The organism is Microbulbifer sp. HZ11 (assembly GCF_000708675.1).
Classification (GTDB): domain Bacteria; phylum Pseudomonadota; class Gammaproteobacteria; order Pseudomonadales; family Cellvibrionaceae; genus Microbulbifer.
This window is the reverse complement of record NZ_JELR01000002.1, coordinates 173,015-230,685: the sequence shown is the minus strand read 5'-3', so window position 1 is coordinate 230,685 and position 57,671 is coordinate 173,015. Positions and strand designations below refer to the sequence as shown.

Annotated in this window: 42 protein-coding genes and 3 tRNA genes (2 of these 45 running past the window's edge); 27 read left to right on the top strand and 18 right to left on the bottom strand. The window is 57.4% G+C overall.

Going from position 1 to position 57,671, the window contains the following annotated elements:
- Both sbcB and AU11_RS08785 read left to right on the top strand, forming a co-directional pair.
- A protein-coding gene (gene sbcB / locus AU11_RS08790) for an exodeoxyribonuclease I (RefSeq protein ID WP_043318789.1) crosses the window boundary here: on the top strand, positions 1–319 show its end. It extends 1,121 nt beyond the left edge of the window; only the last 319 of its 1,440 coding nucleotides appear in the window; the start codon falls outside the window, past its left edge; the stop codon is at positions 317–319.
- A 151-nt stretch (positions 320–470) separates the two neighbouring features.
- Positions 471–1,487 carry an aspartate carbamoyltransferase gene (locus AU11_RS08785; protein WP_043318787.1) on the top strand — a complete coding sequence of 339 codons (1,017 nt, stop codon included), beginning with the start codon at positions 471–473 and terminating at the stop codon, positions 1,485–1,487.
- Positions 1,488–1,561: 74 nt separating this feature from the next.
- Here the strand turns inward: AU11_RS08785 and AU11_RS08780 are convergent, their stop codons facing one another.
- From AU11_RS08780 to AU11_RS08770, 3 genes are all read right to left on the bottom strand, one after another.
- Positions 1,562–2,833 carry an aminotransferase class I/II-fold pyridoxal phosphate-dependent enzyme gene (locus AU11_RS08780; RefSeq protein WP_043318786.1) on the bottom strand — a complete coding sequence of 424 codons (1,272 nt, stop codon included), beginning with the start codon at positions 2,831–2,833 and terminating at the stop codon, positions 1,562–1,564.
- 204 nt (positions 2,834–3,037) lie between these two features.
- On the bottom strand, positions 3,038–3,907 hold the full coding sequence (locus AU11_RS08775) for a DUF6279 family lipoprotein (protein WP_043318784.1): 870 nt from the start codon (positions 3,905–3,907) through the stop codon (positions 3,038–3,040).
- Between the two features lie 65 nt (positions 3,908–3,972).
- Positions 3,973–5,337, bottom strand: coding sequence for a substrate-binding domain-containing protein (locus tag AU11_RS08770; protein WP_051687110.1), 1,365 nt, complete (start codon positions 5,335–5,337; stop codon positions 3,973–3,975).
- A gap of 466 nt (positions 5,338–5,803) precedes the next feature.
- On the opposite strand from AU11_RS08770, the gene nagK reads away from it, so the two are divergent.
- From nagK to AU11_RS08750, 4 genes are all read left to right on the top strand, one after another.
- Positions 5,804–6,754: an N-acetylglucosamine kinase gene (nagK, locus tag AU11_RS08765; RefSeq protein ID WP_043318782.1), complete on the top strand. Its 951-nt coding sequence runs from the start codon at positions 5,804–5,806 to the stop codon at positions 6,752–6,754.
- Positions 6,755–6,846: 92 nt separating this feature from the next.
- A complete protein-coding gene (gene nagB-II, locus AU11_RS08760; protein ID WP_231491776.1) occupies positions 6,847–7,890 on the top strand; it encodes a glucosamine-6-phosphate deaminase NagB-II in 1,044 nt (347 codons plus the stop codon).
- A gap of 21 nt (positions 7,891–7,911) precedes the next feature.
- A complete protein-coding gene (gene nagA / locus AU11_RS08755; RefSeq protein ID WP_043320274.1) occupies positions 7,912–9,039 on the top strand; it encodes an N-acetylglucosamine-6-phosphate deacetylase in 1,128 nt (375 codons plus the stop codon).
- Positions 9,040–9,110: 71 nt separating this feature from the next.
- Positions 9,111–10,442 (top strand): sugar MFS transporter, encoded by a 1,332-nt coding sequence (locus tag AU11_RS08750; protein ID WP_043318780.1) that lies wholly within the window; start codon positions 9,111–9,113, stop codon positions 10,440–10,442.
- A 285-nt stretch (positions 10,443–10,727) separates the two neighbouring features.
- On the opposite strand, the gene AU11_RS08745 is transcribed toward AU11_RS08750, so the two are convergent.
- Positions 10,728–11,774 (bottom strand): LacI family DNA-binding transcriptional regulator, encoded by a 1,047-nt coding sequence (locus AU11_RS08745; protein WP_043318778.1) that lies wholly within the window; start codon positions 11,772–11,774, stop codon positions 10,728–10,730.
- A gap of 348 nt (positions 11,775–12,122) precedes the next feature.
- Between AU11_RS08745 and pgi the strand changes: the two genes are divergently transcribed.
- The 12 genes from pgi to AU11_RS08685 all read left to right on the top strand — a co-directional run bounded on the left by pgi (position 12,123) and on the right by AU11_RS08685 (position 28,765).
- Positions 12,123–13,874, top strand: coding sequence for a glucose-6-phosphate isomerase (gene pgi, locus AU11_RS08740; protein WP_051687109.1), 1,752 nt, complete (start codon positions 12,123–12,125; stop codon positions 13,872–13,874).
- Between the two features lie 55 nt (positions 13,875–13,929).
- A complete protein-coding gene (gene edd / locus AU11_RS08735; protein ID WP_043318777.1) occupies positions 13,930–15,762 on the top strand; it encodes a phosphogluconate dehydratase in 1,833 nt (610 codons plus the stop codon).
- A 60-nt stretch (positions 15,763–15,822) separates the two neighbouring features.
- Complete coding sequence (gene zwf / locus AU11_RS08730) at positions 15,823–17,280, top strand: glucose-6-phosphate dehydrogenase (RefSeq protein ID WP_043318775.1); 1,458 nt, start codon at positions 15,823–15,825, stop codon at positions 17,278–17,280.
- 69 nt (positions 17,281–17,349) lie between these two features.
- Positions 17,350–18,060 (top strand): 6-phosphogluconolactonase, encoded by a 711-nt coding sequence (gene pgl / locus AU11_RS08725; RefSeq protein WP_043318773.1) that lies wholly within the window; start codon positions 17,350–17,352, stop codon positions 18,058–18,060.
- Between the two features lie 37 nt (positions 18,061–18,097).
- Positions 18,098–18,727, top strand: coding sequence for a bifunctional 4-hydroxy-2-oxoglutarate aldolase/2-dehydro-3-deoxy-phosphogluconate aldolase (gene eda / locus AU11_RS08720; protein WP_043318771.1), 630 nt, complete (start codon positions 18,098–18,100; stop codon positions 18,725–18,727).
- 102 nt (positions 18,728–18,829) lie between these two features.
- Positions 18,830–19,843 (top strand): type I glyceraldehyde-3-phosphate dehydrogenase, encoded by a 1,014-nt coding sequence (gap, locus tag AU11_RS08715; protein WP_043318770.1) that lies wholly within the window; start codon positions 18,830–18,832, stop codon positions 19,841–19,843.
- 178 nt (positions 19,844–20,021) lie between these two features.
- Positions 20,022–21,458 carry a pyruvate kinase gene (gene pyk / locus AU11_RS08710; RefSeq protein WP_043318769.1) on the top strand — a complete coding sequence of 479 codons (1,437 nt, stop codon included), beginning with the start codon at positions 20,022–20,024 and terminating at the stop codon, positions 21,456–21,458.
- A 384-nt stretch (positions 21,459–21,842) separates the two neighbouring features.
- Complete coding sequence (locus tag AU11_RS08705; RefSeq protein WP_043318766.1) at positions 21,843–24,488, top strand: TonB-dependent receptor; 2,646 nt, start codon at positions 21,843–21,845, stop codon at positions 24,486–24,488.
- A 62-nt stretch (positions 24,489–24,550) separates the two neighbouring features.
- On the top strand, positions 24,551–26,083 hold the full coding sequence (locus AU11_RS08700) for a tryptophan halogenase family protein (RefSeq protein ID WP_043318764.1): 1,533 nt from the start codon (positions 24,551–24,553) through the stop codon (positions 26,081–26,083).
- Between the two features lie 19 nt (positions 26,084–26,102).
- Positions 26,103–26,783, top strand: a complete 681-nt coding sequence (locus tag AU11_RS08695; protein ID WP_043318762.1) for a DUF6445 family protein — start codon at positions 26,103–26,105, stop codon at positions 26,781–26,783.
- A 126-nt stretch (positions 26,784–26,909) separates the two neighbouring features.
- Positions 26,910–27,626, top strand: coding sequence for a SapC family protein (locus AU11_RS08690; RefSeq protein WP_043318760.1), 717 nt, complete (start codon positions 26,910–26,912; stop codon positions 27,624–27,626).
- A 101-nt stretch (positions 27,627–27,727) separates the two neighbouring features.
- Entirely contained in the window at positions 27,728–28,765 is a 1,038-nt protein-coding gene (locus AU11_RS08685) for a sulfite exporter TauE/SafE family protein (protein WP_081848030.1), read from the top strand.
- A 173-nt stretch (positions 28,766–28,938) separates the two neighbouring features.
- Here AU11_RS08685 and AU11_RS08680 read toward each other — a convergent pair.
- The 11 genes from AU11_RS08680 to AU11_RS08630 form a co-directional block, all read right to left on the bottom strand.
- Positions 28,939–29,013, bottom strand: a tRNA-Gln gene (locus AU11_RS08680).
- A gap of 39 nt (positions 29,014–29,052) precedes the next feature.
- Positions 29,053–29,129, bottom strand: a tRNA-Met gene (locus AU11_RS08675).
- Between the two features lie 127 nt (positions 29,130–29,256).
- Entirely contained in the window at positions 29,257–30,171 is a 915-nt protein-coding gene (locus AU11_RS08670) for a DMT family transporter (RefSeq protein WP_043318758.1), read from the bottom strand.
- Between the two features lie 117 nt (positions 30,172–30,288).
- Positions 30,289–31,380, bottom strand: a complete 1,092-nt coding sequence (ychF, locus tag AU11_RS08665) for a redox-regulated ATPase YchF (protein WP_043318756.1) — start codon at positions 31,378–31,380, stop codon at positions 30,289–30,291.
- A 65-nt stretch (positions 31,381–31,445) separates the two neighbouring features.
- Positions 31,446–32,045 (bottom strand): aminoacyl-tRNA hydrolase, encoded by a 600-nt coding sequence (gene pth, locus AU11_RS08660; protein ID WP_043318754.1) that lies wholly within the window; start codon positions 32,043–32,045, stop codon positions 31,446–31,448.
- 32 nt (positions 32,046–32,077) lie between these two features.
- Positions 32,078–32,710: a 50S ribosomal protein L25/general stress protein Ctc gene (locus AU11_RS08655; RefSeq protein WP_043318752.1), complete on the bottom strand. Its 633-nt coding sequence runs from the start codon at positions 32,708–32,710 to the stop codon at positions 32,078–32,080.
- Positions 32,711–32,980: 270 nt separating this feature from the next.
- Entirely contained in the window at positions 32,981–33,913 is a 933-nt protein-coding gene (locus AU11_RS08650; protein WP_043318750.1) for a ribose-phosphate pyrophosphokinase, read from the bottom strand.
- Between the two features lie 429 nt (positions 33,914–34,342).
- A tRNA-Gln gene (locus AU11_RS08645) sits at positions 34,343–34,417 on the bottom strand.
- 21 nt (positions 34,418–34,438) lie between these two features.
- Positions 34,439–35,329, bottom strand: coding sequence for a 4-(cytidine 5'-diphospho)-2-C-methyl-D-erythritol kinase (gene ispE, locus AU11_RS08640; protein ID WP_043318748.1), 891 nt, complete (start codon positions 35,327–35,329; stop codon positions 34,439–34,441).
- Positions 35,330–35,421: 92 nt separating this feature from the next.
- Positions 35,422–36,093, bottom strand: coding sequence for a lipoprotein insertase outer membrane protein LolB (gene lolB, locus AU11_RS08635; RefSeq protein WP_081848028.1), 672 nt, complete (start codon positions 36,091–36,093; stop codon positions 35,422–35,424).
- A complete protein-coding gene (locus AU11_RS08630) occupies positions 36,077–38,020 on the bottom strand; it encodes a tetratricopeptide repeat protein (protein WP_043318745.1) in 1,944 nt (647 codons plus the stop codon). The genes lolB and AU11_RS08630 overlap by 17 nt, the downstream gene beginning before the upstream one ends.
- 371 nt (positions 38,021–38,391) lie before the next feature.
- Between AU11_RS08630 and hemA the strand changes: the two genes are divergently transcribed.
- The 8 genes from hemA to AU11_RS08590 all read left to right on the top strand — a co-directional run bounded on the left by hemA (position 38,392) and on the right by AU11_RS08590 (position 55,086).
- A complete protein-coding gene (gene hemA, locus AU11_RS08625; protein WP_043318743.1) occupies positions 38,392–39,696 on the top strand; it encodes a glutamyl-tRNA reductase in 1,305 nt (434 codons plus the stop codon).
- Positions 39,696–40,781: a peptide chain release factor 1 gene (prfA, locus tag AU11_RS08620; RefSeq protein WP_043318742.1), complete on the top strand. Its 1,086-nt coding sequence runs from the start codon at positions 39,696–39,698 to the stop codon at positions 40,779–40,781. The genes hemA and prfA overlap by 1 nt, the downstream gene beginning before the upstream one ends.
- Positions 40,782–40,786: 5 nt before the next feature.
- Positions 40,787–41,611 carry a peptide chain release factor N(5)-glutamine methyltransferase gene (gene prmC, locus AU11_RS08615; protein WP_043318740.1) on the top strand — a complete coding sequence of 275 codons (825 nt, stop codon included), beginning with the start codon at positions 40,787–40,789 and terminating at the stop codon, positions 41,609–41,611.
- A gap of 304 nt (positions 41,612–41,915) precedes the next feature.
- Positions 41,916–45,203 carry a TonB-dependent receptor gene (locus tag AU11_RS08610; RefSeq protein WP_043318738.1) on the top strand — a complete coding sequence of 1,096 codons (3,288 nt, stop codon included), beginning with the start codon at positions 41,916–41,918 and terminating at the stop codon, positions 45,201–45,203.
- 70 nt (positions 45,204–45,273) lie between these two features.
- Positions 45,274–49,644 (top strand): hypothetical protein, encoded by a 4,371-nt coding sequence (locus AU11_RS08605; protein ID WP_156035236.1) that lies wholly within the window; start codon positions 45,274–45,276, stop codon positions 49,642–49,644.
- Positions 49,645–50,032: 388 nt separating this feature from the next.
- Complete coding sequence (locus AU11_RS08600) at positions 50,033–51,289, top strand: hypothetical protein (protein ID WP_043318735.1); 1,257 nt, start codon at positions 50,033–50,035, stop codon at positions 51,287–51,289.
- Between the two features lie 138 nt (positions 51,290–51,427).
- On the top strand, positions 51,428–51,991 hold the full coding sequence (locus AU11_RS08595) for a hypothetical protein (protein ID WP_043318733.1): 564 nt from the start codon (positions 51,428–51,430) through the stop codon (positions 51,989–51,991).
- 245 nt (positions 51,992–52,236) lie between these two features.
- The gene (locus tag AU11_RS08590) at positions 52,237–55,086 is read left to right on the top strand and encodes a TonB-dependent receptor domain-containing protein (protein ID WP_043318731.1); all 2,850 of its coding nucleotides are present in this window, start codon (positions 52,237–52,239) and stop codon (positions 55,084–55,086) included.
- Between the two features lie 49 nt (positions 55,087–55,135).
- Here the strand turns inward: AU11_RS08590 and AU11_RS08585 are convergent, their stop codons facing one another.
- A complete protein-coding gene (locus AU11_RS08585; RefSeq protein ID WP_043318729.1) occupies positions 55,136–56,125 on the bottom strand; it encodes a FecR family protein in 990 nt (329 codons plus the stop codon).
- Positions 56,126–56,157: 32 nt separating this feature from the next.
- On the bottom strand, positions 56,158–56,697 hold the full coding sequence (locus tag AU11_RS17715) for an RNA polymerase sigma factor (RefSeq protein ID WP_051687108.1): 540 nt from the start codon (positions 56,695–56,697) through the stop codon (positions 56,158–56,160).
- Positions 56,698–56,882: 185 nt separating this feature from the next.
- Here AU11_RS17715 and AU11_RS08575 point away from each other — a divergent pair, with 185 nt between their 5' ends.
- On the top strand, positions 56,883–57,584 hold the full coding sequence (locus tag AU11_RS08575; protein WP_043318727.1) for a cation diffusion facilitator family transporter: 702 nt from the start codon (positions 56,883–56,885) through the stop codon (positions 57,582–57,584).
- A 2-nt stretch (positions 57,585–57,586) separates the two neighbouring features.
- Here the strand turns inward: AU11_RS08575 and AU11_RS08570 are convergent, their stop codons facing one another.
- Positions 57,587–57,671: the 3' portion of a succinylglutamate desuccinylase/aspartoacylase family protein gene (locus tag AU11_RS08570; RefSeq protein WP_081848170.1), read on the bottom strand. It continues 1,475 nt past the right edge of the window; only the last 85 of its 1,560 coding nucleotides appear in the window; the start codon falls outside the window, past its right edge — the gene reads right to left on this strand; its stop codon occupies positions 57,587–57,589.

Here is a 57,671-nt window from a genome sequence, read left to right as displayed (position 1 = left end):
CGACCTGTGTCGACAGTTGCACAGTGCGCTGACAAGTCGCGGTCCGCAAGCGCTGTCTGGACAGGCGCAATTTTCTGATTCCCGCTTGCCGGAACTACTCTTCCGCCTGCGGGCGCGCAACTTCCCCGAGACGCTGAATGAGGAAGAACAGGAGCGCTGGGAAGCGTGGCGTTACCAGCGGCTGACGGATCCCAAGTTCGGGGCGAGTATTACCATGGAAGCCTATTTCGAGGAAATTGCGCGATTGCGGGAGGAGTTCCCGGAGCGCAGTGACCTGCTGGATCAACTGGAAGCCTGGGGCGATGCACTGTTGGGCTAGCCGGGCGCTGGTGCATCTACCACAGTCCCCGACTGTTCCACGCGCCCTCCCGCGCGTAGAATACCGCCCGCCCAGCCGCCGGTGATCCCGGCGCACTTCAGAGGCTATTCAGTCGCTATCAGCGCATAATCGCGCAACTTGTGGAGCAGCAATGGACTTTATCGGTGCCAATATCCTTTCCGTCAGCCAGTTTGAGCGGGACGACATCGACCGAATTTTTGCCGTGGCGGACACCATGGTTCCTTACGCCCGCCGGGAAAAAGTCACCCGTGTCCTTGAGGGCGCAATCCTCGGCAACATGTTTTTCGAGCCCAGCACTCGCACCCGGGTAAGCTTCGGCTGTGCCTTCAACCTGCTTGGCGGCACGGTGCGCGAGACAGTGGGGGTGTCTGCCAGCTCCCTGGCCAAAGGCGAATCTCTGTACGATACCGCACGGGTGCTTTCCGGTTACTCGGATATTATCTGCATGCGCCACCCGCAATCCGGTTCGGTCGCCGAGTTCGCCGCCGCCAGTCGCGTGCCAATTGTGAACGGTGGCGACGGTGCCAACGAGCACCCCACGCAGGCGCTGCTCGACCTGTACACCATTCGCAAGGAACTGGAAGGCAAGGGCGGTTCCCTGGATAACTTCCGCATTGCCATGATCGGCGATCTCAAACACGGCCGTACGGTGCACTCCCTGTGCAAACTGCTGTGCCTGTTTAAAAATGTCCAGCTGGTTCTGGTATCGCCGCAGGAGCTGGCAATGCCGGAAGCGGTGGTCGAAAAGCTGCGTGAAGCCGGGCACCAGGTGGTGGTGACGGATCAGCTCGAGCCGTCGATCAAGCATGTGGATATCGTGTACTCCACCCGTATTCAGGAAGAGCGTTTTGAATCTCAGGCCGACGCCGATCGCTACCGCGGCCGTTTCCGTCTGAATCGCGATATTTTCACCCGTCACGCAGAGCCCAATACCGTGATCATGCACCCGCTGCCGCGGGATTCCCGCGCGGAAGCCAACGAGCTGGATTCGGATCTGAACGAACACCCGAGCCTGGCGATTTTCCGCCAGACGGACAATGGCCTGCTGGTTCGCATGGCATTGTTTGCGATGTTACTGGGGGTGGAAGACAAGGTGGCGCAGTACGCGCGGCCGATTACCTGGCAGACGCGGCGCAATCAGATTTGATACTTGTGTAGAAAATCAGAAATTAAAAAAACCGGCAAAATTGCCGGTTTTTTTAATTTTTGCGGAGTGAGAAATCAGCTCGCTAATGCGTTGCGCACGCTCGCCAGTTTTACGCACAGCACAAATACCGACATGGCCGTGTCCAGTTCTTCCAGAGGTGGGAAGCTGGGGGCAATACGGATGTTGGTGTTTTCCGGATCTTTGCCGTAGGGAAAGGTCGCACCGGCGGGGGTCAGTTTCACACCGGCGTCGGCGGACAGGCGAATCACCTCTGCCGCTACGCCCGGGCGTGTATTAAAGGAAACGAAGTAGCCACCGGCGGGTTTTTCCCATTCGCCCAGATCGGTGTCGGCAAAGTTTTTCTCCAGGTGCTCCAGCACACAGGCAAACTTCGGGCGCAGGATTTCTGCATGTTTTTGCATGTGCTCTTTTAGCTGGGTCAGCTCCGGAAACAGGCGCGCGTGGCGCAGCTGATTCACTTTGTCCGGGCCAATGGTCATCGCTGACATCTGCTGCTTGAGGGAGGCCAGGTTGGCGGGGCTTGCGCTGACAAATGCCACACCGGCACCGGCGTGGGTCACCTTGGAAGTAGAGGCGAACTGCAGTACCGAGTCGGCGGTATCATTACCCAGTGCGGCCTCGCGGATATTCGGTAGTTTTACCTGGTGGTCAAGGTCATGAATGGCGTAGGCGTTGTCCCAGAAAATGCGGAATCCGGGGTTGGCGATTTTCGCCAGTTGCGCCAGGCGGTCGACGGTGTCGGCGTCGTAGGTTACGCCGGTGGGGTTGGAGAATTTGGGGACGCACCACAGGCCAATGATCTGGTCGTCTTCGCGAATCTTCTGTTCCAGTGCGTCCATGTCCGGGCCGGTGGCGGTCATGGGGACTGTGTCCATGGCGATGCCGAGTTGCTCACAGATTGAGAAGTGGCGGTCGTAGCCGGGCACCGGGCACAGGAATTTGGGCGCGCGCATGTCCTTCCACGGCTGGTTGCCGGCAAAGCCGAACAGATAGCCGGTGAGGACCGCGTGATACATGAGGGTCAGGGAGCTGTTGCCGCCGGCCATCACTTCATCGAAGGGTACCTGCAGGATGTCTGCACCCAGCTCGCGGGCGGCGGCAATGCCTTCCAGGCCGCCGTAATTGCGGGTGTCTGTACCGTCTGGCGCGCGGTAGTCTCCGTTCAGAATACCGTCAAGGCTGTCGGACAGAGAGAGTTGGTCCGCCGCCGGTTTACCGCGGGTGAGGTCCAGGCTCAGGTTGTGCTGACAAATGCGCTGGTATTGCTGGTCCAGTTCTTTTTCCCACTGTTGCAGCTGGTCGCGTTGGGCGGTCTCGATACGCACGGAAAATCCTCTTCTCTTGATGGACAACTCTTGACAGACAACTTCCCCAGGAAGTTTCCGGGACGGGAGCTTATCAGCAGAGGGCGGATTGCGTCATGTTTTATGACACTTTTTTGCCGGAAAACCCGGTAAAAACAGCGAATTACGGGAGAAAAAGTGGCAGGGAATTTGTTGCAGTTGAAACAGACTAGGGTTGCCGGGCAGTCAGTGTTGCTGTGCCGCCAGGTGTCGAAAGTCTGCGGCGTACTCCAGGAGTGTGTTTTTCAGATGAGCACGTTGCTCTGGCGTAGCACTTTCAAGAATTTCCGTAGCGAGGGTTCTGGCCTGAGCGCGCAACTGATCCTGCATCTTGCGATAGTCGTCCGACCACAGGGATTGAGGATCGATCAGCAGGGCGCGCAAGCGGGCCTCATAGCCTTGTGGTTTATTGCGCAAAGTGTCGAGAAATGCCGCAGTCCATAGCTGCCGTTGGGCATCCCGGCGTTTGGGGTCGAAGGTGGTGGTGGCGACCTGCCGATCAATCATGGACTCCTGTGCGCCCGTCAGGTCGCCAAGCCAGCGCTCTGCCTGCTTGCGAAACTCCTTTTCCCGCTTGCGCTGCGCTTTGTCCCACTTCTTCAGAGACTTCTCACGCTCATCTTCCATGTTCTCACTGAGCTGATCGATCTGTTTGTCATCCAGTTGCACCAGGATCGGGAGCATCAGATCGCTCAACATCGTGATCGAGGCGTGCCAGAAAGCGTCTACGCGGGCTTCGATGGCCGCCAGTTTCGTCGGGCTGGTGTCGGCGTCGTCGACCTTGCCAGCAAGCTCTTCGAGATAATCCGCGTAGCGGGGCAGTTGCGTCTGGCGGTGCCAGCGATGAAACTCATCGACGCGTTGCTGCAGCAGGTCTTTCTGGGCGCCATCAAGATCGAGATATTTATTCAGGGTGCGGTCCATCCACCAGTCAAGATGGCCATAGGCGAGGCGCACACTGGAACAGGCGGAAAGCAGCAACAGAAGTGCCGCCATCAACAGGATGACAGCACGGGAGCTGGGGCGAGAGGATTGCGTCACGATTGCGGTGGTCATGGCGTTAAATATAGTTGCTGTACCCGACCACCGCTGTTTCTTTGCGTGTTACTTTGGCTGATTCGTCAATTTATCCAGACTTCGACACGACTGTTTTTCACTGGCCCCTGTTCACTATCGGCAGTGAGCGGTGCAAAGGCGCCAACCGCCATAATCTGGCTGTCGCCCATTTGATGATCCCGCAGAAGTGCCCCCTGAACCTTGAGGGCGCGGAAGCGTGAAATAAGGTCCGCGATATTCTGGTTGGATTTGCGGTCGGAAAAACCCACCAGGGTCAGCGATAGGTCGCGGTTTTCCTCCTGAGCCATAAATTCCTGCAACCGGTGCAGGTCGCGCAGGGCACGGTTGTCCAGCTCTGTGCTGCCATCGGCAAAGCGGAATGAGATGCTCAGGCGCGATCCGTTCTCCATCAACTGGCGATAGCTATCCGGTGCGTTGGCGTAGGCGGGCAACTTCAGGGACACCGGTGTCAGGTTGATAAAACCGATTGCCTCAACGATCTTCTGCCCTGCGGGAGACTCAACGAACTTCAGAAAAGCATCGACCTGCGCGTTGAAGCGCCCCGGGTTGCGGTACAGGTACAGGCGTCGAGTGAGGGGGAAGTCCTCGGTGGCGATAATGCCACGATCCGGGACCACCGCCGCCAACTCCCCGGACTTGATTGCGACCTTGTGCATGCCATCGGAATCTGCAAATGGCAGGTAGCCAATGGCGGCGCGATCCTGCTCAACCAGCGCACGGGTCTCGTGGTTACCGGAGACCTCGTAAACGAAGGGTTTTGCCGGGCGGGTGCTGCCGAAAACTTCGCTGTCGAAAGTGGCACGGGTGCCCGATTCGATATCCCGGTGTAGTGGCCGTATCGGCAGATCCGGGCCGCCCAGTTGGGACCAGTTGCGGATCTCGCCACTGTAAATCTGTGCCAGCTGTGCGAGGGTGAGGCGATTGATTGGGTTGTCCTTGTGCACAGTGATCACCAGTGCATCGAGGCCAATGACGTGCTCTGCCTGGGCACTGGTGAAGTCACCAAAACGCGCCAGTAGCTCGACTTCTTTGCCTTTAATACGCCGCGAAGCCATGCCGATGTCTGCGGTGTCGCTATCCAATGCTTTGAAACCGGTGCTGGATCCCAGAGCGATGATAGGTACCACTACCTGCTCACCCTCAAGGTCCGCGTGAATCCAGTGCTTTTCGCCCTCGGTGCGCTGCCGGATTTCCGTCGCTCCTAAGGATTTCAGGTAGTCTTTTACCAGTGCGGGCGCGAGGTCTGCCCCCACGGTGTTGGAGCCGGTCAGGCGGAATAGAACCCGACTGCTGTCGGCGGCAGACGCGAGACCACTGAACAGCACGCCTGCAGTCAGGACAAGCCGCAGCAGTACTGCGAGTAAATCCTTCGGTAAAATTATCCCTCGGCGCGATAGATCGCGTTTCATTCTGCCCCCTGTCACTACGAAATACGTTCCCAAGGCTCGCGCTGGTGATTGCTGTTACTTGTAATCCAGCGCGGGCGCGCGCTTTATCGCAGAAAAGTGTGACCAATTTATTGCAAGTGGATTGAGCTGGTCCACACGCGCGAGGGGCGGTTACCGGGTCGAGGTGAAGACGTGGGGGAAAAGATTGAAGGTTGTTTTTTGTACGCCTGCCACCGTCGGGGCTGGCCCTGAGGGGCTATGGCGACGTTTTTTTCACCAAAAGGCACGGAAATTCAGCATATAATGGGACAAATCTTCGGGTTTTTTTTGAAAAAAGGCATGACAACGCTGTCATTTGTCTTGTAGTATTTCTCACATATTGGCAGAGGCGTCGATGACGCCCAGCTGGAATCCTCTGGGGCGCAGTGAATGCGGTGGGGAATCCGGCAAGGACACATAACAATAGAAAATCTTAGGGGCCGGTTAGATGGTTGCTTTGAGAGACAGCAGGGACATTCTTTTCATTGGCGTCGATGGCGGTGGTAGCAAGTGCCGTGCATCAGTCTATGACGCCAGCAATCGCCTGTTGGGCACCGGAGTCTCCGGGCCCGCGAACCCCCTTCATGGCTATGCGCAAACCATTGATTCCATTGTGCGTTCTGCCGCACTGGCGGTGGCCGATGCCGGCCTGCCTGCGGAAACTCTGGGAGAGCTGGTTGCAGGTGTGGGTCTGGCTGGGGTGAATATGCCCCGTCTCTACAACGAGATGAACGCCTGGGCACATCCCTTCAAGCAAATGTTCCTTACCACGGATCAGCACTCGGCATGCCTGGGTGCGCACCGGGGAGGAGATGGTGCCGTGATTATCGCTGGCACCGGGTCTGTGGGTTATTCGTGGGTGAATGGCCGCAGCGTGATTGTCGGTGGTCATGGTTTTCCTCACGGCGACAAGGGCAGCGGTGCCTGGCTGGGGATGGAAGCGGTCAAATACCTGTTGATGGCGATGGAGGGCCTGGCGGGAGACTCGGACCTGAAGGGCGAGTTGCAATCCGCGCTGGGTACCAATGACCCCTACGATGTTATTGAAATGATGGCCGGCAAGCCTTCCAGTCAGTATGCCAAATTGGCGGTGCCGGTAGTGGAATGTGCCGAGGCGAATTGTCCGGTAGCGGCCTCGATCATGCGTGATGGTGCTGCGTACATCAGTGACCTCGCAGACAAGTTGATGGAGGGCAAACCTCCGCGCCTGTCCATGATCGGTGGCCTGGCGCCGCGCCTGAAGCCCTGGCTCAAGCCCCATGTGGCGGAGCGGGTTTCCGATCCGCTGGATCCGCCGGAGCTGGGCTGTGTCTACTTTGCCCAGCACTCTCTGGCGGCGCTGGGGGAGAGTGAGTCCACAGCGCGTGAAGAGGCGGATGCCAAGGCGCTGTTCGGGTAATAAACCCGGAATCTCTTTGAACGACAGAGCCAGATCGTTAGAACACACAGGTTGTCGGAAGACGACTTCAGAAAAAGTTACGGATAGATTTTATGAGCGCAGTGACCTCTGGTGAGGCCAACAAGGTGGATGCATCTATGGCGATGACAGTAATGGAAACCGAGGCTCGTGAAGCCCCGAGCCGGATTGCCGAACAACTGCAGAACAACGCACCGATCATGGAAGCGTTGGGCGAACGACTGCGCAGCAAGCCGCCGCGTTTTGTGATGATCGTGGGCCGTGGTTCTTCCGACCACGCCGGTGTATTCGCCAAGTACCTGATTGAAATTGAGACCGGCACACCGACCTTTGCGGCGGCACCGTCTGTTTCCAGTGTTTACGGTAAAAAACTGAAGCTCGAAGATGCGCTGGTCATCGTAATTTCCCAGTCCGGCCGCAGCCCGGACATCCTCGCCCAGGCGCAAATGGCGAAAGACGCCGGCGCCTACACCGTCGCGCTGGTGAACGACGAGAGTGCACCAATCAAAGATATCGTCGATCAGGTAGTGCCGCTGAAGGCGGGCCCTGAACTGGCCGTTGCGGCGACCAAGAGCTACCTGTGCACCCTGTCTGCGGTGCTGCAACTGGTGGCCAACTGGACCCAGGACGAAGAGCTGAAAGCCGGCGTTGAGATGCTGCCGCAAACCCTGACCGATGCCATCGAATCCGACGTGCAGCTGCGCCCGGAAGATCTGGCTGCCGTGAAGAACCTGGTGGTTCTCGGCCGTGGTCCCGGCTACGGCATCACCCGCGAGCTGGCGCTGAAACTGAAAGAAGTGTGCAGCGTCCACGCGGAGTCTTTCTCCAGTGCGGAATTCCTGCACGGTCCGGTCACTCTGGTAGAGCAGAAGCTCACCGTGGTGAACGTGCCCATTGAAGACGAGTCCTACCAGGCCCACAGCGAGCAGATCGCCGATATCATCCGTCGCGGTGGCACCCTGATCAATCTGCACGTGCCGAGCAAAGGTGTACACCCGCGCGTTGCACCGCTGCCTCTGCTGCAGCGCTTCTATATCGACGTTGCCCATGTGGCGGTAAGCCGGGGTATTAACCCGGACGAGCCGGCGGGTCTGAAGAAAGTTACCCAGACCGTTTGATCGCGGATAAGGATTTTGGACGTGGTACAGGCATTTATCGCACAACAGTTATTCGACGGTGAGCAGCTACTCAAGGATGTAGCGCTGACCGTTGACGGCGGCAAGGTGATTTCCCTCGGCGGAACCCCTGCGGCTGACGCTGTGCGATTGCAGGGTTTGCTGGCGCCAGGTCTGATCGATGTACAGGTCAACGGTGGCGGTGGTGCGCTGTTCAATAACGACACCAGCGTCAACGCCCTCGGCAAAATGTCTGCGGCTCACGCCCAGTTCGGGACTACCGGCTTTATGCCCACCCTGATTACCGATCAGGTGGACGTTATGCAAAAAGCCGCCGACGCGGTCAGTGCCGCCCTGAAAGAAGGCGTGCCCGGTGTCCTCGGCGTGCATTTTGAAGGCCCGCACCTGAGCGCGCCGAAAAAAGGCACCCACGAAGAATGTTTTATTCGCCCGCTCAGCGATGAAGAGCTGGCGATTTACGCCCGGGACGACCTAGGCCTGAAGATGGTCACCCTGGCGCCGGAAAACGTTTCCCCGGAAGACATCGCCAGGCTGGTGTCGCTCGGTGTGAAAGTCTGCCTCGGCCACTCCAATGCCGATGGCAAGACCGCAGCCGCGGCGGTAGCCGCAGGCGCGAGCGGATTTACCCATTTGTACAACGCCATGTCGCCGCTGCACTCCCGTGATCCCGGCATGGTGGGTACCGCGTTGATCAGTGACGATTGCTGGTGTGGATTGATTGTCGATGGCCACCACGTGAGTCCGGAAGCGATCACCCTCGCGCTGAAGGCCAAACCCCGCGGTAAGATCATGCTGGTGACCGATGCCATGTCACTGGTGGGCAGCGACGAGCAGAGTTTCCCGCTGTTTAATCGCATCGTCACCCGCGACGGCGACAAGCTGACCTCCAATACCGGCGAGCTGGCCGGTTCGCACCTGGATATGATCGGCGCGGTGCGCAATATTCGCGACTGGTGTGGTGTTGAATTGACCGAAGCCCTGCGTATGGCCGCTCTCTACCCGGCGGAATACCTGGGTTTTGCCGGTGGCCGCATCGCCGAAGGCGCTGCGGCCGATATGATTTTGATGAACGACGATCTTCAGGTGCAAAAGACCTGGATCGGCGGACAGGAAGTCTTCTCCGCGGGCTGAATGCCCGTGACAAAAACAAAACTGATGACGAAATGCATAAACGCTAAATAACGATAATTAAAGGTGAGCCTATGAATACCGCAGTTGTTAGCCAGGGTGAAACCCGCAGCAGTATCCTGCCGATGACCATCATCGGTCTGTTGTTCTTTATCTTTGGTTTTGTAACCTGGCTCAACGGAGCCCTGATCCCGTTCCTGCAAACCATCTGTGAGCTCAGCGCCTTCCAGGCCATGCTGGTAGCTTCCGCTTTCTATATCGCTTACACCGTAATGGCGTTGCCCATGGCGGCCATTATAGAGCGCACCGGCTACAAGACCGGTATGGCCCTTGGCCTTGCGTTGGTTGCCGTCGGTGCACTGATTTTTATTCCCGCCGCTTACAGCCGTATGTTCGGCGTCTTCCTGCTGGCACAGTTTGTCGTGGGCTCCGGTCTCACCATTTTGCAGACTGCGTCCAACCCTTATGTGGTCAGAGTCGGTTCGCCGGAAACCGCCGCGGTGCGTATCTGCGTGATGGGCTTGCTCAATAAGGGTGCTGGTATTGTTGCGCCGCTGGTGTTTGCGGCTCTGGTGATGTCTGGTATCAGCGGTATTTCTGAAGCAGAGCTCTCTGCACTCTCTACCACCGCGAAAGATGCCAAGCTGGACGAGTTGGCTGGCCAGATGGTGAGCCCTTACATCGGCATGGCGGTACTCGGTTTCGTGTTGGCAATCGCCATGATGTTCGCACCACTGCCGGATATTGAAGACGAGGTGGTGGAAGGTCAGGAAGATATGGCGGTTAACCTGCCGGCACTGCTGAAATTCCCACAGCTGATCCTGGGCTCTATCGCACTGTTCTTCTATGTGGGTGTGGAAGTGATTGCCGGTGACGCGATCGGTCTGCTGGGCAAACAGGCGGGCCTGGATACTGCGGTCGCTTCTGTTCTGACGTCCTACACCATGGTGTTTATGGTGCTGGGTTATATCTGGGGCACCATCGCTATCCCGCGCTTTATCAGCCAGCAGACTGCGCTGCTGATCTCTGCGGTGCTGGGTATTGTCTTCACTATCGCGGTGATGACCGGCTCCATGGAAAGCACCGTGATGTCCTCCGCGACCCTGGCGCTGTTCGGTCTGCCTGAAATCCCCAACGCGGTCTACTTTGTTGCGCTGCTGGGTTTTGCCAACGCCATGTGCTGGCCGGCAATCTGGCCGCTGGCGCTGGAAGGCCTGGGTAAGTTCACCTCCAAAGGTGCCGCCCTGCTGATCATGGGTATCTCCGGTGGTGCGGTTCTGCCGCCCCTGTACGGCCACTTCGCCGACACCGGTGATGGCCAGTTGGCCTACGTGATCTCCATCCCGGCTTACCTGTTTATCCTGTTTTACGCCCTGAAAGGGCACAAGATGCGCAGCTGGAAATAACCTCCGGTTATCCAGCTGGCGCTACAGTCAGTCTAAGTTTCTTTTTAAAGTTTCTCTCTTTGGTTCTCGTCATCTTTGCCCTCCTAGTGAGGGCTTTTTTTTGGAGGGGAATCACCGAAGAGCTACTGCGCACATGCCTGGCGGCGTCCGGCGGTGCTGGTGCGCCAGCCCGGTCAGGATACTCATGTATTAACATACATTCCGTTCCTTCCGCTCCGGCGGCCACCACCAGACAGGTGCTCGCTACGCTTTTCGGCGATCCTCGAGCTGTGAGGTAAATTCCGTTTAAGCCGGGGATTGGCCGGTGGAGTCGCGGACCAGGAGTTCGGGGACGAATTTTTTGGTGATGCCGGCGTCTTTGTTGGCGGAGGCGCTTTCGGAGGCGCTTTTGCTGCGGGCTTTATTGAGTACCAGGGCGGCGGCGCATTTGGCGATTTCGCTGTTGGGCTGGTGCGCGGTGGTGAGTTTGGGCCAGGTCTGGCGGGAGAAGGGGCTGTCCTCGAAACCGACGATGGACAGTTGCGCGGGAATTTCGATGTGCATCAGGCGGGCGGCGAAAAGTGCGCCGGCCGCCATCTCGTCGTTACTGGCAAAAATGGCGGTGGGCGGGTTGTCTTTTTCCAGCAGTGCTTTGGCCCCGGATACACCCGAGTCAAAAGAGTATTCCCCGGGAATAATCAGATCCGGGTCGATGGAGATACCGGCTTGTTGCAGCGCTTCCTTATAGCCCTCCAGTCGCCCGTGGGTGGAGACGTGTTCCTCGCCCCCCGCCAGAAACCCGATACGCTTGTGGCCGTTTTCAATCAGATGTTTGGTGATGTCGAAGGCGGCTGCGGTATCGTCCACCTGAATGCAGTTGTCTTCGTCCCCTTCGGCGGCGCCACTGGAAACGATGCGCACATAATCCAGTCCGAGTTTTTTGACCTCATCGATTACCGACTGTGTTTCCGAAAAGGGCGGCGTTAGTACCAGGCCCGCCACTTTGGAGTGCTCCACCAGTGCGCGCAGCTCGTCATTTACGTTAGTGGACTTGGAATTACTCGGGTGAATCAGTAGTTCGTACCCTCGTGCCTTGCATGCCTCGAGAATACCGTTCTGCATATCGATCACATAATAGGCGTTGGGGTTATCGTAGATCAGGGCAATGGTGTAACTGCGGGTGCCCGCCAGGTTGCGCGCTGCCAGGTTGGGTTGGTAGTGCAGCGCTTCCACGGCATCCATCACTTTCTGGCGAGTAGCGGGGCGCACCGACGGCTCGTTGTTGATCACCCGGGAAACGGTCTTGATCGATACCCCGGCTCTTGCGGCCACGTCGTTGATGGTGCTCTTCATTGTTGGCTGTGATCCTTGATGGGTCCTTGTTGGGTCCTTAAAAGGTCCTTGTTGGAATGATTCCGTAATTTGCCTATCAAGCAAGTTTACCCGGTTCTGGCGCGAACGACGATGGCCTACGGGTCACCGAGTGATCCGGCCTATTCCGGGTGTGAAATAAAACTACAAACCCAATTGACAGCTTTTACCAACTGTGTGACTCTGGCGCCAAATTGACAGCGTTGTCATTTGTTTTTGTACAGGTTGGCAGTTGCTTCCGGGGCCGGGAGTCAGTTGCCGGTCAATCGGGTAGATAACAATAACCGGTGCCTGCAACACCACGGCGGGCGCCACTTTAGGGGGCTCGCTATGCACAGTGCACACTCTCACACGTCTCACTCTCAATCTTCCTCTGTTCCTCTTTCCCAGTCGCCAATCTGGCAGGTCCTGCAGGCGCAGGCAGCGGCGCTGAAAGGGCAATCCTTGAGGGCACTGTTTGCCGCCGATCCACAGCGCGCGGAGCGTTTCTCCCTGGAGCTGCCGGAATTTCTGCTGGATTACTCAAAAAACCTGCTGGATCAGGACGTTTTTGTAAATTTATTACGCCTGGCGGAAGCCGCGGATCTGGCGCAGTGGCGAGCGGACTTATTTGCCGGCAAGCCCATCAATGCCACAGAAGGCCGCCCGGTGCTGCATCCTGCGTTGCGCGGTGGTCTGGCGGAAGATATTGAAGTGGGCGGGGTATCCGTCACCAGCCTGGTGGAAGCCGAGTTGGAGCGCTTGAAAGAGTTTGTAGTTTTACTACATAATGGAGCCCTGACTGGCTACAGCGGTAAACGAATTACCGATGTGGTCAATCTTGGGGTAGGTGGCTCCCATCTCGGGCCGCAAACCACCATCGAAGCACTGCGTGCCCATCGGAAGGGCGATGTCGCAGTGCATTTTGTATCCAATGTGGATGGAACCCAGCTCACGGATGTGCTGGCCGGCCTGGATGCCGATTCGACTTTATTCATTGTCTCGTCCAAGACATTCACGACCAGCGAGACAATGACCAACGCCAACAGTGGCCTGAAGTGGCTGCAGAAGGCGATGCCGGAGGCTGACACCGAAGCGCTGCTGCGGCAGCACTTTGTTGCGGTGACTTCCAGTCCGGATAAAGCGCAGCAGTTTGGTGTGCTGCCGGAGCGGACCTTCCGCTTCTGGGACTGGGTAGGCGGGCGCTTCTCGCTGTGGTCATCCATCGGTCTGCCCATTGCCATTGCCTGCGGGTTCGACAATTTCCGCGCCTTGCTGGATGGCGCGGCAAGTATGGACAAGCACTTCCGCGAGGCGCCGCTTGCGGCCAATGCGCCGGTGATCATGGCGCTGCTGAGCGTCTGGTATTGCACCTTTATGGGTTACCCGGCACATGCGGTATTGCCCTACGAACAGGCACTGCACATGTTGCCTTCCTATCTGCAGCAGGCGGATATGGAGAGTAACGGCAAATCTACCACCCGTGCAGGGGTGGAGGTGGACTACACCACCGGCCCTCTAATATGGGGCCAGACGGGCATCAACGGGCAGCATGCGTTTTATCAGTATCTGCACCAGAGCCCGGAAGTGGTTCCCGCCGACTTTATCGGCAGTGTGACCCCAGGGCACGACCTCGACGGTCACCACGAGATTCTGCTGGCAAACATGTTTGCCCAGAGTCAGGCACTGATGAACGGCGTGGACGCAGAGTCCGTCGGTCGTGAACTGGCAGCCAAGGGGCTGTCGCAAGAAGAAATAAAAAGGCTCACCCCATTCAAGGTCCACAGGGGTGGAAAGCCAAGTAACACAATACTCTTGAAGGAGTTGGACCCCCGATCACTGGGAGCGCTGATCGCACTCTATGAGCACAAGATTTTTGTTCAAGGTGTGATTTTGCAAATTTATTCCTTTGATCAGTGGGGAGTGGAACTGGGTAAGGGCCTTGCTAACAAACTGGAGCCAAAACTGGCTTCCGGCGACCTGGCAGGCGAAGACGGTTCTACTGCCCAACTGATCGAATACTACCGCCGGATAAACGGCGCGGTTACGTCCACGGAGCTGCCTGAAATAGAGGTGGCTGAGTCTGCTGGAGAACAGGCTTAAACGCACATTGTGCTGCAGCGTGAAACGAGCTGATAAAAATCGAAGAGTTGAAAAAATGGCAAACAAAACAGTGGTACACAGTCGCGTACAGACGGTGACCGAAAGGATCATCCGCCGCAGCGAAGAAACCCGGGCGACTTACCTGGCTCAGGTCGAGCGCGCGCAGGGCAAAGGCCGTGCGCGTCACAAGCTGTCCTGCGGCAACCTGGCGCATGCGATGGCAGCGTCCAGCGATCATGACAAAAATCTGATCGCCTCCGGGCATGGCCCCAATCTGGCAATCGTCACTGCTTACAACGATATGTTGTCGGCGCACCAGCCTTACGGCACTTACCCGGAAATGCTCAAGGCAGAAGCCCTGCGCAACGGTGCAACCGCGCAGGTTGCCGGTGGTGTACCCGCCATGTGTGATGGCGTGACCCAGGGTCAGCCCGGTATGGAACTGTCACTGTTTTCCCGCGATGTCATCGCCATGGCCACCGCCATCTCCCTGTCACACGATATGTTTGACGGCGGAATGTACCTCGGCATCTGCGACAAGATTGTTCCCGGTCTGGTGATTGGTGCTCTGTCTTTTGGTCACCTGCCTGCGGTATTTGTACCTGCAGGTCCCATGCCAACCGGTCTTGCCAACGCGGAAAAAGTACGCGTTCGCCAGCTGTACGCGGAAGGCAAAGTGGGCCGCAAAGAATTACTGGAAGCGGAAAGCGCCTCCTATCACAGCGCGGGTACCTGCACCTTCTACGGTACCGCCAACAGCAACCAGATGCTGGTGGAAATCATGGGCCTGCAATTGCCGGGCAGCTCGTTTATCAATCCGGGCACCGAACTGCGCGATGCCATGAACAAAGCGGCGGTGAAGCAGCTGGTACAGAACTCCGAGCCCAGCAACTACACACCCATCGCCAAGATCCTGACCGAAAAAGCCTTCGTCAACGGCATCGTTGGCCTGCACGCAACCGGTGGCTCTACCAACCACACCATGCACCTGATCGCCATGGCGCGCGCCGCCGGCATCCAGATTACCTGGCAGGATATGGCAGAGCTGTCTGAAGTAGTGCCGCTGCTGTGCCACGTGTACCCGAACGGTACCGCGGACATCAACCACTTTGCCGCGGCCGGCGGTATGCAGTATCTGATCCGCGAATTGCTCGGGGCAGGTCTGCTGCACAACGATGTGGCCACCGTACTCGGCGATTCCGGTATGGAACCCTACACCTACGATCCGTTCCTGAATGAAGACAAGGACGGCCTGGTGTGGCGCCCGACCGCCGAAGAGTCCGGCAACCCGGACATCATTCGCCCGGCAGCGGATCCGTTCTCCAGCCACGGCGGCCTGCAATTGTTGAAAGGCAATCTGGGTAACAGCGTGATCAAGGTTTCCGCGCTGAAAACCCCGCAGCTGAAAGTGAAAGCACCGGCAGTTGTGTTCAACAGTCAGGACGACATGCTGGACGCGTTCAAAGCGGGCAAGCTGGAAAAAGATTTTGTGGCCGTGGTGCGATTCCAGGGCCCACAGGCCAACGGTATGCCGGAACTGCACAAGCTGACGCCATCCCTCGGCGTACTGCAGGACCGCGGTTTCAAGGTGGCGCTGGTCACCGACGGCCGCATGTCCGGCGCCTCCGGTAAAGTGCCGGCGGCCATCCACCTTTCCCCGGAAGCGCTGGAAGGTGGCGTAATCGCAAAAATCCAGGACGGAGATATTGTAGAGCTGGACGCGGAAGCCGGCGTTCTCAAAGTAGATGTAAGTGATGAAGAGCTGGCCGCACGCGCGCCAGCGGAATGCGACCTGTCAGCCAACAACAGCGGCATGGGACGGGATCTGTTTGTCAATATGCGCAAGCTTGCGAGCGGCGCAGAAACCGGCGGTAGCATTCTTTTTTAACTGAATTCGTGCGGGCGCTGATAACACATCAGGCCCGCGCAACTGTTTGAGAGCAACGAAATGGCAAATTCATTCGACATGGTACTGTTTGGCGGCGGCGGCGATCTGTCTCTGCGCAAACTGATTCCTGCGTTGTATCGCGCTTATATTGAAGGTGGCCTGAACAAGGACACCCGCATCCTGCCTGTGGTCCGTCGTCAGGAAGACGCGGACACCTACATGAAGACCGCACAGCAAGCGCTGAAAACCCATCTGCGCGATGGTGAATACAGTGATAAAAACTGGAAAGAATTCAGCGGCCTGTTGCGCGCCGTATATCTGGATATCGCCAAGCCCGATGAGCAGTGGGACGGTCTGGTGGATATTCTGGGTAAGGACACCAAGCGCACCCGTCTGTTTTATCTCGCGATTCCGCCGGCGGTATTTGGCCCTTGCTGTGAGAACCTTTCCGTAAAAGGACTTATCCACGAAAACTCCCGCGTGGTTGTGGAAAAGCCCCTTGGCTACAACGCTAAGACCTCCGACGAGATCAACAGCAAGATCGCCGAGTACTTTCCGGAAGACAGCATTTTCCGCATCGACCACTACCTGGGTAAAGAAACCGTACAGAACCTGCTGGCCCTGCGCTTCAGTAACGTGCTGTTCGAACACCTGTGGGATGCGAAGACCATCGATCACATCCAGATCAGTATTTCCGAAACCGTGGGTCTGGAAGGGCGCGCGGGTTTTTACGATGACACCGGCGCAATGCGCGACATGGTTCAGAACCACCTACTGCAGCTGCTGTGTCTGATCGCCATGGAATCGCCGAACAGCATGTCCGCGCGCAATATCCGCTCGGAAAAAATCAAAGTGCTGGAGGCTCTGCGGCCGCTGACTGGCGATAGTGTCGATAACAACATCGTGCGCGGCCAGTACGTGGCTGGTGGTCTGGGTAAGGAGCTGGTTCCCGGCTATCTGGAAGAGTTGAAAGCGGCAAACAGCACCACTGAGACCTTCGTCGCGATCCGTGCACACATCGATAACTGGCGCTGGACCGGTGTGCCGTTTTATCTACGCACCGGCAAACGTATGGAAAAGCGCTGTGCAGAAATCGTGATTCAGTACAAGAACGTTTCCCATAGCGTGTATCAGCCTGAGGCCGGTAAAGTACTGCCAAACCGCCTTGTGATTCGTCTGCAGCCGGAAGAAAGCATCAAAATGGTGCTGATGGCCAAGAAGATGGACAGTCTCACCATGGAGCTGCAACCGGTAGAGCTGAACCTGACACTTTCGGATACCTACGACAGCTTCAAAAGTGATGCCTACAAGCGTCTCATGCTGGACGCCGCAGCAAACAATTCCGCGCTATTTATTCACCGCGAAGAAGTGGCAGCGGCCTGGGCCTGGGTCGATCCGATCATCGACCACTGGCGCGATACTGCGAATCAGCCGCAGTTGTACCGTGCGGGAACCTGGGGGCCGCAGGCCTCCAATCAGTTGCTGGCCGAAAATGGTCACCATTGGTTTAACCCCTAGGTTTAACAACAGGTTTAACCCGTAATTTAACCTGACAGCACCGGCAAAATACGCAAAGGTCAAAACGACATGGTTGAAGAAAAGTTTTTTGCAGATAGGGAACGGCTCACGCTGGCTCTTGCCAATGAGTGCGCAGCGGCACTGCACGCCGGCATCAAGGCCAACGGTCAGGCGACCTTTCTGGTGAGCGGTGGCAGCTCGCCTGAGCCGGTTTATCGCGAGCTTTCCCGTCGTCCACTGCCCTGGGAACAGGTGAATGTAGCGCTGGTTGACGAGCGTTGGGTGGAAAAAGATGAAGCCGGGAGTAATCTCGCATTTATCTCAAATAGCCTGCTGCAGAATGAAGCGGCCAAGGCGCCTTGCCTGGGTATGAAAAATGCTGCGGCGACACCGGCTGAAGGTGAAGCGGATTGCGAACGCGCTTTTCAAGAGCTGCCGCGCCCGTTTGATGTCTGTGTACTCGGCATGGGGAACGACGGTCATACCGCGTCTTTTTTCCCCTATGCAGAAGGGCTGGATGATGCGCTCGACGCAAAGAGTGGAAAGCTGTGTAAAGCCATTACCGCCAAGCAGAGCGCGGTGACGGGAGCGCATACCCAACGTATGACGCTGACCCTCGCTGCAATCTTGCAGGCGAAAGAAATCAAATTGCTGATTACCGGTGAGGAAAAACTCAAGGTCTATCGCCAGGCGCTGCTCGGTGATGACGTGAGTGAAATGCCGGTACGCAGCATTCTCAAGCAAGGGGCGAAGCCAGTCACCGTGTACTGGGCTCCATAAGCCAATAATGAATTTCGACGAGTTTTAGGAAGTGAGTATGCAAGAGAATCTGGTACCCGTTTTGGAGCAGGCTGGCGTAGTGCCGGTGATCGTGGTGGATAACGTCAGCGACGCACTGCCGTTAGCGCAGGCACTGGTGGAAGGTGGCCTTAACGTATTGGAAGTAACCCTGCGTACGGAGGCTGCATTGGCGGCCGTAGAGGAAATTGCCAAGCATCTGCCGGATGCCCACGTTGGTACTGGTACCGTATTGAACGCCGGCGACATCCAGCGCTCCGTGGATGCCGGTGCGACGTTTATGGTAAGCCCGGGTGCCACCGAGGCGCTGCTGGATGCGGCAGATAACGTATCGGTACCGCTGCTGCCAGGTGCTGCGAACCCATCAGAAGTAATGCGCCTGTTCGAGCGTGGCTACGGTTATCAGAAATTCTTCCCCGCAGAAGCGGCCGGTGGCATCCCGATGCTGAAATCCATCGGTGGTCCGCTGGCTAAAGTGAAGTTCTGCCCCACCGGCGGCGTCAGCCCGAGCAATGCACGTGATTACCTGGCGCTGTCCAACGTCGTTTGTGTGGGTGGTTCCTGGATGGCAGCACCGAAACTGGTTGCCGAGAAAAACTGGGCGGAAATTACCCGTCTGGCCAAAGAGGCCTCCCTGCTGAAAGGTTAAAAGCAGTTTCACTGAGCAGAATTGTGCTGGGGGGGATCGATCACCCGGCGCTTAGAACAAACAAATAATCCACAATTTTTAAGACACAGAGGGTGTAGCGATATGAAACTCAGAATTGCTATCAACGGATATGGACGTATTGGACGCAATGTAACTCGTGCTATTTACGAGTCCGGCTACAACGACCGCATCCAACTGGTCGCGATCAATGATCTGGCGCCGGTTGAGGCCAATGCCCACCTGACCCGTTTCGACACTGTACACGGCCGTTTCAACACCGAAGTTGCCGTCGACGGCGAAAATCTGGTGATCGGTGGCGACACCGTAAAAGTTTGCCAGGAGCGCGACCCCGCTGCTCTGCCGTGGGCGGAACTGGAAGTGGATCTGGTGCTGGAATGTACCGGCTTGTTTACCGATAAAGCGGCAGCTTCCAAGCACATGCAAGCGGGTGCCAAAGCGGTACTGATTTCTGCACCGTCCAAAGATGCTGACCTGACCGTGGTTTATGGGGTAAATGACGATAAATTGACTGCGGAACACAAAGTTGTATCCAACGCGTCCTGTACCACCAACTGCCTGGCTCCGGTGGCCAAGGTTCTGAACGAATCCATCGGCATCGAGCGCGGCTTTATGACTACCGTGCACGCCTATACCAACGATCAGAACACTCAGGATGCGGTACACAAAGATATCTACCGCGCGCGCGCTGCGGCAGACAACATGATTCCAACCAAGACTGGCGCTGCCGCTGCAGTTGGCCTGGTTCTGCCAGAACTGCAAGGCAAGCTGGATGGTATGGCCGTTCGTGTACCGGTAAATAACGTATCCCTGGTGGATTGCCAGTTTATCGCCAGCCGCGAAACCACTGCCGATGAAATCAATGCAATCCTGCAAGATGCCGCCGGTAGCATGAAAGGTGGTGTGCTGTCTTACTGCGACCAGCCTCTGGTCTCTGTGGATTTTAACCACACTGCGGCTTCCAGCCACTTCGATGCCAACCACACCCGTGTAAACGGTAACCTGGTGAAAGTCATGTCCTGGTACGACAACGAGTGGGGCTTCTCTCACCGTATGCTCGATACCAGCCTGGCAATGGCGAAGGCTCAGGGTCTTTAATCGAGCCAAGTAAAACGGCTGTAACTGTTAATAAACTGCAGCCTGATAACGTTTCGTTATCTTGCCGGAGTGGGTGCAATACCCGCTCCGGTATTATTCCCCAGTCAATAACGACTGAAATAACAATTCGATTATCAAAAAAACGTCTCACTCCTAATTCAAATACAAAAACACCACTATGATTCGCCATACTAAAATTGTTGCCACGCTCGGCCCAGGCACAGACAAGCCGCGTGTTATTGACGAGATTATCCGCGCCGGCGTTAATGTTGTACGCCTGAACTTCTCCCATGGCAGTGCCGACGATCACCGCAAGCGTGTGGAAGAAGTGCGTCGTGCCGCTGCAGAGCAAAACAAACTGGTTGCCGTACTCGGTGACCTGCAAGGCCCGAAAATTCGCATCGCCCGTTTTGCCGAAGGCAGCATCTTTCTCGAGAATAATGCGGAGTTCACCCTTGATGCGGACTGCCCGAAAGAGGGTGGTAACCAGCAGAAAGTGGGCGTGGACTACCCGTCCCTGATCGCCGACTGCAAGCCTGGTAATATCCTGTTGCTGGACGACGGCAAGATTCGTCTCGAGGTGACCGGTGGCACCAACAGCAAGCTGTTCTGCCGTGTACTGCAGGGTGGCAAGCTCTCCAACAATAAAGGTATCAACCTTCTGGGTGGCGGCCTTTCTGCGCCGGCGCTGACAGAAAAAGACTACGAAGACATCAAGCTCGCTGCCGAGCTGGATGTGGATTTCCTGGCGGTGAGTTTTCCGCGCAGCGGCGAGGATCTGGAAATCGCTCGCAAGGCCATGCGCGAAGCCGGCAGCAATGCCGCCATCGTGGCCAAGGTTGAGCGCGCCGAAGCGGTGAATAATGACCAGCAGATGGACGATATTATTCTCGCCTCCGATGTCATCATGGTGGCCCGTGGTGATTTGGGTGTGGAAATTGGCGATGCTGCACTGGTGGGCGTGCAGAAAAAACTGATCAACCGTGCCAATGCGCTGAACCGCGGTGTGATTACCGCCACCCAGATGATGGAATCCATGATCACCAATCCCACGCCGACCCGCGCGGAAGTGATGGATGTGGCCAACGCCGTGCTGGATGGTACCGACGCGGTAATGCTATCCGCGGAAACCGCTGCCGGCGATTTCCCGGTCGCTGCCGTGGAGTCCATGGCGGAAGTGGTTGTTGGTGCAGAGCAGTACCTGGGGACAACCTCCCGTCCGGCAGCCGACCGTACTGCGTCGGAAGCAATCGATACGGTGATTGCCCAGGCCGCAATCGAATCTGCAGCACGAGTTGAAAACCTGTGCGCCGTTGCCGCGCTTACCGAATCCGGCCGCACCCCACGCATCATGTCCCGGGCTACCAGTCGCCTGCCGATCTACGCACTGACCCGTCATTCCCGCGTTGCCCGCCAACTGGTGTTGCTGCGTGGTGTCGAGCCCATTGAGTTTGACCCTGCGTCCGTACCACTAGGTCACTTGACCGATGCGATTGTCGAGGTTTTGGGGTCCCGTATCGAACTGGAGAAAGGCCAGCGTATCCTGATCACCCAAGGCGAGCGCCTGAATATGGGTGGCGGTACCAGCTCCATGAGAATCAAGGAAATCGAGTAATCTCTAGCGGATTCTGAACGGACTCCCGTAAACTCCCGGCTCTGTGCCGGGAGTTTTGGTTCCAGCCTATATAAACCCTCCATCTGAAGCGGAAGACTAACCGGTCACCTTTTCTGTACAGAAAATATCCTGTGTGCGTCCCAGTTCCCATGTAAAATCACTCCCAACTGTCACAAATGACAGGCAGCTGTTACAAAAAACTGCAAAATACCCAGATAAATTCCCCGAAGGCCTGTAGCTTTTTTATTTCATTCTGTGTATTGTCGATCGTGAGAATGACAGCGCTATCATAAAAACGAATGACAGCGCTATCATTTGGCGGTACAAGGTGAATAAAAGTTTCTAACCAAACCTTTATATCTATAAAAAAGGAAGGGGAAATCGATGCTTAAGCGCAACAAACTCGCTCTCTCGATCAGTGCAGCTGTACTGAGTGGTGGCCTGATGGCTCCGCTGGCAGTTGCTCAAGAAGACGCTCTGGAAGAAATTACTGTTACCGGTATTCGTGGGGCTCTGCAAGACGCCGTAAATATCAAGCGTGACGCAACCGACCTGGTTGACGCCGTATCTGCAGAAGATGTGGGCAAGTTCCCCGATTCTGACGTAGGTGAAGCTCTGGGGCGTATCCCGGGTATCACAGTAGGCCGTGCGTTTGGTCAGGGCGCTTCTGTCTCAATTCGCGGTGCAGCTCCGTCCATGACTTTGACCCAGTTGAATGGTCAGAATGTTGCGTCCACTGGCTGGTTTGACCAGATACCGGTCGATCGCAGCTTCAACTATTCTCTGCTGCCTGCTGAGCTGATCGGTGGCATTGAGGTTTATAAGTCCTCCCGTGCTGACCTTAACGAAGGCGGTATCGGCGGAACTGTTATCGTCAATACTCGTAAGCCTTTGGACCTCGACGCGAACACTGCGTGGATTGGTACTACCGCTCGCGTCGGCACTATCAGTGATGAAGTTGCCCCGGAAGTTTCTGGCTTGTACAGCTGGAAGAACGATGAAGAGACTTTTGGTGTACTGGTTGCCGCAGCCAAAGAAGATCGCGAATACGTGCGCCGCGGTACCGAGTCTGACTACCGCTGGTGGGGCGACGTCGCGCCGACTACCTTTATTCAGGATCAAGAGCGTACAGCTCTGGATGTAACCCTGCAGTACGCGCCCACAGAAGAGCTGTCTTTCACCCTGCACGCGATGTCCCTGGACATGCAGGCTGATAACTCCAACACCAGCCTGTACTTGTTTACCCTGAATGGTGACAACGTTACCTGCAACACCACCAATGCAGCAGGCCTGTGTACTTCCAGCACAACTACCAACTCTCAGTTCGGTGACCTGGAAATTGGCTGGGCGGGCGGTGCGCTCGGCAACGAAACCTTTATTCAGACCTGGGGCCGCAAGTCCTCCATGAGCTCTGATACTTTCGATTTCGGCACTGAGTATGAAGGTGATGGTTTCCGCGTAAGCGGTAACATCGGCTCTACCAAAGCGGAAGGTGGCACCGACTTCACCACTAACTTCCAGCATTTCCCGAGCCTGGGCGATACCATGTCCCTGTGGGAAGGTTCTATTGATGCGACCGGCAATGAGATCATCATTAACCCCACTCTGGATCCGAGCCTGACTCTGGATGACTACGCTGCAACCACTTCCCCGCAAGGTTGGGCAGTAGGTAGTGGCCCCGCGCAAGACGAAGAAACCTATGCGCAGGTTGATGTCGAGTTCGACCTCAATGTTGGTGTCCTGACTTCTTTCAAAACTGGCGCTCGCTGGACTGACCACGACGTAAACCGTCGTTCCTTCACCGGTCAGATTACTCCGCAGCAGGTTTCTACCTCTGACGTATACAGCGGTATTTATGAGGTGGGCCAAAACGGTTTCACTGCACCGAAACCTGATCTGGACGCAATGGTTGCCGTTACCCGCAACAGCCTTGATCAGTGGGTGGAAGAGCGCGCTGGTTACTCCGACTTGAACGAAGAGAACACCGCCCTGTACGGCATGTTCACTTTCGAATCCGGTGCCCTGACCGGTAACTTCGGTCTGCGTTACATCTCTACCGACGTAACCCGCACCCAGTACGATCTGGATGGCACCGAGCCGATGGACGGCGAAATTGCTGCGAACGTTGGTTACAGCTACGCCCTGTCCAACTACGGTGCGGACTACAGCGACGTGCTGCCTAGCGCTACCGTTCGCTACGAGCTGTCTGAAGACGTGGTTCTGCGCGCTTCTGCCTCCCAGGCCATTAGCCGTCCGAACTACGATGATATGCTGGTCGCCTACAACGGCTTTGCCGACGACAATGAGCTGAACCAGCAACTGCGTGTTGGTAGCGAAGGTCTTCTACCGATGAAGGCTACCAGTGCGGATATCGCCATCGAGTACTACTACGGTGACGGCAACCTGGTGTCTGCGACTTACTTCGTCAAGTCCATCGACGACTTTGTAACGTCTGACATCATGACCGATCAGCAGATCGGCCTTGAAGATCCGGCCGCTGGTGACGTATGGGCTGTTGAAACCCTGAAGAACTCCGGTGGTGCCGATATCCAGGGTCTGGAGCTGCAAATTCAGCACGCGTTCGATAATGGCTTTGGTGTTGCAGCCAACTACACCTACACCGATGCGGAAGCGCCGAGTGAAGCCTTTATGGACCAGCTGCCGCTGTTCACCGAGTCTTCCGAGCACGCCTACAACCTCGTGGGTTACTGGGAAAATGACACCTTCTCAGCTCGTGCAGCATACAACTTCCGTTCCGAGTACCTGATTCGTGACGGTGGTTTCTGGTACGGTAACCGCATGCACGACGACTTCGGGTCGCTGGATCTGAGCTTGTACTGGTATGCTACCGAAAACCTGGATGTAACCTTCGAAGCGATTAACGTGCTTGAAGAAGATGACATTCAGTTCGGTGCTGCTGATGCATCAAGCTCTGCGACTGGCATGAAAGGCTCACTCCAGGAAGGTTTCCCGGCGTGGTCCTTCCAGGGCGAAGCCGTGTACCAGCTGGGTGCAAGCTACAAGTTCTAAGAACTGAGTGAATAAAAAGCCCAGCTATTAGCTGGGCTTTTTTTTGCCTCGAGGTAAGTGATATGAAAATAAGAAAAATTGCGATTGTTGGTGGTGGCACAGCAGGTTGGATAGCTGCCAATCATCTGGGAGTCGAGCTATCCAAGGATCCGGATATTCAGATTACACTTATCGAGTCCAAGGATGTGCCAGTCATTGGAGTAGGGGAAGGAACGGTTCCGCGTATAAAGGAGACCCTGCACAAGTTTGGTATCTCCGAAATCGACCTGCTGGCCACATGCGACGCGACCTTGAAAACAGGCATCAAGTTTTCAAATTGGATGGCGCATGAAAAAGGCGAGGCGGAGCACTTCTATTATCACCCGTTTAGTTCTCCTTACCCCAAGGGATATGACGTTACTGATTACTGGCTGACGATCAAGAACGATGTACCATTTTCCCATCTGTCGGACGTCTTCGACGTCGCGGAAGGGAATAAGTGCCCGAAACGCAAATCTTCACCCCCTTACCTGGGGGCGGTTGATTATGCTTATCACTTTAATGCGGCAAAATTTTCTGAGCTGCTGGCATCCAATGCCAAACGGCGCTTCGGTGTACAACATAAGTTCGAGACGGTGCGCAACGTCCGACTGGATGACCAGGGAAACATCGCGAAGCTCGTCTATACATCTGGTGGTGAGGAGGCATTTGACTTTTATCTGGATTGCAGCGGTTTTAGCGCTGTTTTGCTCGGTGAAGCGCTGGAGACCCCATTTGAAGATAAATCCTCGCAGATTCTTACCGATAGTGCCCTGGTACTACAGGAGGCGACTGAGCAGGAAAGTCCGATTCAACCGTACACCACTGCTCATGCGCATAAGGCAGGGTGGATCTGGGATATCCCGCTGACGACAAGGAGGGGGTTGGGCTGCGTATATTCCAGTGCGCACATGAGTGATAGCGAGGCGGCTGACGTGTTCTCCGAATACCTGGGGCGCACTGTAGATTCTGAATCGGTGCGTAAGATTCCGATGAAAATCGGTTACCGGCAGCAGTTCTGGAAGAAAAACTGTGCGGCTTTAGGGTTGGCGCAGGGCTTTGTCGAGCCATTGGAAGCGACATCCATTTTGGTAACCGATTTTTCCGCCAGTTTGTTGGCGAAAAGCTTCCCGAGAACAATGGAAGACATCTCGGTGCTCACGGGTTACTACAACAAGGCCGTTCGATACACTTGGGAAAGGGTGATCGACTTTGTCCAGTTGCACTATTGTATTTCCGATCGGCAGGACTCTGGTTTCTGGCTCGATTGCACCCGCGGAGCGCAGAAATCGGATGTGCTGGAGGAGCGGCTTCAACGATGGAAAGTTGTGACTCCAAAGTCTTCAGACTTTTTCAGTACTTTCGACATTTTCGGGGTCGAGAATCACTTGTACGTTCTTTATGGCATGAACTTCGATACCCAGCCGACACCGATTGGTGGCAAAGAAGCCGAAAGGGCACGTGAAATTATCCGCGAATTGCGGGACCATTCGACGAAGGTCACCGGTGAGTTGATGCCGCATCGCAGCTGGTTGAGTGAGCTGCAGCGGCATCTCGCGAAAATGGCTGCGCATTGAGTTTTTTAAGGTGGGTAGGATGCAAGTACTGAAAATTGGTGAGGAGGGGAATAAAGTCATAATCCTTGATGACTTCCTAGAGAACCCTCAAGAGCTGGTAACGTTCGCCAAAAGCGCACACTTTAGCCCTTACCCCATCGCAGTAGAGCGCAAGGGCTACCCGGGAGTTCGGGCTGCCGCGCCCGCCAGCTATGGCGATTTGGTGCGCGAGCGGGTCGATGCCATCATCCGAGCTGAATTCGGCGTGCCTACTGTAGCCAAGCTGAATACCTTTCAGGAGGCCCTTAATCTGATTTCCGTAAAGGAAGAGGATCTCGGTCCATTGCAGAGGATTCCGCATTTTGATGCGAGTGACCCAAATTTTTTCGCGGTCTTGTTGTATCTATGTGACGACCATCACGGGGGGACGGGATTCTATCGCCATAACAGCACGGGTTTCGAAAGAGTGACGCCTGAGCGCTGTGATGCTTACCTGGACAATTGCTATGAAGAGCTCAACAGCCAGCGGTGGCCGAAGAAGTATTGTCTCGATGAGCACAAGTTGTTCACGCGAATCGGGTTTGTACCTGCAAAATTTAACCGGCTCGTAATATATCGCGGTGGTACTTTGCACAGCGCAAATATTCTCGGAGGCCATAGCATTAGTGACTGTCCTGAAACCGGCCGGCTGACCGCGAACGTGTTTATCGGGTATCGCTGATTGTTCGGAGGGAAAGGGGCTGGTATCCGTCTACATAGTGGTGTAACTTTTTGCTTCCCTTTTCAAGTATAAAAAATATACTAAGCGGGTTTTTTAGAATAACTTCAAATTTCAATAAGGTGTTGTATGGCCACTGTAGAAGCCCCAAAAATCGTACCTCTGCGCAGCGACGTTCACGGCAAGCTGAAAGTCCGTGAGTTGGGGACCTTTGAGCACGTTAAAAACGCCCACATGGTGCCGGTGACTGCTCACGAATTCGCCCGCCTGGGTGCGGAATACCCGATCGTCTTCGTCAAGAACTCCGATACCGACCAGTTCCAGTCAGTTGCATTGCTGAGCCTGAAAGTAGGCGAAAACCTGTTTGTAGACGGCGAAAAGTGGAAAGGCGTTTTCGTTCCTGGTGCTGTGCGCAACCATCCTTTTGTTCTGGCGCCCGCCGGTGACGACAAAGAGAAGCTGATGGTTGGCCTGGTTGAGAACAGCCCGGTGGTTGGCGAAGAAGAGGGGAATGCCCTGTTTAACGAATCCGGTGAAGAGTCCGAGTACCTGAAGGCCAAGAAAGAGTCTCTGGTGGGCTACCTGGAAAGTGATCAGATGACCAAAGCGTTCATCACCATCCTGGCAGAGAAAGACCTTCTGACCACCCAGAACGTTGCTGTTAACGCTGGTGGTGAGAAGATCAACCTGACCGGTATCTACATGGTTGATGAGAAGAAGCTGGGCGAGCTGAGTGAAGAAGACTTCGCTGACTTCCGCAAGCGTGGCTTCCTGCCGCCGCTGTACGCGCAGCTGAGCTCCATGCATCAGTTCTCCCGCCTGGCCAAGATGCAGGCCGGCGCGTAATTTAGGTTATAAATCAGGCTGCGAGCCGGGCCGGGCGCTTTTATTCGCCTCCCGGCTTCCGGGGCCTCATCGCTGAGGCCCCAATTCTCTTTTTTATTATTATGTCTCTCAAGCACTATTCCCCCTGGTTCGCCTTTCTCGGGCTGTTTTACGCTCTTTGGGGCCTCGTGGTGCTTTCCCAGAATTATCTGCCTTTAGTCACCGAACACTGGCCCATGGCCCTCTCCATGGCTATTGGCAGCTATGCCGCCGGTTCTACTCCGATGGGGGGCGGTACCGTGGGCTTCCCGGTGCTTGTGTTGCTGTTTGATATGCCCGCGAGCCTTGGCCGTGACTTTAGTTTTGCGGTGCAGTCCATCGGCATGGTCAGCGCGAGTATCTTTATTCTGTGTCGTCGGCAGGCGCTCGCCTGGAGTATGTTGCGGGGTGCCATGATCGGCGCGCTGATCGGTACACCACTGGGTATTCTGTTTTTATCCCCACTGATTCCGGAGCTGTGGATAAAACTGGCGTTTGCGGTGATCTGGGGCAGCTTTGGTCTGCTGCACCTGTACCGCCTGCAGGAGATCACCTCTCATTCCGGACTCGGCGCTAATGCTTCGGCGCGAGACTTCCGCCTGGGCCTTGTGGCTGGGTTCTGCGCCGGTGGCATGGCTGCGGCGATTACCGGGGTGGGGATCGATATGGTGATTTACGCGCTGCTGGTATTGCTGTGCCGGGTGGATCTCAAGGTGGCGATTCCCACCTCGGTGATCATCATGGCATTTACCTCGCTGGTGGGAGTGGCGGTGAAAACGGTTACCGGCACCTGGCAGCCGGGCGTGCTTGGCAATTGGCTGGCGGCCGCGCCGGTAGTGGCGCTGGGTGCGCCGCTGGGGGTCTTTGTGGTGGGGCTGATTGGCCGCAAGCCGACACTGCTGGTGGTGGCCGTGTTGTGTATTGGCCAGTATCTGTGGACCGGCTTTACCGAGCGCGAGACCCTGGGTGTATGGGGTATGGCGATATTTGCCGGTGCGGTGCTGGTTTGTCTGCTGGGCTTTGAGTGGCTGCGCCGGCTGGGCAATGCGGATGCTGGGAGATATCGAGTGGAGTCGGGTCCACCTCTTTCTACAGCGGCGATCGGGGAGTCAGTCGCATAACTAACTGAGCTTGCTCGTCTTTATCGTGGCGCAATAAAAAAGGCGACTTCTTGCGAAGTCGCCTTTTTTATATATGGCTGGGGTGGAAGGATGAGCTTCGCCTTCGGCTCGCTGATCCTGCACGCTCAACGCACATAACTCAATCTGAGGAGTATCAGAGTGCGAGTGGAAAATGGCTGGGGTGGAAGGATTCGAACCTTCGCATGACGGGATCAAAACCCGCTGCCTTACCGCTTGGCTACACCCCAGTAAAGGTGCTGTGAGTCTGGTTTCTCACAGGGGGAAAATGGTAGCAAGGGGGAGACTTGAACTCCCGACCTCAGCATTATGAGTGCTGCGCTCTAACCAGCTGAGCTACCTTGCCACTGACAGTCTCGGCTAACCGAGGGCGCGCATTATCGGGCGACCTCGGAGGGCTGTCAATACTTTTTTGGTAAATTAATCAGTAAGTTACGTGCGACGCCCAATTCGCCATCAAATTGCCCAAGGGTTCAGCGGCCGCGGCCAATGGCTGCCAGCAGGGAGCCGAGGACGACGGTAAACGCGCCAACCCAACTGATCCAGTTCATCGGCTCAGATTCAATGTAACCGGGCCAGAAAGCGCTTATAACCGCGCTGAGCGCCAGGGTCATCAGTGGCACCAGGGCGAGGGTGGCACTTACCCGGGATGCCTCCCAGGCGGCCATGGCTTTGGCGAAGGCGCCGTAGGCGATCAGAGTGTTGGCTGTGAGGAACAGCAGCAGAGCCCAGCCTAGCCCGTCCAATGTGAGCGCGCTGGACGGAGTGGAAACCGGAAGGAAACACAGGCTGCCTGCCACATAGATCATCATCAGCAGATTCTGGGGGCGGGATTCAGCGACGATCTTCTTCTGAAACAGTCCGTACACAGCCCAGGTCACTGCGGCGATCACCACCAGGCCCACGCCGATCAGGTATTGCGGGTCCTGGCCATCGAGTAATTCGCCGATACGAAGGTTGAAGAACAGGGGTAAGCCGATACACACCAGTGCTACGCCCATCCACTGGCGTGGCGAAAAGCGCTCGCCAAGCCAGAGCACGCTGAAGATCAGCAGTAACAGCGGTGCCAGCTGGATCAGTACCTGCAGGGCGCCGGGGGTGATGTAGTTGAGGCCGGTAGCGTAGGCGATGTAGTTGCCCAGAAGACCGCCGACCGCGAGCAGCGTGTAGGGCAGCAGACGTCCACTGAGCAGTTTTCTCAGCTCCAGTTCACGCCGCCAGCCATACCAGGCACCGGCAAACAGCGCCGCGCCAAAAAAGCGAAACCAGGTGACAGTGGTGGAGTCCATGTCCTCGATCAGCCCTTTCATGGCGATGGGCAAGAGCGCCCACAGAAAGGCTGTGGTCAGGGCGAGGGGCAGGCCGACTCTCCAGTTGGATTGATACATGGCAACCTTCGGTAGTGGTGGTGCTGTAGGGGGATCGCGGGTAGCGGGTCCGAATCGGCGGCAGCGCTTGTGGCGCTCCCGCCGAGAGGCTAACTGGTTAGCCGGGGGAGGTGGGGGTTATACGTTAAAGCGGAAGTGCACCACGTCGCCGTCGGCAACCACGTAGTCCTTACCTTCCAGGCGCCACTTACCGGCCTCTTTGGCACCGGCTTCGCCCTTGTTGCTGACGAAGTCGTCGTAGCTCACTACTTCCGCGCGGATAAAGCCCTTCTCGAAATCCGTGTGGATCTTGCCCGCTGCCTGCGGCGCGGTGGCGCCCAGGGGGATGGTCCAGGCACGCACTTCTTTTACACCGGCGGTGAAATAGGTGTGCAGGCCCAGCAGCTCGTAACCGGCGCGAATAACGCGGTTCAGGCCCGGCTCGTCCATGCCCAGTTCTTCCAGGAATTCCTGTTTTTCATCGTCGTCGAGTTCGGCGATTTCGGATTCCAGCTTGTTGCAAATGGGGACCAGTACCGCGTTTTCTTCCGCGGCGATGGCGGCCACAGCATCCAGGTGTGGATTGTTCTCGAAGCCGTCCTCATCCACGTTAGCGATGTACATGGTGGGCTTGACGGTGAGCAGGCTCAGTTCGCGCAGGCCTTCCAGCTCGTCGTCGGAGAGACCGAAAGAGCGCAGGGGTTTGGCTTCGTCCAGGTGCGGCTGAACCTTTTCCAGCAGCGCTTTCATTTTGATGGCGTGCTTGTCCTGGCCCTTGGCGGCACGGGTGTAGCGCAGCAGTGCCTTTTCCACGGTGTCCAGGTCGGCCAGTGCCAGCTCGGTGTTGATTACCTCGATGTCTGCGACCGGGTCCACCTGGTTGGCGACGTGGATCACGTTGTCGTTTTCGAAGCAGCGCACCACGTGGGCGATGGCGTCGGTCTCGCGGATATTGGCGAGGAACTTGTTGCCCAGGCCCTCACCCTTGGAGGCGCCTGCGACCAGTCCCGCGATATCGGTGAATTCCATGGTGGTGGGGATCAGTTTCTGGGGTTTGACGATCTCCGCCAGCTTGTCGAGTCGCGTATCCGGTACCGGTACGATACCCGCGTTCGGCTCAATGGTGCAGAAGGGAAAGTTTTCTGCATCGATGCCCGCTTTGGTCAGGGCATTGAACAGGGTGGATTTGCCCACGTTGGGCAGGCCGACGATGCCGCAAGTAAAACCCATGGTCTGAATCCTAATAATGTGTTCGTGTTGTGATCGGAGCGCTGATAGCGCACCGAAAAAGGCTGCTATTTGGAGTTGGTATGCAGTGTTTTCATCGCGCCGTTCCAGTCACCAGCGGCGGCGGTGGGCATAACATCCACGGCGCGATCGATGGCTTCAGCCAGCTGGTCCTGTTCGGTGCGGGGCGCGCGCTGCAGTACGTAGTTGGCGACATCGCGGGCGTTACCCGGGTGGTCGATGCCGAGGCGCAGGCGCATGAATTCACGATTGTTCCCGAGGGCGCTGATGATATCGCGCAGGCCGTTATGGCCCCCGTGTCCGCCACCTTTTTTCAGGCGTGCGGTGCCGCAGGGCAGGTCCAGCTCATCGTGAGCGACCAGAATGGCTTCGGCGGGAATCTTGAAGAAGTTCGCCAGCGGGCCCACTGCCTGGCCGCTGCGATTCATATAAGTGGTGGGGATCAGCAGGCGGATATCCTGCCCGCCGATCCGTACCCGGCCCGAGAGACCGTGGTACTTGCTGTCCGGCGCAAGCTGGGTGCCGTGGATACGGGCCAGCTCGGAGACAAAATCGGCTCCGGCATTATGTCGCGTCCGGTCGTATTCTGGGCCTGGATTTCCCAGGCCCACAATCAACTGGATGGGCGTGTCCGGAGCCTTGCTCAAGGTACTGTTACCTTGCCTGGAGAAAAGCCGGCTTATGCTTCGCCGGACTCTTCGCCTTCTGCAGCTTCAGCGTCGGCTTCAACAGCGCCGCGCGGCTTGTGTACAGAGGCAACAACCAGGTCGTGGTCTTCACCGTGCGCCAGGTCTACAGACTCAACACCTTCCGGCAGTTTGATGTCGGAGATGTGAACAGTGCCGTCCAGCTCCAGGTCGGCCAGGTCTACTTCGATGAACTCAGGCAGCTTGGAAGCCGGGGCATTGATGTCCAGCTCGTTCAGGGTATGAGACACGATACCGCCGGCCTTCACGCCTTTACAGGTGTCTTCATTCAGGAAGTGCAGAGGCACTTTCACGTGAACTTTGGTGTTGGCAGAAACGCGCTGGAAGTCAGCGTGCAGCAGGACGGCTTTGGCCGGGTGACGCTGCAGGTCGCGCAGGATTACGGTTTCGTCTTTACCATCAACACTCAGAGTGATCACGGAAGAGAAGAAAGACTCGCTTTCCAGTGCCTTGAACAGGTCTTTCTGCAGCAGAGCAATGGATTGCGGTTCCGCTTTGCCACCGTAAATGATGGCTGGAACTTTTGCTTCCTCACGACGCAGGCGGCGGCTCGCACCTTTCCCTTCGTCGCTACGGACGTTGGCGTTCAATTTAAAATCAGACATGGGGTAAACCTCAGGTTGTCTGTCCAGAAGGACCTGCGACCGGTACCCTCTGGCGTTGCTATAGGCTGGGCCGAATCTATTGAAACGCCCAATAGTAAACGCCCGGCAGTGCCGGGCGGGCGCGTATTCTAAGGGGAAGTGCGGGGGAATGCCAGCGGATTGTCGCGGTGTAGCGACTCGGCAAGCTGGTGGATGCGCTGCGCTTATCCACCCTACGAAAATATATCGACATACCATAGGGTGGATAAGCGCAGCGCATCCACCGGGGGGTTAAGAGCGGAACATCGCCGACAGGGATTCTTCGTTACTGATGCGGCGCATGGACTCGGCCAGCATGGCGGATAGGGTCAGTTGGCGAATCTTCGGTGCCTTCTCCATTTTGTCTCCCAGGGGGATGGAGTCGGTGACTACCAGTTCATCCATTACCGAGTTGTTCAGGTTGTCGATGGCCTTACCGGACAGTACCGGGTGGGTACAGTAGGCGACAACTTTCTTGGCGCCGTGTTCTTTCAGGGCGCTGGCGGCGTTGCACAGGGTGCCGGCGGTGTCGACCATGTCGTCCACCAGCAGGCAGGTGCGGCCGCTGACCTCACCGATGATGTTCATCACTTCTGCGACGTTGGCGGCCGGGCGACGTTTGTCGATGATTGCCAGATCGCAGTCCAGGCTCTTGGCCACAGCGCGGGCGCGCACAACACCACCGATGTCCGGGGAAACTACCACCAGATCTTCGTAACTCTGGCGCTCGATGTCGTCCAGCAGTACGGAGGAGCCGTATACGTTGTCCACAGGTACATCGAAGAAGCCCTGGATCTGCTCGGCGTGCAGGTCGACGGTCAGAACGCGGTCGATACCCACGCTCACCATCATGTCGGCCACAACCTTGGCGGAAATCGGTACGCGCTGAGAACGTACGCGGCGATCCTGGCGGGCGTAGCCGAAGTAGGGTACTACCGCGGTGATACGGCCGGCGGAGGCGCGGCGCAGGGCGTCTACCAGCAGGATCAGCTCCATGATGTTGCGGTTGGTGGGCTGGCAGGTGGACTGCACGACAAATACGTCGCGGCCGCGCACATTGTCGGTGATTTCCACGGCGATCTCACCGTCGGAAAAGCGCTTAACCACCGCCTCTCCCAGCGGTATCGCCATATGCTCAACAATCTTTTGTGCCAGTTCCGGGTTTGCGTTGCCGGTGAAGACCATTAAGTCAGCCACTGCGAGTACCTTTTTCGTTGGGAGTAGAAGATGTTAGTGAAATTCAGGTGAGTTTCGGAGCGAGAACTGCTTGCAGGGTAGTGTGATGCCGTTTCATTGGGCGACCATTGGTGCAAGTATCTGATGAGGGCTTTCGCCGGATGTTAGCTCGGAAGGTGCCGAGTGCTCCAGTAGCGGGCCAAGGAGGGCCCGCCCGCAAATCAACATCGCTGATTTGTCGGGAGCTAAGAGCGGACATGCGCCGCGCTTAGCGTCTTTTCATCAATTCAGGGAAGAATTGATGAAAACTTAAAGAGTGGCTGGGGTGGAAGGATTAGCTTCGCCTGCGGCTCGCTGGTCTCCGCTGGCTGCGCCAGCTCCGGCTCGAACCTGTCAGAGTGCGTTGCTTTCGCCATACTCACTGCCAACCTGAAAATATGGCTGGGGTGGAAGGATTCGAACCTTCGCATGACGGGATCAAAACCCGCTGCCTTACCGCTTGGCTACACCCCAGCAATGTTGCAGGTAGTCAATTTAGACTCTTGCTGCAAATTTCGCGAGTTGCCGGTGAGCGAGTGATTCATCCACTCCTCTGGCAACAAAACCTTCCCACCCTTCAGGTCGCACATTAAACACTGCCTGGGCCGCGTTTTCTGATTCGAATCCGGCGAAAACACAAGCGCCGCTCCCTGTCAGAAATGCCTTGGCATGTTGCGCAAGCCACTCTCTGGCCTGCCGCACCTCGGGGTAGAGGTCTTCTACTAATGGCTGAAAATCGTTACCGGCATACTCATCGAGCCAGTGTGTGTTCAGCCGCCTGTCGCGAAGGGCCGCTAATGTAATTGCGGCGGAATCTCTTGTCAAACGCGGATCGGAAAAAAGCGCTGCGGTGCTGACATGGCAGGCGGGTGTCAGCACCAGATACCAGCGCGGCTCTATGGATACAGTGGTCAATCGTTCACCGACGCCTTCGGCAAAAGCCGAGTGGCCGTGTACAAACACCGGAACATCTGCACCCAGCTGGCGGCCCAGTTCAGCCAGTGCATTCAGGTCGAATCCGCACTGCCACAGTTGATTCAACCCCAGCAGGGTGGCCGCTGCGTCGCTGCTGCCGCCGCCGATGCCGCCGCCGGCGGGCAGGAGTTTTTCAACGGATATGTGCGCCCCGAGATCCGAATTGCCGCTGGCCTGTCGAAGGAGGGCGGCCGCGCGATACACCAGATTCTGTTCGGAAGATACGTCGACCCCTGGGCAGTGGAGATGGATCTGATGGTCATCGGTGGAGCGAAAAACCAGGTTGTCACCAAAGTCCAGCAATTGGAAAACCGTTTGCAACTCGTGATAGCCATCGGCACGGCGTCCGAGGATACGCAGCATCAGATTGAGCTTGGCTGGGGCGGTAAGGGTGAGCGTCTGGGTGGCCATTTAACGAGGATTCATAAAAAACGGGCGGCCAGTTTAGCAGCCACCCGTTTATTTGGGAGTCTTATCGCGCAGGGCGATGTGCTCAAGGTGCTTTATCGCGGGCTCCACTCCTTGATCACCAGGGTGACGCTTACCGGGCCCGCGGCATTGTTGGTGGATGCCTTGATTTTGCCGGGCAATTTATAGGGCCCAACAGACTGGTAGCTCGTAAATTCCAGGGTCCACCCCGATTGTTGCAGGCTCTGCATCAGCCCCTGGGCGTTTTTTCGCTGGCCACTCACCGCGCCAGGGGCCGCCAGGCCGCGCACCCAGTAAAACATTTCGGAGACTGGCAGCGGCCATCCCATGATCTGCTCTGTTAGCTGCGCGGGGTCTGAGGCGAAAACGGCCGGGTCGTTGCCGCGCTGCAGGCTGACGCCTCCCGGGGAGCCGCTGATTGACGTTGCGCCGGCGCCGAGGGGGCCGCTCAGGTGAATGCGGTAATTGGCCCTGTCAGCCTGCTGCCAGATCAGGTTGGCACTGCCATTTTCTTTCGGGGAGCGCACGCCCATTTTTCCCTTGGCTTCCCAGCGCTGCAGCGCCGCAGCGGAAGACGGCTGATGAGCGGTCGGTTCGCTCGGTTGCTGAGGCTGTGGTTTTTGCGCACTGCACGCAGCAAGTGTTAGCAGCAACACAGCACCAACAAGCTTCAGGGCGCGATGCGCGCCCTGCGGTTGGTTGGGTGAACGGTAGAGGGGGGGGAGAACGTCAGCTTTCCGTAACATGCTGTTCCAGTCTTTGTTGGTCCTGCAGCCGCTGCATGGCTTCTGGGATAAGTTTACTTTCCGGGTGTTTCTGCAATCCCTGCTCCCATACTTGCATCGCCTGTTGGCGATCGCCCTGTGCCCAGAGCGCTTCACCCAGATGCGCAGCGATTTCTGGATCCTGCAACAGGCTCAGGGCTTTCTGCAGGTATTGCACCGCTTCGGAGTGATTACCGAGTCGATGGTGCGCCCAGCCCATGCTGTCGATGATCGCAGGATCATCCGGGCTTAGCTCCAGCGCTTTGCTAATCAGTACCAGCGCTTCTTCCAGGCGGTCGTCGTAAGAAAGCAGTTTGTAACCCAACGTATTCAGAAGATTCGCATTATCCGGGTCGCGAGACAACAGCTTGCGCAAACCCTGTTCAAAGTTTGCCAAATCTCCCAGTTGTTCGCTGGTCATCGCATGGGCGTAAATCAGGCGATTACTATCCTGATTTTCAGCAATCGCATTGCCCAGCAGCGTCTGCGCTTCCTGCAGGTATCCGTGTTTGGTTAACAGTTCTGTCTCCAGCAAATAGAACTGTTCCACTTGCGTTGGGTGGCGTTGTCGAAGTTCCGCAAACCACTGATTTACCGCTTCGGTTTGCCCCTGTGCGGCGAGCAGGCTGGTGCCGCGGGTGATTGCCTGCACATAGTCGCTGCCCGGCCGCACCATACGGTAGTGAGTGACAGCTTGCTGTGGGTCAGCAGACTGCTCGGCGATTCCGGCCAGATAAAAATGTGCGGCGGATTCGTGCTCTTCCTGAGCCAGTAAGGTTTCCAGCAGCGGTTTTGCATCGTCGAACTGTTTGGTTTCGTAATGGATCAGTGCCAGGGACAGAATCAGGTTGCTGTCATTGGGGCGCTGTTTCACCAGTTCGGCAAACTGTTGCTCAGCCAGCTCCAGATCTTGACGAATAAGCAGGCGCGCATATTGCAGGCGCAGGCGGCTTTCCTTTGGGTACAGTTCCACCAGGTTTTCCAGTAGGCGCCTTGCCTCCCGTTCCCGTCCCATATCAATCAGTGCGTGGGATTCCAGAAGGGGGGCGTCCAGGTTGGCCGGGTCGCGTTCCTGCACTTGACGGGTTACCAGCAGCGCTTCTTCAGAGCGGTTATTCGCACGTAGTACCATGGCAAGGGCCAGGGAAACTTCGGAGTTGTCCGGGTGTTTCTGTGACAGGCGCTGGAATTCCGGGAGTACCTTCGCGGCGAGCTCTTCATTATCGACAGCCGTGGCTGCCACCGATTGCAGTGGCGCGTCACCGCCAAGCTCAAGTGCACGCTCAGCGTGGTGTAGCGCTTCATCCAGTTTACCTGCCAGCGTCAGTTCTGCCGTGGCGGCGAGCTGGGCCTCGGCGCTTTCAGGCTCCAGTTCCACCCAGAGGACCGCGGAGCGCAGCGCGGCTCGGCGAGCATTCAGGTAGCGGGCGATCCGGGTTGCGCGGGCGGCAATCCCGGCATCCTTGGTGCGCTCTGCCTGAAAATAATAGTTGGCCAGAGCCAGATCGTACTGCTCTCGGTTGCCCGCCACTTCCGCGACCAGCAATGTATAGAAGGTTTCGATGGGGAACGGCTTGGTCTTGGTGTCAACCGCTTCCTCTTCGACCGCAGAGGTTTCGCCTGCTGTGTTTTCCGGTACGGAATCCCCAGCGGCGTTCTTATTTTCTGCTTCCGCCTGTGCCGGGGCGGTCGAGGCTTCCGCTTCCCATGCGGCCTGCCAGTCTCCGCCACTGGCCTCGTGCGACTGGGGCGGCTGTTGGGCACAGGCGCATAAAATGGCGATGGAGGCGGCCGCGGCAGTAATGCACAACGGGCGGGAGGGCCGGGTCGCTGCGCCCTGTTCCATGGCCGCACTCAATGGTGTGCGGGTGAGTTTTCGGGCGTAGAGGAAGGGAAAGAAAAGCTGCATAGAAACGTGTCCGTACGTTCGCGTCTCCTGTGAACTCCAGTGGATCGGGGGTGCCCCGGGCGCGCTGGAAGCGATGCCAATCCGGCAGAGGAGACGCCTTTTGGCGTATTTTTCCGGGTTATCGCCGTATAATTCTAGTTCTGAATTTGCCCACCTGTTGCCCCAGGGCCAGATTCAGCGGCAAAGTCAGCATCTATTTATACCGGGTAGAGCCAGATCGGACTGAGAGGTACTAACTGAGAGGTTCTAACTGAGAGGTGCTATCAGGCACATAGCCGTAATCCACTTGCACCAGCCGCAATGGGCCCGGACAATGTGCGGCCTTTTTGTGCCAGGTGCGTCGCAGTATCTGGAAGAGATGACGAGAACTTATGCCAATCCTTGCTCTGGGAATCAATCACGATAGCGCACCGGTGGCGGTGCGTGAGCGGGTGGCTTTCGCCCCGGAAGTGATGCCCAGCGCCCTCGCCGAGGCGCGACTTGCCCTCGAGTGCCCGGAATTGGCCATCCTCTCCACCTGTAACCGCACCGAAATCTACGGAGAAGCGACTGCGGAGTCCGTCCTCGCCTGGATCGCCGAGTATCACGGCGTGCCCCTGGACGAGCTGACCAGCTGTCACTACCAGTTCACCGACGAGTCCGCAGTGCGCCATATGATGCGGGTGGCCTGTGGGCTTGACTCGCTGGTGCTCGGCGAGCCTCAGATTCTCGGGCAGATGAAGTCGGCCTATGCAGTAGCGCGGGAGTCCGGCAGTGTCGGTTCTACCCTGCACAATGTATTCCAGCAGGTCTTCTCGGTGGCGAAAAAGGTGCGCACCGAGACCGCGATTGGCGAGAACCCGGTATCTGTGGCCTTCGCCGCAGTCTCCCTGGCATCGCGCATTTTTACCGACCTGCGCGAGCAGACTGCGCTGCTGATCGGCGCCGGCGAAACCATCGAGCTGGTGGCCCGGCATTTGCTCGATAAAGGGGTGAAGCGGCTGATTGTCGCCAACCGCACGCTCAACCGTGCCCAGGCACTGGCCGAAGACTTCGGCGCTGAGGCGATCCTGCTGGCGGATATCCCTGAATATCTGCCCCGCGCCGATATTGTCATCAGCTCTACCGCCAGCCAGTTGCCGATACTCGGCAAGGGGGCAGTGGAGTCGGCACTCAAGCAGCGTCGCCACCGCCCCATGTTTATGGTGGATATTGCGGTGCCGCGGGATATAGAGCCGCAGGTGGGCAAGCTGGATGACATTTACCTCTATACCGTGGATGACCTGCGCGGTGTGATCGACGAAGGCAAGCGGCTGCGGGAACAGGCAGCCGAGGCCGCGGACGAAATTGTAAATGTGGCTGCTTCTGCCTTTATGCGCGAGCACCGCAGCTTGCGAGCGGTGGACTCCATTCGCAGTTACCGCCGCCAGGCGCAGGGGATCAGCAAGGATGAACTGGAAAAGGCGCTGATCCAGCTGCGCACCGGCGGTGACCCGGAACAGCTTCTCGAGCAGCTGGCCCGGTCCCTGACCAACAAGTTGATTCATGCGCCCACCGTGGCCCTGCGCCAGGCGACCGCCGACGGCGACCTGGATCGCCTGCGGCTGGTGCGGGAAATTATTGGCCTGGCTGACGAAGACCGCAGCCAGCCTACCGACCACTCGGCCCCCGGGCCGGCGAAGAAGAAACTCAAGTAATGAAAGCTTCTGTACAACAGAAACTCGAGAACCTGGTAGAGCGTCACGAGGAAGTGTCCGCCCTGCTGGGGGATGCGGAAATCATCAGCGATCAGGACAAGTTCCGCGATCTGTCCCGGGAATATGCCGAACTGGAAGAAGTAGTGGGCTGTTACAGCCGCTATAAAACCCTGCAGGACGATATGGCCGCGGCCCGCGAAATGCTCGAAGAGAGCGATGCGGACATGCGCGAAATGGCCCAGGAAGAATTGCGTGAAGCGGAAGCGCAACTGGAACCTCTGGAAAAAGAACTGCAGACGCTGCTGCTGCCCCGGGACCCCAACGATCGCAAAAACGTCTACCTGGAAATTCGCGCCGGCACCGGCGGCGACGAAGCGGCGATCTTCTCCGGCGACCTGTTCCGCATGTATTCCCGCTACGCGGAAAAGCAGGGCTGGCGAGTTGAGGTGATCAGTGAAAACCCCGGCGAGCACGGTGGCTATAAAGAAATCATCACCCGGGTTGCCGGCGAAGACGTTTACGCGAAACTGAAATTCGAGTCCGGCGCCCACCGGGTGCAACGGGTGCCGGAAACCGAATCCCAGGGACGCATCCACACCTCGGCCTGCACCGTGGCGGTCATGCCGGAACCGGACGAGCGCGACGCGATCGAGATCAACAAGGCCGACCTGCGTGTGGACACCTACCGTGCCTCCGGTGCCGGTGGTCAGCACGTCAACAAAACCGACTCCGCCGTGCGCCTTACCCATATCCCCACCGGTATTGTGGTGGAGTGTCAGGACGAGCGCTCTCAGCACAAGAACCGGGCCAAGGCCATGGCATTGCTGCAGGCCAAACTGAACAGCGCACAGGAATCCGCCGCGGCGCAGGAGATTTCCGACGCGCGCAGAAACCTGGTGGGCAGTGGCGACCGCTCTGAGCGTATTCGCACCTACAACTTCCCGCAGGGGCGGGTCACCGACCATCGTATCGGCCTGACCCTGTACAAGCTCGACGAAGTCATGCAGGGCGCCGTGGACGAGGTCATTGGTCCCCTGCGCACCGAATATCAGGCGGATCAGTTGGCGGCATTGGGGCAGAATTAAATCTCATGGCCACGGTGAAGGAAAACCTGCAGCGCGCAGCAGAGCTGCTAGAGAGCGATAGCCCGCGTCTGGATCTGGAAGTGCTGCTCTGTCATCTGCTGGGCAAGTCCCGCGCCTGGCTCTACACCTGGCCCGAACACCAACTGGATCCGGAACAGCAGTCGCGCTTCGACGCGCTGGTAAAACGGCGTATCGCCGGCGAGCCGGTGGCCCACCTCACCGGCAGTCGCGAATTCTGGTCTCTCCCCCTCAAGGTCAATCGCTCCACCCTGATTCCACGCCCGGATACCGAGGTGCTGGTGGAGGTGGTACTGGAGCGCTGCCTACAGACCGAGGCAAACGTTCTCGACCTGGGCACCGGTACCGGTGCCATCGCCCTGGCACTGGCCAGCGAGAAAAAACGCTGGGCAATTACCGCCGTTGATACCATGCCCGCAGCCGTCGCCCTTGCGGAAGAGAACCGCCAGCGGCTTGGTTTCTCCAATGTGAAAGTCCTGCAGAGCGACTGGTTTTCCGCACTGGCCCAACAGCAGTTCGATGTGATCGTCAGCAACCCGCCCTATATCGATACGCAGGATCCCCACCTGCGCGAGGGCGATGTGCGTTTTGAACCGCTGTCCGCTCTGGTGGCCGACGATCACGGGCTGTCGGACATCCGAAAAATCGCCAATGATGCCCGCCGTCACCTCGCACCGGGCGGCCTGCTCGCCGTGGAACACGGGTGGGAGCAGGGCAAAGCGGTGCGTCAGATTTTCGCTGCCGCGGGTTACACGGAAGTGGAAACCCGTGTGGACTACGCCGGTCGAGACCGGATTACCCTGGCGAGGTAAGCTTCCCACTTTCCTCCGATCCCCCGCCAGCCCTTCCTCCCCCTTGCACACCCTTTCCCGACCCTCTCTGCACAACCCTTTGTGACACCTCCGCCAAAAAACCTTCACGAAAGTTTCATTCAATTTTTGTCGCCTGCGTCTCGTTTTTCCGTCGTTGTATACATCGGGCTTGGAAAAAACCGGGGATCTCTGTGGTTGTGTGAATCCTGAACCGGGCCCGGCGTTCGCGGGGGGGATGCCGCCGCACAGGATGGTTCTTATTACTTTTCTTTTCTTTTCTTTAGCTTTAAGAGCGGGGGACAACATGGGATTGAGTGCTTCAAAGCGGCTGCTGTGCAGCGCGATTGGCATGGTGGTAGCCAGCCAGGGACAGGCGGCGGCCATCAAGCTGGATGCGTTTGTTGACGGTGAGCCGGCGGCGGTGACCGAAGTACTGCTGGATGGCAAGGCCATCGGCAGCAGTGCGGCGGGGGAAAGTTTCTGGTATGACGACCTGCCCGGTGGCGGCCATCAATTGCAGTTGCGCATCGGCGAGCGCTTGATCCCTTACGAATTCACCATCGGCGCCGACGAGGCCGCAGTGATTATCGTCAACAGTGACTCCGCCAGCGACCGCGCCATCAAATCGTTGCAGCGCCTTGCTCTGTCCGCGTTTGATTCCGCCAGTGCGGACGGCGAAGGGCTTGCCGGAAGCGGTGGCGAAAGCCTGCTGCCAGGCCTGATTCAGGGCAAGGTGGTGAGTGCCGGTGAAAACGTGCCGCTGCGCAATGTCGCTGTCACGGTGGTGGGCAGCACTCAAAGTACGGTTACCGACCGCTTCGGCGCCTTCGAGCTGGAGCTGCCCCAGGGCGTCTACCAGCTGGAACTGCAGCACCCGGAGTACCAGGGCAGCCGCCTGCGCGACCAGCGTGTGCTGTCCAAAATGAACCTGGCGGTAGACGTGCAACTCTCGCCGAAGGATGCATTTGCCGGTGGCGACGCGCCGGTGGTGGAAGAGGTACAGGTACTCGGCCGCTACCTGCCGGGCAACCCGATCGAGATCGAGCGCATTTCCTCCTCGGTGGTAGACAGTATCGACTTCACCCAGATCGCCCGCTTCGACGATTCCATGGTAAGCAGCGCGCTCAAGCGCGTGGTGGGTGTGTCCATGGAAGACGACCGCTTTGCCATCGTGCGCGGTATGAAAGGCCGCTACCAGTCCACCGACCTGAACGGCGCCACCCTGCCGAGTACAGACCCGGCGCGCCGCGATCTGCCGTTCGATATCTTCCCCGCCGGCATCATGCAGGGCCTCAGCCTGCAGAAGAGCGCCACCGCGGATGTGCCTCTCGGTGCAACCGCCGGCCATATCAGCATGCGCACCCGGGATATTCCCGATGAGGGCTTTTTTAAAATCTCCTCCTCCGTCAGCCACGGCGATATGCACGGTGACGGCCTGCTGATGTCCAGCACCCAGGGCAACAGGGACTGGCTGGGCATGGACGACGGCAGCCGCGATCTGCCGGATATCCTCAAGCCCTCGGTGGATCAGTACGTGAATATCAAAAACGGTGTCGACGCCGGCTTCGATGCCGCCTTCTTTAAAGCCATGGGCGAGTCCATTCCCCACAATGCCATCGTCTACGGCGAGGCGCAGGCGGATACCAGCGTCAGCTTCAACGGCGGCAACAGCTGGGAGCTGGGTGAGCAGCGTCTGGGTGTGATCGGCGCGGTGCGCTACGCCAACAAGTGGAGCAGCAACACCAAGGAAAACACCCGCTTTAGGGGAACCCAGAACGACGCAAACAAGATCTTTCTCGACAGCGAAGCGGAAACCCTCGACACCAACAATGTGATCGACCTCAGCGCCATGGTGAACCTGCAGTGGGATATCGCCGACAATCACCAGCTGGGCCTCAACAATATCGCCCTGCGCCACACCACTAATTCCAGCGAGCTGGAAACGAAATACGAGATTTACGATGCGACAGGAGAAATCACCGAACGCCTGCGCAACGGTGAAGACAGCGGTGCGAAAAGTTCTCCGGATGCACATATTTTCTGGCGTCAACGGGTCGACTGGATCGAGGAACAGCTGGTCAGTCATCAGTTGTGGGGCTCCCACAGTCTGGATATCTCCGCCGACAGCGGCTGGTCCCTCTATCTGGGGGACCTCGGCGTAAAGTGGCAGGCCATGACCGCCAACACCGACTACGACCGACCCAACGCCACTCAGTACACCTATGAAGGCCGACTCATCCAGCCATTTCAACTCAGCGATGAGCCGACCGCCCACTACAACCTCTGGGAAACCATGCGGGAGGACAACGAAGGCTACCGCCTGGATCTGGAGTTGCCCATCGACGAGATCAGTGGCGTCTCCCTGCTGTTGAAGGCCGGTGCGGAGTCGCTGCAGCGGGACCGGGAGGGCGATGTCACCAACTACAACTGGCGTCTCCAGGGAAGCGGTTACACCGTGGGTGACGGCGGTATCCCCGATCCACGTAAGCACTTTGTGTCCGAAAACATCCTTGGCACCATTGGTTCGAGTGGCACGCTGCTCTCCATCGGCATCGTCAGCATTCCGCCGGAAAACGATGTGGGCTGGGAAGGAGACGACTACCTCAGCGAGCTCAGCACCACCGCGGAATACGCACTGGTGGAGGCCAATATCCGCGAGAAACTCAAGGTCAACCTGGGGGCACGCAGAGAGACCTTCACTCTGGAAGGGGAGGTATACGCCTACACCCCGGAGCCACTCCGCAATGTGATGGACAAGGAGCGCACCAACCCGTCCCTCGGCCTTACCTGGATGTTCAACGACGCCTGGCAGCTGCGCGCCGCCTGGTCGGAAACCGTCAACTGGCCGGAAGTGTTCGAGATTTTCCCGCGCAAGTTTAACGACATCGAAACTCTGGAGGTCTACACCGGCAACCCGGACCTGAAGCCGGCGGATATCGAAAACCTCGACCTGCGTCTGGAGTGGTATCCGTCGGATACCGAGTCCATCACCCTCGCCCTGTTCCAGAAAGACCTCACCAACGCCATCGAAAACCGCTTCGACAAAACTGGCAATGTGTACGACTACTACACCTTCGACAATGCCGAGCAGGCGGAAGTGGAAGGGGTGGAGCTGGACCTGCGCAAGGAATTTGTGCTCGGCCCCAACCGCGGCCACGAACTGTTTGTGCAATTCAATTACACCCATATCGAGTCCTCGGTGGATGTCACCGAGGGTTCTGGAGTTGGTGTGCGCGAAGTCACCCGCCCGCTACAGGGCCAGCCGGACTATATCGCCAACCTGCAACTGGGCTACGACCACGTCGACAGCGGCCAGGAAGTGACCCTGGTGTTTAACCAGACTGGGGAGGAACTGGCCATTACCAACGGTGCGACGGCGAACTCCGCTCTTTTGGGTGACGTGTACCGGCAGTCCTACAGTGACCTGCGGCTGATCTACAAGAAAAATTTTATGAATGGCCTCTCGCTTGCCGCCTCGGCAGACAACCTGCTGGATGAAGAGCGCAACCTGGAATATGTGAAGTTCAACGTGCCCTACCTGAGCTACCAATCCGGGCGCCGCTTCAAGCTCTCTGCCAGTTACGAGTTCTGAGCCAGAAAATTCATAGGCCAGTGTTAAAAGATCAAATGTATTTCAAGACCAGATATAAATGGGTGAATCCATGTTTACAGTAAAACCAAAATTCCCGTCGCTGTGCCGCGGGCTGGCGCTGGCCACCAGCGCCCTGCTGCTCGCCGCCTGTGAGGGGGACATATCAGACGATATCGCGCAGGAGGATTCCCTGGAGATCCGCCTGCAGCAGTGTGAGGTGGGTGTCGGTGGTGTAGTGGGGACCCCCACAGAGCCGGTAGTGATCGACGGCGTGGAAACCCAGGCTTGCCTGCTCAACACGGATGCCGGCCAGCAGGTAGATGTCCGTCTCAAGAGCAGCCACAATTTCGAGCCGCTGGTGTGGGTGCTGGACGGCACCTACGAAATCGGCGAGAGCAAGAGCTACGCAACTCTGGCGGAACTGCAGGCAGATACACTCCACTATGTTGGCAACGCGTCAAAAGTGTATGCAATGCCGGGCACCGTGGTGGTGGTGCACCGCAATGGCAGTTTCGCACCGGATATTGAATCCATCGACGACAACAATACTGGCGGTGGCGAGTGGGGCGGTGTGGTGGTAAACGGCATCGGCTACCACCCGGACTGCGGCACCACCGGTGGTGCGGACAATTTCTGCAACGTGCAGGGTGAGTGGGGTTATTACGGCGGGCTGTCGCTACAGGAAGCTCGTGAAAGTGTCATGGCACGTGGAACTGGTTTTGACGGTTACGTGGCAGAAGCCGGCGGTGAGCTGAGTGGCGGTGGGCGGCTCTCCGCGGCCATCACCCTCAATGCGCCGCATTTTGTTCAGACCTCTGCTCCCCAAGGTGTTTTTTACAGTGCGACCAATGGTCTGGAGCTGAATGGCGGAGCGCTGGGCATTAACAGGCTCAGAGCCCTGGGCAACCAGGGCCACGCGCTGTACTGGCACAGTGGTTTTGGCGGCGAGGTGGTGAACAGCATCATTCACCACCAGTCCGATCTCGCCGCGGTTAAAGGCGAGAACAGTGGCAGCGGCGACAGCGGTGTATCCATCAGCGGCCTCACCCTGGTGGATCAATCTCTCAACGCCGGCGCCGCGCTGGTGCTCGCCGGCGGCGGCAAAATCGGCATCGACAATATGGTGGTGCAGGGCTTTGGCGCCTGCCTGGATATTGCCGACGGCAACACCGGTGTTGCGATTACCAATAGCGCTTTTTATTGCAGTGAAACCACCGCTGCTGCGGACGACGGTAGTGACTATGCCGCCCAGGTACTGGCCAACGCGGAAAATTTCTACACCTTGAATCCGGATCTCACCAACCGGCTGGAAATTGACAACACCGAGATCTCCGGTATCAACGCGGCCCTACTGAGCGGCAGTACCCAGGTCTACGGCTACGAGCTGGGTCTGGTTTACGCGCCCTGTTACGGTGCCGGCGCATTGCTGGAGGAAACCGTCAGTATCGGCACCAGTAATTACCGCGTATGCGAACTGACCGGTGGGATTACCGATAACCTCTATTTCGATAACGATATCAACGGCGAACTGGTGTTGTGGCGCCTGAGCGGAAACGTCACCCTGGGTACAGGCTTCAGCGGACTGGACGCCGCACAACAACAGGCATTACTGGCCAGACCGCAAAAAGTCATTCTGGATCACACCTCCGTCGTTCAGGTGGCTACCGGTGCAACGCTGACGGTAAACCCCGGCGTGGCCCTGACCATCGCTGGCACTGCCGCAGACCCGATCGAGTTAAAAGCGCTGGATGCACAGGCGGGCTGGGGCGGTATCACCATCAACGGCCTGGCAGACAGCTGCAGTAGTGCCGAGCTCTGCGCGCTGGCGCAGCAGCAGTTTGTGGAAATCGACTACCTGCGTGTGCTGAACGCCGGCAATGGCCAGCCGGCACTGACCCTGAATGAAGTCAGCGCTGCGGGTCAGATCAATTACCTGGACATTGCCGATTCTGCCAGCACAGGTCTGTCACTGAATGGCGGTGCGGTAAATATCGACAACCTGTTGGTCTCCGATGTGGTGGGCAACCAGGTGCAATGGGCCACCGGCTACCGCGGCAGCCTGCAGTACGCCATTCTGCAATCCGGAGCCGAAAGCGTCGGCCACGCCCTGCACGGCCGCAATAACGCCGACGATCACGATGCCGCACCGCGCTCGCGCCCGGTGATGGCGAATATCACCGTAAAAGGCGCAGAACAGGTGGATACCGCCATACTGCTGGAACAGGGCTCCGGCCTGCTGCTGTACAACTCGGTGGTGGCGGACTTCAACACCTGCCTGGATATCGACGACCCGGCCACCGCCAGCCTGCAGACCAGTGACCCGGCTGAAATCTTTTTCGACAACGTGGTGCTGGATTGCGGTGCCACCATTGCCGAAGAAGACGAAGAAGCGGGAATGGACTACGCCGCCAGCACCCAGGGGCTGAGCGGCGTGTATCAGGTGTCTGCAGTGCTGGACAGCAACTTCGTCCCGAGTGGCAGCGATATTCCCGGCATCGAATCCAGTATCGACTTTACCCTCGCCGGCGCGGTTGCCAATTACCTGAACGCGAACGTGAATTTCATGGGCTCCGTGCGGGATTCCATCGACGACTGGTATCTGGGCTGGAGCGATTCCGTCGGCGTATTGCTGGCGGCGGAGTGCGACTTCAAGGGCGTGCTGGAAGATGACTATGAATATCTTGGGGACGAAATTGCTATCCGTGACGAAACCGGCACGACCTGGGGATTCTATTCTCCACAGTACAAGGTCTGCGGGCTGCGCGGCACTATTACCGAGGATTTCCTGCTGAATGCTTATACCGGTGCCGACAGGCTGGCCGTGGAGAATGGCGGGCAGGTTGTGGATATGGTCAAGCGCACTGTATTTGTCGATGGCGAATTGGTGGAGCGCGAATTTTCCGTGGCCTACGATCCACTGCCCACCCTGTGGCTGATCAATGGCCTGGTGCGCATCGGCGAGGGCCATCTGGAACTCACCGACCCGGCGCAGGTGCAAGCCATGAAGGCGGACCCGGCCACGCTGGGTATTGAAGCCTCCGCGACCGTGATGGTGTCTGTCGGCGGTGGTCTGCATATTACCCGCGGCGGAGCGCTCGAGATTGTGGGTGCAGAGAGCTTTGTCGAAGGGGATACGGATGCGGCGGGGCCGGTAAACCTGATCGGCGTGATTGATCAGTTGTACTTGCAGCATGACTTGGAAACGGGGCAGCCGGCCGATGTCGATATCCTTGCCTGGGATGGCCTGATCGTCGACGGTTTCGGTCGCAACAACCAGTGCCCCGATGCCGCCACAGCCGAGCCCGGCACCCGCGTGTGCAATATCCAGGGCGAGTACGGCTACCACGGCGGTTACGACAACAGCCATAAAAATCTGCGGATCGAGAACCTGCATATGCTCGGCGGTCGTATCCAGTTGAACAGCGTCGGCCGCGGCGAGATCCACAACCTGTATCACGATGGCGACTGGGAATTTCTCGCCGCAAAAAATTACGGTGCGCCGGTCATTGATATCGACGGCGGCGCGGTCAATCTGCGCAACCTGTATATAGATGATCCAGAACCGGCCTGGGGCAGTCATATCCGCTGGAACCACGGCTACCAGGGCACCATGCAGGACCTGTGGCTGGACTGGCGCCTGGAGCAGGACGATGACGACGATATACCGGAGTACGAGGCACTGGTACAGGACAGTGATGGCAGTACCTGGTTCTACCCCGTAGTTCAGGGGCTGAATGGCGCGCCCGGGCACGAGAACGACCTGCCGCGCTCCATGCCGACCATTGCCAATATGACACTACAGGTGTCCGAGTGGGACCCGCGGGATTTTCCAGATGCCTACAGTGCTGCCATCGAACTCGCCAGCGGCTCCGGACTGTTCCTTTACAACAGCGTGGTCGGAAGCAGTTACAGCCACTTTACCATCGAAGGCCGGGAGCCGAATCCCTATGAGCCGGGCTATGGCGAGCGAGTGGATTACTGTATAAAAACCGATGCAAGCACCCAGCCCCTGGTGGGCAAAGAAATCGCGTTCAAGCAGTTGGCGCTTGGGTGCAGTGTCTTGTCCGATAACACTACATTTGCCAGCGCGGTCCGGCAAAGCTTTGTTACCCGCGATATCGTTAATATGTCGGGCAACGCCAGTAACTCTGCGACCATTGCCAGCCCGAGCCAGGCAAGCTCCGATATTTATGAGCTGGATTGGACGGTGGGTACGTACTACAACGAAAGTTCTTTCGAATCTAGCAAGGGGCTTGTGTTTACCGAGTGGGGAAGTAGATTTCCTGCGACTGATTTGATCAACCAGGGGCGGGCGCCGTTGGATTATTCCTCCTCGCTGACCGTGGATAAGGAGTTTATCACCGATAGCAACTATTTCGGTGTGGTGGATTACTTTATTCCGATCAATGCTGGTGAAACCGTTGCGGATGAAAGATTGTAGATTTTATAGCGCTCTAGAAGGCCGGATTTGATCCGGCCTTTTTTTTGGGTGTTTTTTGTTAAGAAGTTGTAGAGGATTTATGCGAGAATTTTTAATTATCTTTTCTTGTCTGTGTAATTTTTTTTAATTAAAAAATTAATGTCGCCTTTCTGTATATTTTTCGTCTATAGGCAGTTTTTAATAATTTAAAAAACAAGAGTCCTCGGTGGTTAGTGGAATTTAATATGGATATGAAACGAGAGGTTAATGTGTTTTTTTTAATATGGGTTCACTCAATTTTGGTTGAGTTTTCTCCGGTGAGGTACTTCTTGTAAATAATCATCCGGTTTTCAATGGGATACATTTTTAATTCCTGGAAGCTGCTGCATAAACTTGAAAGGACTTGGTTATGAAAAAGACAATTCTGTCTGTCAGCCTGATGGCGCTGGCTTCAATGTCATACGCCGTTACCGATCTCGGTCTTGACGAAGAGTGTAACTTTAACGGTACCTGGGATCAGGTTTCCGAGGGGCCGGTTCTGTGTGAGCTGCCGCTGTCTATCGTTGAAGACGATACCGTTGTGCTGGCAAAAGAAGTAGCGGATGGCGACTACGAAGGTGAGCAGATCATCTGGACGCTGCCGGGTATCGTGGTCGTCGGTAATGGCAATACCCAGAACGCCGATCCGAGCACCGTTGACAATACCGTGCTGCAGATCGAAGCCGGTGCCCAGATCGCCGGTGCCGTCGATAGCGCATCCGCACTGATCATTTCCCGCGGTGCACAGATTGATGCACAGGGTACCGCCAACGACCCGATCATTTTCTCCTCTCTCGATGCTGGCTATGACGGCTCCGGTGAGTGGGGCGGTCTGGTAGTGGCCGGTTTCGGCGAGAGCAACGCCTGCCCGAGCGGCGCCATTAGCGGTGGCCAGATGGGTGATGTCTGCACCATGGAAGGTGTTGCCAGTGCGGCTTACTTCGGCAGTGGCCACCTGTCTGCGCCGAATGCCATGAGCAGCGGTACCTTGGAATATGTGGTTATCGCCGAGGGCGGCCACGTGATTTCTGATGGTAACGAGATCAATGGCCTGACGCTGTATGCGGTCAGCAGCACGACCACCATCAACAACATCCACGTGCAGGGCAACGCGGATGACGGCGTCGAGTTCTTTGGTGGCAACGTTGGCATCAGCAATATGTGGATGGCCTGCAACGAAGACGACAGCGTGGATTGGGACCTGGGGTACCAGGGTGTTCTGTCCAATGTGAACATCAAGCAGAATGACGGTGCCGGCTACGGTCTTGAGCTGGCCAATAACCCGGACAATGCCAATGCCCTGCCGCGCTCCAAAGGTATCGTGTCGAACATGAGCATTGATTTTGTCGGCAGCACCGCGCCCGCGGCTTCCGGTATTCCCTTTGACCTGAAGCAGGGTACCGACGGTATGTTCACCAACGTGGTGATCGGCGCTGGTTACGACAGCCCGGTGAAGTGCATGCGCACCGATTCCGCAGTTGCCGGTGGTTCGCACTGGAGTGTGATCGAGTACGGCTGTGATGCTACTCATGCAGGTCCCACTGCCTGGAACCTGCCGGCGTCCAACAGCAGCGCAACCGGTTTTACCGCCAGCACCTTTTGGGCGGCGGCTCCGTCTTGCCCGTAATCTGAATTTTGTTGAATAAGACGTTGTAGTTTGTTGAGCGCAGGCATTGCCTGCGCTTTTTCAGATTGCCTTGTGAATGGATGTGTGCGTTGAAAACTTAAGACGCAATAAACAATTTGATTCCATTTGGAGTTCGCTATGAAAAAGGTAATTGCCAGTTTGGATTTGTCCAAGTTGCTGGGCCCTGTGGTGGTGGTAATCGGCGCGTCCCTGTTTTCTGCTGGGTCGGTACAGGCGCAGGAAGTCAGTGGCCGTATGTGTGCCATTTCCGGCTTTCTGTCTTTCCAGGCGCCGCTGGAAAAAGAAGACGCGTGGCATGAGGTTTATGGAGAGGCCTCTATTTCTGCCTGTGTGGACGAGAATGGCCCGGTGGATGGTGCCGAAGCGCAAGTTGTCATTTCTGGTGGCGGCATTGCGAACTGCGCCCTGCAGAGCTTCTCCCTGTTTCAGTCTGTGGCCTGGAATTATGGCGGGTTCGATTTTGTTACCCTGGAGCCCGCGGTGAGCGAGCGCGCCCCCCTCGGTGCCTACAAAGGCGATGTGCTGATCGGTGAGTTCATCAACAATCAGGTCATTACTACTTTGTTCAACAAAGAGCCGGTATCCACCCTGAGCTGTCTGCTGGGTATTGAACCGCTGGGTACTTTCTCGTTCAGCGGTGTGCAGATTTTTGTCGATAAGACGTCAGATTCAGAGTTCTGATGTCGGGGCTGTGCGGAATTGGCGTGTGAGGCATGGGCTGTGACCCTGTGGCTTGGTAACCCGGGATACAGGGTGTCCGTCAATTTGTCATTTTTCCGCAACAGCCATTTGCGACTATCCGGGAGCCAAGGTTGTAAAGTCCCCCTAACTTTGCGGTTCCCGGAGTTTTTCTGTTTATTCCCTGTGCACTGCGTCCGCTGGCTCTGTGCTGTGTCTGTCTAGGGCCCCTCGTTTCCCCGCCGGCGGTGGGGCAGCCCTGTGATACCCGTGCCGCGGATCAGGAGCGCAGCCTGCTATCGGCGCTCGAGGCACTGGCGAAGGCAACCGGCTACCATCTGGTCACCATACCCGAGCTTGTAAAGGGCGAGCGGGTGGTATGGCAGCCGGATTGCTCATCCCCAACCCCCTCACTGGAAAAAATGGCGAGCCAGCTGCTGGCGCCCAACCGCCTGGCGTACCGGGTGATCAACGATACCCTGGTGGTTTACCGGGCCGAGCCTGCGCAGACAAAAGCCGCCCCGCCAGCGCCAGTACCACCCCCCTCGATTGCCGAAGTGAGCGTGGAGGCCAGCCCGTATGTGGCACAGCTGGCCACAGGCAGCGGCAACCAGTTTGGCCGCTACCAGGGCAGCGCCGACGCGGTGTTGGACTATGAGCGCATTCACTCCCTCGGCATTACCGATCTCGCCTCTGCACTGGAGCTGATCTCCGGGGTAAAACTGGAGCAGGAGCGCTATGCGGTGATTCGCGGTATGAAAGGGCGCTACCAGTCGGTGCGGTTGAATGGTGCCACCATTCCGAGCCTTGAGCCCTCCGGCCAGCGGGTGCCACTGGATGTGTTTCCGGTGAATATTCTGAATCAAGTGGATCTGCGCAAATCGGTATTTGCGGATGCACCGGGCAATGCCAGCGCGGGTGTGGTGAATATCGAAACCCGGCGTATTCCCGAAACCCCCTACCTCACACTGGTTTCCGGCGGTGGCTACCGCAGCGGCACAACGGGCTCGCCGGTGATCCGCGGTTACACCGGTGGGCATGACTGGCTGGGTTACGACGACGGCGGCCGCGCACTGCCAAAGGTGCTGGCGAAGAACGCGCGGCTGGGCAGCCCGGACGATTGGGAGGCGGCGCAGCGCAAGGCGGCAGGAGAGGCGATTCTGAACAGCGCGGATGGTGCGCGCAATCCAGGTATTTACCACGGCACTGCCGGAGTGGACGGGCTGCTGAGCCTGAGCGGTGGCCGCGCCTGGCAGCGCGGGCGTCACCACTGGGGGCTGACCGGCTCCCTCGGTTACCAGAACGAATGGCAACAGCGGGCACTCTTGTCTCAGGTGCTGAACCGCTTTTCTGTCGCTGCAGACGGAGACAGCGCCGGCAGTCTTTACGCCACGGAAGACGGTAACCACCGGCGGCTGGAAAATGTCATCAATCTGAATGCGCTGCTGGCACTGGGCTATGGGCTGGATGAGCGGCATCAACTGGGCAGTAATCTCCTGCTGCTGCGCCAGAGTGTGAACCGCGCCGAGCAGATCGAAACCCGCGAGCGCGACGGCTTCGGCGACTATGCCGGCAGTGGCAGCCTGCGCAGCCTGTCCAACTGGACCGAAACCCAGATGGCGCTGTGGCAGTTTTACGGGCATCACTTTATTGGCCCGGAAGAGCGCATCGCGCTGAACTGGCACCTGACCTCCGCGCAGTCTCGTTATACCCGTCCCTTTGATGTGCGCTATCGCTACCGGCGCAACAGTCTTTTCGATTCCTATTATTTCGAGCCAGGCTACAACCAGTTTGAGGTGTCCTGGGAAGAAATGCGTGAGGAAACCCTGAGTGCCGGTGTAAGCGGTGCTTACTTGTGGGAATGGGGAGATAACTGGAGCGGAGAACTGAAATCCGGGCTGGAGCGGCTGAAAGCGCGTCAGGACGGCTATCTGCTGGAGTACACCTTTATCGCCAAGGGGGATATCGAACAGGACCGGGAACGGATGGCGCAGACCAACCCCATGGATATTCTGACACCGGAAATGATTCTCGGCGCGCCCGGTGGCGACGGTTTCCTGCTGGATGACGACCTGAAACTGATTGTGAGCCCCCCGGAACTGGATGGCAGTTTTTACGCGGCACAACATCGCAACCACGCGAGCTACGTACTGGCGGACACGCGCTTCGACGAACGTTGGCAGCTCGTGTTGGGGGTTCGGCGCGAGCGGGATGGGGTGGATGCGGATTTCTGGGATGCGCAGCCGCAGTCGTGGGTGCCGCTGATGGACGGTACGCAGAGTCTGTATTCCGCTGCGCTGGGGTATGTGCCTGACCCGCCCGCGCAGCAGGAGCTGCACCTGGGGTACAGTGAAACGGCGGTGTGGCCCGGGGTCAATGAGCTGATGCCGCGGCGTTACGAAGACACCGATCTGCGTATCGAAATTTCCGGCAATCCCAATCTGCAGATGGCCGCGGCGCAAAACTGGGACCTGCGCTGGCGGTATCGCAATGACCTCCTGGGCCTGGATATGAAACTGCTCGGCTTCTACAAAACCATCGACAATCCGATCGAAGGTGTATTTTTCGATCCTGTTATCAACAACAGCCACGCGTTCAATATTTACAGCTATGCCAACTCCAGGTCGGCGCGGTTATACGGTGTGGAATGGGAGCTTGATTATCAGCGGGTTTTTGCCGACAGCCACCGGCTGGTGCTGCAGTCCAGCTATGCGAGTATGGTCTCGGATGTGACGATTCCCTCGGGCCACTGGCGCGAAGGAGGAAGCCGCCCGCTGCAGGGGCAGCCCGCGTATCTGGGCAGCCTGCAGCTGCAATACCGTCACCTGGGCAGCGAGTGCGGGGTATCGCTGTTGTACAAGCGCGCGGGCCGGGAACTGGAGATTGTAAGTAACAATCGAAATGTGCCGGATGTGTACCGCGATCCGTACGACAGCCTCGCGCTGATCGTCAACACGCCCGTATTGGATGGCATGTACGCGACCTTGTCTGTGGAGAATTTGCTGGATGACACGCGGCGTTATTCCCAGGGCGAGGAGACGTTTATGGCGTATCAATCCGGGCGCCGGTATCAGTTGCGGGTGGGGGTGGAGTTTTAGCGGGCCGCTTTGGCGAAGCGAGCAGTTACACAACTTTCCGCATGGACCACTAGGGCCCGCTGCGCAAAACGATTCCGCTCCCGGTTTCCGCGATTTCCAGTCCGTGCAGGGCAGCGAGGATCTGCAGGTTGCTGTGCATATCCTGCAGATCGAAGGTACCTCCGACGCGCAGGTTGCGGGTGCGGGAATCGGCCGCGGTCACGGGCGTATCCGCGTAGCGGTTGAACTCCACCAGTAGTTCTTCCAGCCGTATATCCTCCACCTGCACCAGCCCCTGCAGCCAATCCCGGTAGTTGTGCAGGTCGAATTTCTGCACGCGGCCGATGGCGTCGCCGGCGATGCGCACGCGTTCGCCGGCGGCTACATGGCGAGTGTTGCCCGGTTGATTGTGCGGGTGTACCGACACCAATCCCTCCAGCACCGTAAGTTCGGTGACATCACCGCGCTGGTCTACGTTGAATATGGTCCCCAGTGCTTTGATCGATGCCTGGAGAGATTCCACTACGAAGGGACGCTCTCTGTCTTTGGCCACGGTAAAGCGTGCCTCGCCGTCGTACAGGCGGATATGGCGCTTGCGCTCGCTGTAATCCACCGCCACCCGGGATTGAGCGCTGAGATCGAGGGTGCTGCCATCGGCCAGTGCGGTGTGGCGGGTCTGCTGGCGCTCGGTAGCGTAAACCTGAGTGTCGGGATCCTGCCCGGTGCTGAACGGCTGCAGCAGGACGGTGATGGAAATGGCAATCAGGAACCCCGCGGCGGCAGTGAGGGGCCAGCGATGGCCTGCTCGCCGGGGCGCTGGCGCGGCGAGCATGGCCTCGGCGGGGGTGCTGCCCGCAACCAGGCGCACGGCTTTCTCGAAGTCCGGGTGGTTCCAGACGCCATCTACCTGGCTGGCTTTGCGCTGGCGGGCCGGATTCTCCTGCAGCCAATTCTGGTGCTGCAGGTGTGTTTCGGCATCGGCCTGTTCGGCGCCGCCGTGAACGATCCAGCGGTAAATTCTCTGTTCTTCCTGCTCGCTGAGCGGGCGTTCTCTGTTCATGGGTGTCACTGGTGTCTGGTTCAGGGCTTGCGCTAAAACTGCTGGCGCATTCTTGCTTCGATACTTTTAATGGCCCGATTGATCTGCTTTTCCGCCGCTTTGGTGGTGAGACCGAATTGCTGGGCGATCTGCTTGATGGTGACGCCATGAACCTTGTTCATCACGATCATGGTTCTGAGTGCCATCGGTAGTTCGTTCAGTTGTTTGACGAATAGTGCCAGGTGTTGCTGGTCATGCAATTGCTGGTCCGGCTGTGGTTGCTGGCAATGTAAGCTGTCAGCCACATCGTCCAGTGCCTCGGTGGGTTGTGTTTTCTGGCGCTGGATATCGTTAATCAGATTGGCGGTTACCCGGTACAGATAGCCGAGCGGATTTTCCGGCACTGCGCCTTTCTGCAGTTTGTGGGTTACTCGGATCATGGCTTCCTGGTAGATATCTTCGGCCTCACAAACATTTCGCGTGCGCCTGCGGATAAACGCGAGCAGACTGGGCTTTTCTGCCAGCAGGTTGCTGAAGGTCTCATCCTGTGCTGTCGAGGCTGCTCCCCCTAAAAGTGCCGATCCACGCTCCATCTGCCCTGTTGTCCCCGGTGAGGCGCTCGCAATTTATTTGGTAGCCATAGGTAAGCAAAACAACCCTGCGTGCGAGTCTACTAATATTCTTGTACAGGACAGAGTACCGGGGAAAAGTGACAACTTGTTGAACCCCACTATGGATGCTGACCATATGAACTCCTCCGTCAATCGGAAAGAACTCCATGCACGATCACGCCCATCATCACCGTGGCAGTGAACATCTCAGGCCCCTGATTTGGGGGCTCATCATCACACTCGCCTTCGCCATGGTCGAAGCCATCGGCGGCTGGATTTCCGGTTCCCTGGCACTGCTCGGCGATGCTGGGCATATGCTCACCGATTCCTTCTCGCTTGCCCTGGGTGCAGTTGCCGCATTACTTGCACAGAAACCTGCCAGCCGGGAAATGTCATTTGGTTGGGGGCGCGCGGAAGTGCTCGCTGCTTTGACCAATGCGGTGTTGATGCTGTTGATCGTTATCGGAATTTCCATTGCCGCTTTTGATCGCCTGCGGGACCCGCAGCCGGTGCAGGGTGGCATGGTGATGGTGATCGCGGCCATCGGGCTGATGGTCAATATTGCCGTGGCCTGGGTACTGCACCGGGTACCGCGAGAGCTGAGCTTGCCGGTGATTGGGGAAGCTATGGCAGCGGAAGAGGGGGTGCGGTCAGTGCACGATCTGCATATCTGGCGTCTGGACAGCAATATGATTTCACTGTCTGCCCATATTGTTGTGGACGACCTCGCAGCATGGCCAGATGTACTGGGGCGCCTGCGAAAGACACTGATGGAGCGATTCGCCATTCAGCATATTACGCTACAACCTGAGCCGTTGCGCCCGGATCCGATACGGATTATTGATCGTGTGAGCCCGGGTAATAAATAGTTTCAGTCTTCCTCGCGATCCTCATCAGGATCCATGGTTGATTCGCCGCTCTTGTTCAGCGGTGTTTCGTCATGGCTCCCGTTTGAA

Coding starts and splice junctions, on each gene's coding strand:
- ispE (WP_043318748.1), bottom strand. CDS start 35,329: ATGGCCACCCAGACGCTCACCCTTACCGCCCCAGCCAAGCTCAATCTG.
- AU11_RS08775 (WP_043318784.1), bottom strand. CDS start 3,907: ATGACCACCGCAATCGTGACGCAATCCTCTCGCCCCAGCTCCCGTGCT.
- AU11_RS08700 (WP_043318764.1), top strand. CDS start 24,551: ATGAAAATAAGAAAAATTGCGATTGTTGGTGGTGGCACAGCAGGTTGG.
- zwf (WP_043318775.1), top strand. CDS start 15,823: ATGGCAAATTCATTCGACATGGTACTGTTTGGCGGCGGCGGCGATCTG.
- AU11_RS08595 (WP_043318733.1), top strand. CDS start 51,428: ATGAAAAAGGTAATTGCCAGTTTGGATTTGTCCAAGTTGCTGGGCCCT.
- AU11_RS08670 (WP_043318758.1), bottom strand. CDS start 30,171: ATGTATCAATCCAACTGGAGAGTCGGCCTGCCCCTCGCCCTGACCACA.
- pgi (WP_051687109.1), top strand. CDS start 12,123: ATGCACAGTGCACACTCTCACACGTCTCACTCTCAATCTTCCTCTGTT.
- AU11_RS08750 (WP_043318780.1), top strand. CDS start 9,111: ATGAATACCGCAGTTGTTAGCCAGGGTGAAACCCGCAGCAGTATCCTG.
- AU11_RS08630 (WP_043318745.1), bottom strand. CDS start 38,020: ATGCAGCTTTTCTTTCCCTTCCTCTACGCCCGAAAACTCACCCGCACA.
- nagB-II (WP_231491776.1), top strand. CDS start 6,847: ATGAGCGCAGTGACCTCTGGTGAGGCCAACAAGGTGGATGCATCTATG.
- pgl (WP_043318773.1), top strand. CDS start 17,350: ATGGTTGAAGAAAAGTTTTTTGCAGATAGGGAACGGCTCACGCTGGCT.
- AU11_RS08745 (WP_043318778.1), bottom strand. CDS start 11,774: ATGAAGAGCACCATCAACGACGTGGCCGCAAGAGCCGGGGTATCGATC.
- AU11_RS08605 (WP_156035236.1), top strand. CDS start 45,274: ATGTTTACAGTAAAACCAAAATTCCCGTCGCTGTGCCGCGGGCTGGCG.
- AU11_RS08655 (WP_043318752.1), bottom strand. CDS start 32,710: ATGTCTGATTTTAAATTGAACGCCAACGTCCGTAGCGACGAAGGGAAA.
- AU11_RS08705 (WP_043318766.1), top strand. CDS start 21,843: ATGCTTAAGCGCAACAAACTCGCTCTCTCGATCAGTGCAGCTGTACTG.
- lolB (WP_081848028.1), bottom strand. CDS start 36,093: ATGTTACGGAAAGCTGACGTTCTCCCCCCCCTCTACCGTTCACCCAAC.
- AU11_RS08585 (WP_043318729.1), bottom strand. CDS start 56,125: ATGAACAGAGAACGCCCGCTCAGCGAGCAGGAAGAACAGAGAATTTAC.
- ychF (WP_043318756.1), bottom strand. CDS start 31,380: ATGGGTTTTACTTGCGGCATCGTCGGCCTGCCCAACGTGGGCAAATCC.
- prfA (WP_043318742.1), top strand. CDS start 39,696: ATGAAAGCTTCTGTACAACAGAAACTCGAGAACCTGGTAGAGCGTCAC.
- hemA (WP_043318743.1), top strand. CDS start 38,392: ATGCCAATCCTTGCTCTGGGAATCAATCACGATAGCGCACCGGTGGCG.
- AU11_RS08575 (WP_043318727.1), top strand. CDS start 56,883: ATGCACGATCACGCCCATCATCACCGTGGCAGTGAACATCTCAGGCCC.
- pyk (WP_043318769.1), top strand. CDS start 20,022: ATGATTCGCCATACTAAAATTGTTGCCACGCTCGGCCCAGGCACAGAC.
- prmC (WP_043318740.1), top strand. CDS start 40,787: ATGGCCACGGTGAAGGAAAACCTGCAGCGCGCAGCAGAGCTGCTAGAG.
- AU11_RS08785 (WP_043318787.1), top strand. CDS start 471: ATGGACTTTATCGGTGCCAATATCCTTTCCGTCAGCCAGTTTGAGCGG.
- AU11_RS08690 (WP_043318760.1), top strand. CDS start 26,910: ATGGCCACTGTAGAAGCCCCAAAAATCGTACCTCTGCGCAGCGACGTT.
- AU11_RS08650 (WP_043318750.1), bottom strand. CDS start 33,913: ATGGTCTTCACCGGCAACGCAAACCCGGAACTGGCACAAAAGATTGTT.
- edd (WP_043318777.1), top strand. CDS start 13,930: ATGGCAAACAAAACAGTGGTACACAGTCGCGTACAGACGGTGACCGAA.
- AU11_RS08600 (WP_043318735.1), top strand. CDS start 50,033: ATGAAAAAGACAATTCTGTCTGTCAGCCTGATGGCGCTGGCTTCAATG.
- nagK (WP_043318782.1), top strand. CDS start 5,804: ATGGTTGCTTTGAGAGACAGCAGGGACATTCTTTTCATTGGCGTCGAT.
- AU11_RS08695 (WP_043318762.1), top strand. CDS start 26,103: ATGCAAGTACTGAAAATTGGTGAGGAGGGGAATAAAGTCATAATCCTT.
- AU11_RS17715 (WP_051687108.1), bottom strand. CDS start 56,697: ATGGAGCGTGGATCGGCACTTTTAGGGGGAGCAGCCTCGACAGCACAG.
- eda (WP_043318771.1), top strand. CDS start 18,098: ATGCAAGAGAATCTGGTACCCGTTTTGGAGCAGGCTGGCGTAGTGCCG.
- gap (WP_043318770.1), top strand. CDS start 18,830: ATGAAACTCAGAATTGCTATCAACGGATATGGACGTATTGGACGCAAT.
- AU11_RS08770 (WP_051687110.1), bottom strand. CDS start 5,337: ATGAAACGCGATCTATCGCGCCGAGGGATAATTTTACCGAAGGATTTA.
- AU11_RS08685 (WP_081848030.1), top strand. CDS start 27,728: ATGTCTCTCAAGCACTATTCCCCCTGGTTCGCCTTTCTCGGGCTGTTT.
- AU11_RS08610 (WP_043318738.1), top strand. CDS start 41,916: ATGGGATTGAGTGCTTCAAAGCGGCTGCTGTGCAGCGCGATTGGCATG.